The 53,204-nt window shown below is 35.6% G+C and carries 44 protein-coding genes, 1 tRNA gene and 3 pseudogenes (1 of these 48 only partly in view); 30 read left to right on the top strand and 18 right to left on the bottom strand.

The annotated features are described in order from the left end of the window. Positions 1 to 2 precede the first annotated feature (2 nt). Positions 3 to 79, top strand: a tRNA-Asn gene (locus tag BM088_RS07710). A gap of 141 nt (positions 80 to 220) precedes the next feature. Then, a complete protein-coding gene (locus BM088_RS07705) occupies positions 221 to 2,152 on the top strand; it encodes an EAL domain-containing protein (protein ID WP_091982453.1) in 1,932 nt (643 codons plus the stop codon). A 150-nt stretch (positions 2,153 to 2,302) separates the two neighbouring features. Here BM088_RS07705 and recJ read toward each other — a convergent pair whose 3' ends face one another. The 3 genes from recJ to xerD all read right to left on the bottom strand — a co-directional run bounded on the left by recJ (position 2,303) and on the right by xerD (position 5,959). Beyond that, on the bottom strand, positions 2,303 to 4,042 hold the full coding sequence (gene recJ / locus BM088_RS07700; RefSeq protein ID WP_091982451.1) for a single-stranded-DNA-specific exonuclease RecJ: 1,740 nt from the start codon (positions 4,040 to 4,042) through the stop codon (positions 2,303 to 2,305). A 76-nt stretch (positions 4,043 to 4,118) separates the two neighbouring features. Further along, positions 4,119 to 4,859 carry a bifunctional protein-disulfide isomerase/oxidoreductase DsbC gene (dsbC, locus tag BM088_RS07695; protein ID WP_091982449.1) on the bottom strand — a complete coding sequence of 247 codons (741 nt, stop codon included), beginning with the start codon at positions 4,857 to 4,859 and terminating at the stop codon, positions 4,119 to 4,121. Positions 4,860 to 5,053: 194 nt separating this feature from the next. Next, the gene (gene xerD, locus BM088_RS07690; RefSeq protein WP_245763779.1) at positions 5,054 to 5,959 is read right to left on the bottom strand and encodes a site-specific tyrosine recombinase XerD; all 906 of its coding nucleotides are present in this window, start codon (positions 5,957 to 5,959) and stop codon (positions 5,054 to 5,056) included. 84 nt (positions 5,960 to 6,043) lie between these two features. Here xerD and fldB point away from each other — a divergent pair, with 84 nt between their 5' ends. Beyond that, positions 6,044 to 6,565: a flavodoxin FldB gene (fldB, locus tag BM088_RS07685; RefSeq protein ID WP_091982445.1), complete on the top strand. Its 522-nt coding sequence runs from the start codon at positions 6,044 to 6,046 to the stop codon at positions 6,563 to 6,565. On the opposite strand, the gene BM088_RS07680 is transcribed toward fldB, so the two are convergent. Together BM088_RS07680 and BM088_RS07675 are read right to left on the bottom strand one after the other, a co-directional pair. After that, positions 6,557 to 7,288, bottom strand: coding sequence for a substrate-binding periplasmic protein (locus tag BM088_RS07680; protein ID WP_143085048.1), 732 nt, complete (start codon positions 7,286 to 7,288; stop codon positions 6,557 to 6,559). The two genes, fldB and BM088_RS07680, sit on opposite strands and share 9 nt — an antisense overlap. A 71-nt stretch (positions 7,289 to 7,359) precedes the next feature. Further along, positions 7,360 to 8,070, bottom strand: coding sequence for a tRNA1(Val) (adenine(37)-N6)-methyltransferase (locus BM088_RS07675; RefSeq protein WP_091982443.1), 711 nt, complete (start codon positions 8,068 to 8,070; stop codon positions 7,360 to 7,362). A 64-nt stretch (positions 8,071 to 8,134) separates the two neighbouring features. On the opposite strand from BM088_RS07675, the gene srmB reads away from it, so the two are divergent. After that, on the top strand, positions 8,135 to 9,376 hold the full coding sequence (srmB, locus tag BM088_RS07670; protein WP_425439284.1) for an ATP-dependent RNA helicase SrmB: 1,242 nt from the start codon (positions 8,135 to 8,137) through the stop codon (positions 9,374 to 9,376). 60 nt (positions 9,377 to 9,436) lie between these two features. On the opposite strand, the gene BM088_RS07665 is transcribed toward srmB, so the two are convergent. Together BM088_RS07665 and yaaA are read right to left on the bottom strand one after the other, a co-directional pair. Beyond that, entirely contained in the window at positions 9,437 to 10,006 is a 570-nt protein-coding gene (locus BM088_RS07665; RefSeq protein WP_091982441.1) for a hypothetical protein, read from the bottom strand. A gap of 10 nt (positions 10,007 to 10,016) precedes the next feature. Then, positions 10,017 to 10,793 carry a peroxide stress protein YaaA gene (yaaA, locus tag BM088_RS07660; protein ID WP_091982440.1) on the bottom strand — a complete coding sequence of 259 codons (777 nt, stop codon included), beginning with the start codon at positions 10,791 to 10,793 and terminating at the stop codon, positions 10,017 to 10,019. 236 nt (positions 10,794 to 11,029) lie between these two features. On the opposite strand from yaaA, the gene tal reads away from it, so the two are divergent. The 3 genes from tal to BM088_RS07645 all read left to right on the top strand — a co-directional run bounded on the left by tal (position 11,030) and on the right by BM088_RS07645 (position 14,041). Then, positions 11,030 to 11,986 (top strand): transaldolase, encoded by a 957-nt coding sequence (tal, locus tag BM088_RS07655; protein ID WP_091982438.1) that lies wholly within the window; start codon positions 11,030 to 11,032, stop codon positions 11,984 to 11,986. A 34-nt stretch (positions 11,987 to 12,020) separates the two neighbouring features. Further along, positions 12,021 to 13,655 carry a glucose-6-phosphate isomerase gene (gene pgi / locus BM088_RS07650; protein ID WP_091982436.1) on the top strand — a complete coding sequence of 545 codons (1,635 nt, stop codon included), beginning with the start codon at positions 12,021 to 12,023 and terminating at the stop codon, positions 13,653 to 13,655. A 203-nt stretch (positions 13,656 to 13,858) separates the two neighbouring features. After that, positions 13,859 to 14,041 (top strand): DUF3545 family protein, encoded by a 183-nt coding sequence (locus tag BM088_RS07645; RefSeq protein ID WP_091982434.1) that lies wholly within the window; start codon positions 13,859 to 13,861, stop codon positions 14,039 to 14,041. Between the two features lie 65 nt (positions 14,042 to 14,106). On the opposite strand, the gene ung is transcribed toward BM088_RS07645, so the two are convergent. From ung to BM088_RS07620, 5 genes are all read right to left on the bottom strand, one after another. Further along, entirely contained in the window at positions 14,107 to 14,766 is a 660-nt protein-coding gene (ung, locus tag BM088_RS07640) for a uracil-DNA glycosylase (RefSeq protein ID WP_091982432.1), read from the bottom strand. A gap of 152 nt (positions 14,767 to 14,918) precedes the next feature. Beyond that, positions 14,919 to 16,217: a threonine synthase gene (gene thrC, locus BM088_RS07635; protein ID WP_091982431.1), complete on the bottom strand. Its 1,299-nt coding sequence runs from the start codon at positions 16,215 to 16,217 to the stop codon at positions 14,919 to 14,921. Positions 16,218 to 16,220: 3 nt separating this feature from the next. Then, positions 16,221 to 17,183 carry a homoserine kinase gene (gene thrB, locus BM088_RS07630; protein ID WP_091982529.1) on the bottom strand — a complete coding sequence of 321 codons (963 nt, stop codon included), beginning with the start codon at positions 17,181 to 17,183 and terminating at the stop codon, positions 16,221 to 16,223. 21 nt (positions 17,184 to 17,204) lie between these two features. Beyond that, entirely contained in the window at positions 17,205 to 19,622 is a 2,418-nt protein-coding gene (gene thrA, locus BM088_RS07625; RefSeq protein ID WP_091982429.1) for a bifunctional aspartate kinase/homoserine dehydrogenase I, read from the bottom strand. Between the two features lie 253 nt (positions 19,623 to 19,875). Then, on the bottom strand, positions 19,876 to 20,241 hold the full coding sequence (locus tag BM088_RS07620) for a response regulator (protein WP_091982428.1): 366 nt from the start codon (positions 20,239 to 20,241) through the stop codon (positions 19,876 to 19,878). 263 nt (positions 20,242 to 20,504) lie between these two features. Here BM088_RS07620 and BM088_RS07615 point away from each other — a divergent pair, with 263 nt between their 5' ends. Together BM088_RS07615 and rdgC are read left to right on the top strand one after the other, a co-directional pair. Further along, positions 20,505 to 22,268 (top strand): sensor histidine kinase, encoded by a 1,764-nt coding sequence (locus tag BM088_RS07615; RefSeq protein ID WP_091982426.1) that lies wholly within the window; start codon positions 20,505 to 20,507, stop codon positions 22,266 to 22,268. Between the two features lie 142 nt (positions 22,269 to 22,410). Next, on the top strand, positions 22,411 to 23,319 hold the full coding sequence (gene rdgC / locus BM088_RS07610) for a recombination-associated protein RdgC (protein WP_091982424.1): 909 nt from the start codon (positions 22,411 to 22,413) through the stop codon (positions 23,317 to 23,319). Positions 23,320 to 23,436: 117 nt separating this feature from the next. On the opposite strand, the gene BM088_RS07605 is transcribed toward rdgC, so the two are convergent. Next, positions 23,437 to 24,276 (bottom strand): HDOD domain-containing protein, encoded by an 840-nt coding sequence (locus BM088_RS07605; protein WP_091982423.1) that lies wholly within the window; start codon positions 24,274 to 24,276, stop codon positions 23,437 to 23,439. Between the two features lie 310 nt (positions 24,277 to 24,586). On the opposite strand from BM088_RS07605, the pseudogene BM088_RS07600 reads away from it, so the two are divergent. The 14 genes and pseudogenes from BM088_RS07600 to BM088_RS28090 form a co-directional block, all read left to right on the top strand. Further along, positions 24,587 to 25,624 (top strand): annotated as a pseudogene (locus BM088_RS07600) (dipeptidyl-peptidase 3 family protein); the annotation flags it as partial. Between the two features lie 123 nt (positions 25,625 to 25,747). Next, on the top strand, positions 25,748 to 27,826 hold the full coding sequence (locus tag BM088_RS07595) for a hypothetical protein (RefSeq protein ID WP_091982419.1): 2,079 nt from the start codon (positions 25,748 to 25,750) through the stop codon (positions 27,824 to 27,826). Next, the gene (locus tag BM088_RS07590; protein ID WP_091982418.1) at positions 27,826 to 29,877 is read left to right on the top strand and encodes a site-specific integrase; all 2,052 of its coding nucleotides are present in this window, start codon (positions 27,826 to 27,828) and stop codon (positions 29,875 to 29,877) included. Before BM088_RS07595 ends, BM088_RS07590 begins: the two co-directional genes overlap by 1 nt. Next, positions 29,870 to 30,850, top strand: coding sequence for an ATP-binding protein (locus BM088_RS07585; RefSeq protein WP_177207979.1), 981 nt, complete (start codon positions 29,870 to 29,872; stop codon positions 30,848 to 30,850). Before BM088_RS07590 ends, BM088_RS07585 begins: the two co-directional genes overlap by 8 nt. Next, entirely contained in the window at positions 30,843 to 31,631 is a 789-nt protein-coding gene (locus BM088_RS07580) for a hypothetical protein (RefSeq protein WP_091982415.1), read from the top strand. Before BM088_RS07585 ends, BM088_RS07580 begins: the two co-directional genes overlap by 8 nt. Then, on the top strand, positions 31,631 to 33,823 hold the full coding sequence (locus BM088_RS07575) for an ATP-dependent DNA helicase (RefSeq protein WP_091982413.1): 2,193 nt from the start codon (positions 31,631 to 31,633) through the stop codon (positions 33,821 to 33,823). Before BM088_RS07580 ends, BM088_RS07575 begins: the two co-directional genes overlap by 1 nt. Further along, a complete protein-coding gene (locus BM088_RS07570) occupies positions 33,820 to 35,178 on the top strand; it encodes a site-specific integrase (RefSeq protein WP_091982411.1) in 1,359 nt (452 codons plus the stop codon). The genes BM088_RS07575 and BM088_RS07570 overlap by 4 nt, the downstream gene beginning before the upstream one ends. Positions 35,179 to 35,208: 30 nt before the next feature. After that, entirely contained in the window at positions 35,209 to 36,219 is a 1,011-nt protein-coding gene (locus BM088_RS07565) for a competence protein CoiA family protein (RefSeq protein ID WP_091982408.1), read from the top strand. Further along, positions 36,209 to 36,706, top strand: coding sequence for a hypothetical protein (locus BM088_RS07560; protein WP_091982407.1), 498 nt, complete (start codon positions 36,209 to 36,211; stop codon positions 36,704 to 36,706). Before BM088_RS07565 ends, BM088_RS07560 begins: the two co-directional genes overlap by 11 nt. A gap of 81 nt (positions 36,707 to 36,787) precedes the next feature. Continuing rightward, a complete protein-coding gene (locus BM088_RS07555; RefSeq protein WP_245763778.1) occupies positions 36,788 to 37,072 on the top strand; it encodes a hypothetical protein in 285 nt (94 codons plus the stop codon). Between the two features lie 69 nt (positions 37,073 to 37,141). Beyond that, positions 37,142 to 37,948 carry a GIY-YIG nuclease family protein gene (locus BM088_RS07550; RefSeq protein WP_091982405.1) on the top strand — a complete coding sequence of 269 codons (807 nt, stop codon included), beginning with the start codon at positions 37,142 to 37,144 and terminating at the stop codon, positions 37,946 to 37,948. A gap of 57 nt (positions 37,949 to 38,005) precedes the next feature. After that, positions 38,006 to 39,673, top strand: a complete 1,668-nt coding sequence (locus BM088_RS07545; protein ID WP_425439282.1) for a dipeptidyl-peptidase 3 family protein — start codon at positions 38,006 to 38,008, stop codon at positions 39,671 to 39,673. Between the two features lie 121 nt (positions 39,674 to 39,794). Then, positions 39,795 to 42,518: a TrlF family AAA-like ATPase gene (locus BM088_RS07540; protein WP_091982404.1), complete on the top strand. Its 2,724-nt coding sequence runs from the start codon at positions 39,795 to 39,797 to the stop codon at positions 42,516 to 42,518. Next, positions 42,515 to 43,147, top strand: a pseudogene (locus BM088_RS28090) (DUF6988 family protein). The gene BM088_RS07540 and the pseudogene BM088_RS28090 overlap by 4 nt, the downstream one beginning before the upstream one ends. A 42-nt stretch (positions 43,148 to 43,189) precedes the next feature. On the opposite strand, the gene BM088_RS07530 reads toward BM088_RS28090, so the two are convergent. Beyond that, positions 43,190 to 43,924: a hypothetical protein gene (locus BM088_RS07530; RefSeq protein WP_091982402.1), complete on the bottom strand. Its 735-nt coding sequence runs from the start codon at positions 43,922 to 43,924 to the stop codon at positions 43,190 to 43,192. A gap of 468 nt (positions 43,925 to 44,392) precedes the next feature. On the opposite strand from BM088_RS07530, the gene BM088_RS07525 reads away from it, so the two are divergent. The 5 genes and pseudogenes from BM088_RS07525 to BM088_RS07505 all read left to right on the top strand — a co-directional run. Beyond that, entirely contained in the window at positions 44,393 to 44,752 is a 360-nt protein-coding gene (locus tag BM088_RS07525; RefSeq protein WP_091982401.1) for a hypothetical protein, read from the top strand. 4 nt (positions 44,753 to 44,756) lie between these two features. Continuing rightward, positions 44,757 to 45,095, top strand: a complete 339-nt coding sequence (locus BM088_RS07520; protein ID WP_091982399.1) for a hypothetical protein — start codon at positions 44,757 to 44,759, stop codon at positions 45,093 to 45,095. After that, positions 45,092 to 45,484 carry a hypothetical protein gene (locus tag BM088_RS07515; protein ID WP_091982397.1) on the top strand — a complete coding sequence of 131 codons (393 nt, stop codon included), beginning with the start codon at positions 45,092 to 45,094 and terminating at the stop codon, positions 45,482 to 45,484. Before BM088_RS07520 ends, BM088_RS07515 begins: the two co-directional genes overlap by 4 nt. Continuing rightward, positions 45,471 to 45,710: a hypothetical protein gene (locus tag BM088_RS07510; protein WP_091982396.1), complete on the top strand. Its 240-nt coding sequence runs from the start codon at positions 45,471 to 45,473 to the stop codon at positions 45,708 to 45,710. Before BM088_RS07515 ends, BM088_RS07510 begins: the two co-directional genes overlap by 14 nt. 361 nt (positions 45,711 to 46,071) lie before the next feature. Further along, positions 46,072 to 46,590 (top strand): annotated as a pseudogene (locus tag BM088_RS07505) (dipeptidyl-peptidase 3 family protein); the annotation flags it as partial. A 64-nt stretch (positions 46,591 to 46,654) separates the two neighbouring features. Here the strand turns inward: BM088_RS07505 and BM088_RS07500 are convergent. Then, positions 46,655 to 47,050, bottom strand: coding sequence for an HIT domain-containing protein (locus BM088_RS07500; RefSeq protein ID WP_091982394.1), 396 nt, complete (start codon positions 47,048 to 47,050; stop codon positions 46,655 to 46,657). A gap of 169 nt (positions 47,051 to 47,219) precedes the next feature. On the opposite strand from BM088_RS07500, the gene BM088_RS07495 reads away from it, so the two are divergent. After that, the gene (locus BM088_RS07495; RefSeq protein ID WP_091982393.1) at positions 47,220 to 49,436 is read left to right on the top strand and encodes a S9 family peptidase; all 2,217 of its coding nucleotides are present in this window, start codon (positions 47,220 to 47,222) and stop codon (positions 49,434 to 49,436) included. A 96-nt stretch (positions 49,437 to 49,532) separates the two neighbouring features. Here BM088_RS07495 and BM088_RS07490 read toward each other — a convergent pair whose 3' ends face one another. Beyond that, entirely contained in the window at positions 49,533 to 51,077 is a 1,545-nt protein-coding gene (locus tag BM088_RS07490; RefSeq protein ID WP_091982391.1) for a M17 family metallopeptidase, read from the bottom strand. Between the two features lie 195 nt (positions 51,078 to 51,272). Between BM088_RS07490 and BM088_RS07485 the strand changes: the two genes are divergently transcribed. After that, the gene (locus BM088_RS07485; protein ID WP_091982390.1) at positions 51,273 to 51,788 is read left to right on the top strand and encodes a hypothetical protein; all 516 of its coding nucleotides are present in this window, start codon (positions 51,273 to 51,275) and stop codon (positions 51,786 to 51,788) included. Between the two features lie 77 nt (positions 51,789 to 51,865). Here BM088_RS07485 and BM088_RS27155 read toward each other — a convergent pair whose 3' ends face one another. Together BM088_RS27155 and BM088_RS07480 are read right to left on the bottom strand one after the other, a co-directional pair. Then, positions 51,866 to 52,033: a hypothetical protein gene (locus tag BM088_RS27155; RefSeq protein WP_177207978.1), complete on the bottom strand. Its 168-nt coding sequence runs from the start codon at positions 52,031 to 52,033 to the stop codon at positions 51,866 to 51,868. A 101-nt stretch (positions 52,034 to 52,134) separates the two neighbouring features. Further along, on the bottom strand, positions 52,135 to 53,204 hold the 3' portion of the coding sequence (locus tag BM088_RS07480; protein WP_177207977.1) for a hybrid sensor histidine kinase/response regulator transcription factor. Its footprint extends 3,031 nt past the window's final position; the window shows 1,070 of its 4,101 coding nt (coding positions 3,032–4,101); the start codon falls outside the window, past its right edge; it ends in the stop codon at positions 52,135 to 52,137.

The following is a 53,204-nucleotide window of genomic DNA, read 5'->3' as shown; positions in this document are numbered from 1 at the left end:
GTTCCCCCTTAGCTCAGTTGGTTAGAGCGACGGACTGTTAATCCGCAGGTCCCCCGTTCGAGTCGGGGAGGGGGAGCCAACAAATTTATAATCTCCTTTATTCATTTCCTTATTATTTGATTATTCAATATATTTACATTACCTATCTTTTTACTCTACTATATATGAATAAAAGCAATTTCTGATTTTCAGTTAATAATAAATGGATAAATGAAAAACCATGTCAGGATTAAAAAAATTCATATATATTCAAGTATCTCTTTGGCTAGTACTCTCTTTTATTAGTACTTATACCGTTATCTCCGCATTTAAAAGCTATAGCTCAGAAGTACAATTGTCTACTCAGCGCGCGATTAGTCTCTACATTAAAGAGAACCCTCTAAACGAAGAACCCAAAACATATGCAAACAACATAAAAAAACTATTTAATTTAGAATCCCTGAAAATTCAATTAAATAAAAACGAAGTCCTTTTTAATCAAACAAGTAATTTAAGTTACCTGCCCTTTGTTATAAACAAAGTACAAGATTTATCACCCTTTATCAGAACACAGTTTGCCATTGATCCTGACCAAAATCTCAATCTTGAATTTACCGTAAAAATGAATTTAGCTGCTGACATTACACAAAGTACGTTATTTTTAATGCTTTTTTTGATATTGGTTTTAGTCATAACACCATTTATCACGCTCAAGTCTTTAATGAAGCAAGCCGCTGATAGTGTTTCAGAAGCCATGTCAAACATGATAGATAACTTTGTAAAGTCAGACGAACAAAACAAGCAACTTGATAGCAGTGTGGCAGAAGGAGCTGTATCCTCTATTTTTCCAAGCATTGCCCGTTTAAATTTATTTTTAAGAAAAAAACAAAAAGAAGTTGAAGACTCAGCCCTAAAAATTAAATCTGAGGCATATAAAGATTCTGTTACTGAGCTTGGCAATAGAAATATGTTTGTTGAATACTATAGTACTAATATAGAAGATACTGACAAACCTAGTTTTGGTATTTTAGCTTTAATACGCTGTAGCGAACTACAACTTATCAATCAAACTCTGGGGTATCAAAAAGGTGATGCCTATATTAAAGATGTATCCGAATTAGTTCAAAAAGTTATAGGTACCTATTCAGGAAGCCTGTGTTATCGAATAAACAGTTCTGATTTTGCGGTGATATTACCCAATATTCCACTTAAAGAAGCTGAGCGTATTGGTGATGCACTTCAAGCAAAATTTACCGAATACCAACAGCAAGCAGAATTAAGTTCTATAGCAAATACAGGCATGGTTGCCTATGAAGCAAAAAAACCTTTAGGTGAATTATTGGCTTTAGTTGATACGGCTTTAAGCTTATCTCAGAGTAAACAAGCTAATGCCTGGCATATACAAAAGGCATCTGATGTACTCGATAATGTAAGTGCGAATTTTGGCAACCAAAACTGGCGCCAAGTCATTGATGAAGTGCTTGATAAATCCCGTATTAAGTTAATGATCCAAACGATTAGTCCTACTAACCGTAGTACCAAAGCTTATTCAGAAATATTAGCGCGATTTAAAACAGAAGACGAACAAATTTTACCTACAGCTTCCTTCCTTGCTATGTCAGAAAAACTTGGGCAAATATCACATGTAGATCGTTTAATCATTGAATCAGCAATTGATTCAATTAAAAATAAAAACCTCAATGAGCAATTTTTTGGCATCAATATTACGGCACATAGCGTTCATGATGAACAATTTGTGATTTGGCTTGAACGATTATTACTTAAAAATAATAATGTATCCGCCAAGCTTATTTTTGAGGTGAGTGAATTTGGTTTACAGCAAAATGTTAAGGCAAGTAAGCGCTTCATAGATATGACACATAGAGTTGGCGCTAGAGTCACAGTGGAACGATTTGGGGTGGGTTTAACTTCATTCAAGTTTTTTAGAGATCTTAAACCTGACTTTATCAAAATGGATGCCAGTTATACCCGAGGATTAGAAGAGGATAAAAACAATCAATACTTTATGCGCTTAATTGTTGATTTAGCTCACAGAATTGGCGTGACTGTTTTAGCTGAAGGAGTTGAAACACAAGAAGAAAAACATATTATTGAACAACTTTGTTTAGATGGTGTTCAAGGCTACTATATAGATAAACCCAGAGATATTTAATTACCTTATACTAGCCAAATAAATTAACTGGCTAGTTTCAATATTATGCAAGCAAAGATGTGTGTAATTTTAGCCAACCTATCCTACTCGAAACCCAATTTACAAATTTTGATATTAAAAGACTTAAAGTAAAAATCTTTTAATAATAAACTATTTTGCAAGTAGTTCTCTTATTAAGAGTTGTAGGCTAAATTTACCTCTGAATTCATTTATATCGAGTGTAAAAGCACACTGCAAGTTTTGCACATTTGAATTAGGCCATTGCTTAACATCAATATTAAATGCAATACCATCAATTAAAAAACCACTTTGATGTTTTAAAACAAGTTTTAGGTGTTTTTCACCAACGATACGCTGTTGAACAATTTCAAAAATATGTTCAAAAACAGGCTCCGGGAACTCTTGTCCCCAAGGGCCCGCCTGCTTAAGGTATTGTGCAAACTCAAGAGTAAAATAGCCACTTGGTAGTTCTCCATCCGTTAAAACGATACTTTGTCGTAAATCATCGGTTAATTTTTCACTGATAGCCTGCGTAAAGGCCCGCTCAAACACTATAAAGTCAGACTGTTTTATCGAAAGTCCCGCCGCCATAGCATGACCCCCAAATTTTAAAATAAGACCTGGATTTGCCGTACTAATCGACTCTAATAAATCTCTGATGTGTAACCCTGGTATTGAGCGACATGAACCTTTGATCTCTTGTTCTTGCTCATTAGAGTCATCACCACAAGCAAATATAACGGTAGGTCGATGATATTTTTCTTTTAACCGCCCCGCTAAAATACCAATCACACCTTGGTGCCAATCATCTTGAAATAGACATACTGCATCAGGTATTTTTTCTTCAGTTTTGTTTAGCTTATCCAGCACAACTTGTGCTTCAACCTGCATACTCTGTTCAATTTCACGACGCTCAATATTTAATGCATCTAGTTCGCCTGCAAGTCGTCTTGCGTTGTTAAGATCAGGACTTAATAAACAAGCTATGCCTAAACTCATATCATCTAAACGCCCAGCAGCATTAAGTCTTGGAGCCAATGAAAAGCCAAAATCAGAAGCCGATAACCTCCCCTGATTGCGATTTGAGACTTCTATTAATGCTTCAATTCCAGGTCGTGTTACACCATTTTTTATTCTTGCTAAACCTTGGTGTACTAAAGTACGGTTATTAGCATCTAGTGGTACGACATCAGCAACAGTACCAAGTGCCACTAAATCCAATAAACTTGCAATATTTGGCGGGATTTGATTATTATTTTCAAACCAGTTTTTATCTCTTAATAAGCTTCTAAAAGCTAATAATAAATAAAATGCGACCCCTACTCCTGCTAATGCCGTTGATGGAAACTCACAATCAATTTGATTAGGGTTAACTATTGCATCCGCCTTAGGTAATTTATTTCCTGGCAAATGATGATCTGTTACGATGACTTTAATGCCAGCCGCTTTTACAATATCAACTCCTGCAATACATGAAATGCCATTATCAACTGTGATCAACAAATCAGGTGCTATTTTTACAACTTCTTGTGCAAGAGCTGGACTTAATCCGTAGCCAAAATCAAACCGATTTGGCACTAAATAGTCAACCTGGCTAAAACCAAACATTGGCAGACCACACATGAGAGTAGCAGTACTTGTTGCTCCATCAGCATCAAAATCACCCACTATTAAAATTTTACTCTGCTGCTGCAATGCTTGAAATAAAACTTCTGAGGCTTGAGAAACTCCTTTTAACAATTTAAAACTATGTAAAGTTGCTGCGCGGTTATCTAATTCATCACTAGATTTTACTCCTCTGGCAGCATAAATTTGCTTAATAATAGGGTCTAATTCTTGAGGAAGATGGGCATCTTTTACACGGTTACGGCTAATGATTTCTTTTTGCATCGTATTCTTATAATAATTTTTCTCAAATAAAAAAAGGCCTATCGGCCTTTTTTTTCATTTAACAAATAAGTTTAAACTAATTCATTTGCTCTAAACGTTGCTTTAAAGTAGCGGCAGGCTGATAGCCTGGAATTAAAGTGCCATCATCAAAAATGATTGCAGGAGTGCCACTGATACCAAAACTTTGCCCTAGCTCATAATGTTCAGCAACTGGCGCTGTACAGTTTTCAGCTTTAGCAACATCACTACCAGATTTTGCATCTGTTAATGCTTTTAATTTGTCATCAGCACACCATACATTCATTAAATCTGAATAACCTGCACTTCTTACACCACCTCGAGGAAAAGCCATATAACGCACTGTAATACCAGCAGCCAAGAAGTCCTCAATTTCGCGGTGAAGTTTACGACAATAACCACAGGTAATATCAGTGAAAACAGTGATCTGATGCTTTTCTTCAGGTGCTTTATACACTATCATAGAATCTGTGTATTGCGCGATCCCTTCTTTACGAACACCATTAAGAGCTTGTTCAGTCAAATTTTGACGATTTTCAATATCAATTAAAGTACCTTGTAAAAGATATTGACCATTTTCACTTGAATACATCACACCTTTATCTGTGATCAATTCTTTTAAACCTAAAATTGGACTAGGTTTAATGTCTTTTACAACCAAGCCTAATTTCGAAAATTTTTCAACAATTGGGTTTGTTTTAGATACTTCATCAGAACTGATTGAATTTGGTGCAGCAGCAAAGGTACTTAATGGTGCCAAACCCAAAGACAAGGTCAATGTAATTAACAACTTTTTCATTTTAAATCTCTTTTCTATCTAAATATTACAATTATCTATAAGACCCAGTATATAGAAGAATAATTCCCACGACTAGTAACTAAATTAACGGGTACAAAATAAACTTTACATGCCCTTTTGCATAAGACTTCCAAAAACTCAATTTTAACTTTTTCTATAGCTCTAATATCGCTATGAGTTTACATTAAAAATTATCATGATCTTGGATGATGTGCTTTATGAATTGATTTTAATCTCTCTTTTGCAACATGTGTGTAGATTTGAGTTGTCGATAAATCACTGTGTCCCAACATCATTTGCACGACCCTTAAATCAGCTCCATGATTAATTAAATGCGTTGCGAATGCATGTCTTAAAGTATGTGGTGATAATTCAGAATTTATTTCAGCGAGTATCGCATAATGCTTAATCCTATGCCAAAAGGTTTGCCGAGTCATGCCCGTTCCACGTTTTGATGGAAATACAAAATCAGTCGCATGTTTAATCAGTTCTAAACGTCCTTTACGAATAAACTGCTCTAACCAGTACATGGCTTCTTCGCCAAGTGGTACTAACCTTTCTTTATTGCCTTTACCTTTTACAAATACAACGGCTTGTCTTAAATTAACTTGCTCCATTCTTAAACCCACGAGTTCACTTACCCTAAGCCCAGATGCATACAAAACTTCAAGCATGGCTTTATCTCTTAAACCCATGGCTTCATCTATATTTGGACTATCTAATAAACGTTCCACTTCTTGCTCTGACAATGTTTTAGGCAAGCTTTGCATTGCTTTTGGCTGACCTATATGAGCCATAGGAGTTAACTCAATTTTTTTTTCGCGTACAAAATATTGAAAAAAACGTTTTAATGCACTTATTGTTCGTGCTGTACTACGTGATTTATAGCCATTATCAAGCCGATAAGCTAAATAGGCTTGAACATCACCTTGCTCCGTTATCAATAAGTTTTTTGGTGCAATAAAATCAGCAAATTTATCAATATCAGTTCTATAAGCCGATAAAGTATTTTCACTAACACCTTGTTCCAGCCAAATAGCATCTAAGAAGTTTTCTAAAAATTCCCGGTTTACCTGAGGTTGTTTAGCTTGTTCGCTCAAATGAGTTCCTTTTGTTGTTATTTTTATTTTAGGGTAAAATGCTCTCCCTCTATCATAGCAACCAACTAAGAAGTAATAAACATCATGAAAATTGGTTTATTTTACGGTTCAACAACTTGTTACACCGAAATTGCAGCTGAAAAAATGCGCGATATATTAGGAGCTGATTTATTAGCGCTTCACAATATAAAAGATGAGCCACTAAAAAATGCTGAGCAATATGATTTTATTATTTTTGGTATTTCAACTTGGGATTATGGTGAGTTACAAGAAGATTGGGAGTCTCATTGGGATGAAATTGACTCACTAAACCTTAATGATAAAACTGTCGCTATTTTTGGTATGGGCGATCAAGTTGGCTATACCGAATGGTTCCAAGATGCAGTGGGCATGCTACATCATAAAATTGCAGACAAAAAAATAAACCGTATTGGTTATTGGCCAAATACGAGTGATTATGAATTTGAAGCTTCGAAAGCATTAACTGAAGATCAAAGCCACTTTGTAGGTTTAGCACTTGATGAAGACAGTCAATATGATTTAAGTGAAAAAAGACTCACTACTTGGGTTGAACAGATATTAGTTGAATACCAAAATTTACTTTGATTCTAAAATAATATCTTTCTCTTTTTGTTCAAATTTGAGTAAAAGAGAATTAACATCCTGAAGTATTTCAGGATGTTCTAATGCAGTATTTAAACGATTATAAATCTCAACAGAAGACCCTTTAGTTAAAGCCAAATATAAATCCATTGTGCCATTGTTATACTGATCGAATAGCTCCCTTCTTTCCACCTCACCCATACCATATCCCAGCTGCGCTAGCTTTCCATGAACAGCAAACGTAGTACCCACATATCTTTGTACATAATTTTTAACTAAAGCTGCGAGTGCTTGTTCTGAATCTAAAAATTCAACTACATTTTTTTCTTGAAAATAACTTTTTAAACCAGTGGCTTTATGTGAGTTTCGCTCCATCGCGACTAATATCCTTTTAGGATCCTGTTTATTTGCTTTTTTCCAGACGTATTGCCTGCCCGAATATACCTTTATTAACCAAATAAAGTTTTCACTGCGTAGTTCCGTTTTTGTAATTGATAAAATAAGTCGATTTGGATGATTAATTTCTTTTTGAATAATTCTAGCCCATGGCATACCTTCAAATGATGCATCTAATTTTGCATATTTTAATAATTTTTTTGAAAAATCATAAACGGCACCATGACCTATACCATCAGAGTCTATCATCTGAAATGGTGGGTTATGCTCAAATACCACTGTCAGTGAGGCTGCTTCAAGTGGTAAAAAATACAATCCAAAAATAAGCATTAAAACTTTAATAATTAGCTCTGTTACACAAGAGTCATAAAATAAATATAGCCTCTGAAAAAGGTTTAACCTCACATTTTTAAATAAAAGTCTTTTGTTAAATTAATAAAGCTTTGAGAATACCCTCCCTTATGATGAATAATTAATTCTGAACACTCTTGTTTTATATGCATTTTACTTAACTCCATTAAAATGCGTTTTGCAGCCTTACCTTCTTTAGTATAAACATATACTAATTTACTCACTGTGAGTGAAAATTTTTGCGCTAAAGTTTTAATTTCATTTAAAGCATCAAGTGGTAAAACTAACGCTAATCGACCTTCTTCATTTGTAATATTACAAAATTGGTTAATCAAAGATTCAAAGCTTAAGCTACAAGTATGACGGGCTTTATTTCTTGCTTGATCAGGGCTTTTTAAACTATTTACAAAATAAGGGGGATTCGACACTACCAAGTCATATTGTTTAGCTTGCTCAAAAGTATTAAAGTCACCATGATTAATTGAAATATCAGACCAAGGACTATTATTAAAATTCTTTTTTGCCTGTAAAAATGCTGCTTTATCGATTTCTAAAGCCGATATTTTTGTATTAATCTGGCTTAATTTTTCAGCTCGCTGCCTTAGCATTAAAGCGATTAACCCAGTGCCTGCCCCCACATCTAAAATATTTTTACAATTGCTAATATCAGCCCAAGCGCCTAATAAAACACCATCGGTTCCAACCTTCATTGCACAGTTATTTTGTACTAAATAAAATCGTTTAAACTGAAAACCTGACATTTTTATTTTAGATCTCACATTTACTAAGTATAATAACGCTATTGTCCTTTATTTATGACGCCTTATGCAATTGCAATTCGCAGATCTTGAACTTGACCAAAAATTATTAAATGCCGTTAATAACGTTGGTTACACCGAACCGACAAAAATTCAAAAGCTAGTGATCCCTCGCGCCCTTGAAGGCCGTGACATTTTAGCTTCAGCGCCAACTGGCACAGGCAAAACAGCTGCATTTTTATTATCCGCTATTCAATTTTTAATTGATTTTCCACGTCGAGATCCAGGATTCGCTCGTGTTCTAATAATGACCCCTACTCGTGAACTTGCCTATCAAATTCACGAACAGTGTTTATTATTCACAGCAAATACTCATCTTCAGGTAGGTGTTGTAACTGGCGGTATTAATTATGGTACACATAAAGATATCTTTGAAAAAAATAACGATATCTTAATTGCGACACCTGGTAGATTAATGGATTATATGGATGGTAATAACTTCCATGCTGAAAATGTAGAATTACTTATTCTTGATGAAGCCGATCGTATGCTAGATATGGGTTTCAAAAAAGAGATGCTAAAAATATGTGACGAAGCCGAAAATCGCAGACAATGTTTTTTATTTTCAGCTACGCTCGAAGGCGATAACGTAGAGTTATTCGCAGACAAAGTCTTAAAAGACCCTGCATTACTTGAAGCAAAAGTATCAACACAAGATCAAGGCCAAATTCATCAGTGGGTTCACTTAGCTGATAGCCGTTCACATAAACTAAAGTTATTAACTCGTATTTTAAAGAATGAATCTCTCACCAAAGCCATTGTTTTTGTTAAAACCAGAGAAAAGTTAGAACAATTAGTGGGTGAGTTATTCAGTCAGGGCATTAAAACTATTTGGTTACGAGGAGAAATGCCGCAAGATAAACGCATGCGTTCTCTTGAAAATTTTCATTTAGGTAAAGCGAATATATTAGTTGCAACCGATGTGGCCGCTCGAGGCTTAGATGTCGCCGATATAAGCCATGTCGTAAACTATGATATGCCTTATAGCCCTGACATTTATGTACACCGCATAGGTCGTACAGGCAGAGCAGGTAACGATGGTATTGCAATTTCACTCGTAGAAGCACATGACATCGCTATGGTCGGCAAGGTTGAACGTTATACAGAACAAAACCTGAAACGTAGAAATATTAAAGGACTTGAGCCTAGACATAAAGAGGCGAAACCACCAGCCAAAAAGAAAAAAGATCCTGTTAAAATGAAAGCCAAGAAAAAGGCTAAAAAGAAAGCAGCTAAAAATAAAAAATAAAAAATAAAAGCCTAACAATGTTTGTTAGGCTTTTATTTTTTTGCATTGATTTAACTAAACTTAAAATAACTTTTTATAATTATTGAAAGCTATTTCATCATAACCATTTGAAGCTCGATTCATAAAACCATGTTGATACTCAGTATGACTAATCTTTACTAATTCATAATCTTCAAGTACTTTCATGACGTTTATTACATCAAAATGAGCTTCACTTTTGGGAAAAATCAAATGTGTTTCAATATTAAGGTTAATATCTAAATTATTTCTTATTTGACTTGGATAAAAACCAATAAATTGACATCCTGTTCCAGTATTGTAGTTATCCAAAGCTCGCCAAATAGCCGAAGCGCCAGCACTAAAACCAATAAAATTTATACTTTCATTTAAATTTTTTGCCATAACATTTTTTATCAAAGTTAAATAATGTTCATGGCCTCCATGAGCTAAAAACTTTTCATATGCACGTGTATCTGTGGCAAATTCAAAATGTAAGCCTTCATAAGGGTCTACAATAATCACTTCAATATCTTTATTATACTTTTGTGTTAAAGCTTGCTGCTGGACTTTAGCGTAATGTTTTAACTCGGGTGTATTACCAAAAATATCAGGGGCTATTATTAACTTCATTAAAAAACCTTTACTGCTCAGCCCTAATAAAAACAGGTTCATTTTCTTTTGTTGTCATTTCAGCACTAAAATAATAACCCGAACAATCAAATTCTTTGAGTTCGGCCAAAGTTTTAATTTTATTTTCAATAATGAAGCGTGTCATCAAACCTCTTGCTTTTTTAGCGTAAAAGCTTATCACCTTATATTGACCATTTTTACAGTCTTTAAAAATAGGAGCGATTATCTGACCTTTTAAGGTTTTTTTATCTACCGCTTTAAAATATTCATTGGATGCTAAATTAACTAAAATATCTGTTTTTTGTTGAGAAAAAAGCACGTTAAGTTTTTCTGCAATGATCTTACCCCAAAATTGATACAAGTTTTTACCACGGGTACTTTCAAGTTTCGTGCCCATTTCTAACCTATAGGCCTGCATTAAGTCTAACGGTTTTAGTAATCCATATAACCCAGATAAAATACGCAAATTATCTTGTGCATATACAAGTGATTCATCAGTTAAGTTTGATGCATCTAAACCCGTATAAACATCACCATTAAATGCAAAAATAGCCTGTTTAGCATTTTCTACTGTGAAAGGTTGTGACCACTGAGTAAACCTTGCTGCATTAAGGCCTGCAAGCTTATCGCTTATTTTCATTAAGCTGCCAATATCATGGGGAGCAAGCTTTCGACATACTTCTATCAATAATTGACTATGCTCTAATAACTCAGGCTGCGTATGCCCTACGTATGTAACTGGTGTTTCATAATCTAGATTTTTGGCGGGAGAAATGACAGTGATCATATTAAACCTTATATATACCTTAACAATTTGAGGGATATGTATTGACTTGCATTTAGAATAATGACAATTTCATCATTAAACGCGATCAAAATCACGTTTTTTATTAACTGCCTTTCACTTAAATCCAATTATTCGTTTTTAAATGCGGACATTTGACCTGTTACCCCAGTGTAATTTAAGTGCAATATTAAACATGTATATTCAAGATGTATTCTTTTTGGAATGAGGAATAAAAAATGACTGCAGTATTAGCGGCATTAAAAGCCAAATCAACAATAGTAGCCGATACCGGCGATATCGAAGCAATTAAACAGCATAAACCACAAGATGCGACAACTAATCCGTCTTTATTATTAAAAGCCAGTGAAATCCCAGCTTATCAAACATATTTAAAACAAGCTTGGCAGTTTGCAAAAGAGTCTGAATCAGATGAAAGCAAACAATTAAGCCTAGCTTGTGATTATTTTGCAGTACTAATTGGTAAAGAAATCACTGAAGTTGTTCCTGGATATATTTCTACCGAAGTTGATGCGCGACTTTCATTTGATACACAAGCAACTATCGAAAAAGCCAAGTTATTACTGTCGTTATATGAAAAAATTGGCGTTTCTAAAGATAAAATTTTAATCAAAATTGCATCAACATGGGAAGGTATCAAAGCCGCTGAAGTATTAGAAAAAGAAGGTATCAAATGTAACCTGACTTTGCTTTTTAGTGAAGCTCAAGCACGCGCTTGTGCCGATGCAAATGTATTTTTAATCTCTCCATTTGTAGGACGTATTTTAGACTGGCACGTCGCAAATGGTATGGAAAAACCAACCGACCCTCTAAAAGATCCTGGAGTACAATCAGTTCGCGAAATTTACAGTTTTTATAAAAGCCATGGTTACAAAACAGTTGTCATGGGCGCAAGCTTTAGAAATACAGGCGAAATCCTAGCACTTACGGGCTGTGATCGATTAACGATTGCACCTACTTTATTAGATGAATTGGCTACACTTAAAGATGTACCTGATTATTCATTAGTGCAACCAACTGAAATTTTAGAAAAACCTGAAGCGTTAACACAAAGTCAATTCCGTTGGTCACATAATGAAGATCCAATGGCAACTGAAAAACTAGCTGATGGTATAAGCCAATTTGCAAAAGCACAAGTTGAGCTTGAAAAGAGATTTAGCACTCTAAAACTCTAATTTCTTGAACCATTATTAAAATTAAGAGAAAAAAATGACTCAAACCAGCAAGGATCAAAGCGTATTTAATGCGCTTGAGACTGCTGCTTCTGAAGTAAAAAAGCGCCATTTAATGGCGCTTTTTTCTGAGCAGCCTAACAGAGCACACACATATAGTTTAAAAGTTAATTCTTTTTATTTAGACTATTCTAAACAAGCTATAAATGATGCTGCTTTTAAGGCATTAATTGACCTTGCTAAATTTAAAAAGCTTGAAGCAAAGCGTGATGCAATGTTTCAAGGTAAAAAAATAAACCATACCGAAAACCGTGCAGTTTTACATACCGCATTAAGAAACAGCCAACACATAAAAAAATACTCACCAGAAATAGCCTCAGAAATTGAATCCACAAAAACCAGAATGTTAGAGTTTGTTGATAATGTAACAAATAGGCTTCATTTAGGTTTTACCAATAAAGCAATTACAGATGTGATAAGCATTGGCATTGGAGGTTCTTTTTTTGGTCCTAAAATGCTACAAAGCGCGTTAATAAAAAATAATAACTCACAAATTAAAGTGCATTATTTAGCGAATATTGATGGTGAACAAATTTCTCAAGTTCTCTCAAAGCTAAACCCTGAAACATGTTTAATTGTTGTTGCTTCAAAATCATGGACAACTGCTGAAACTCAGTTAAACGCACAATCTGTTATGAATTGGTTTAAAACACAATTACCTGCAACAGATGCAATAAAAAAGCATTGGGTTGCACTGACAGCTAAACCCGAACAGGCAAAAGAATTTGGTATAACATCTTCAATGATTTTTCCGTTGTGGGATTTCATCGGTGGCCGTTACTCAGTTTGGTCTACGATAGGCTTACCTTTAGCTTTAAGCATAGGTGCCAGTGCTTTTAAGCAAGTACTTGAGGGAGCCGCGACAATGGATAAACACTTTTGTACTGCCCCTCTTGATAAAAACATGCCAGTGATCATGTCCTTAATGGGATACTGGCAACAAGAGTACTTTGGCTTAAATAACCTTATGGTTTTACCTTATAGTCATAGCTTAAAAAGTTTACCTGCTTATTTGCAGCAGCTTGATATGGAAAGTAATGGCAAAGCAGTGGATAGTCATGGCAATGATATAAATAACTCAGGCCCTATACTTTGGGGTGCCGAAGGTACAAACTGCCAACATTCATTTATGCAACTTTTTCATCAGGGTAAACAATCTGGCATGATAGATTTTATCTTACCTGCAACAGGTCATGCCAAACACCCCGATCAACACAAGTTAATGGTTGCTAATTGTTTAGCTCAAGCTCAGGCATTACTGCAAGGTAAAACTTTACAACAAGCAACAGATGAATTATTAGCCGACGGAATAAATACTGAACAGGCTCAAGAATTAGCTAAGCATAAAACGATGCCAGGAAATACAAGTTCAAATACATTAATTATTGACGATATTACGCCACATAGTATGGGCGCACTATTAGCTCTGTATGAACATAAAGTATTTTGTCAGGGTGTTTTATTTAATGTAAATAGTTTTGACCAATGGGGCGTTGAGTTAGGTAAGTCTCTAGGGAAAAACCTATTAAAAAGCATGCACAGTGGTGATTTCAGTTCACTTGATCCCTCAACCTCTAGTTTATTAAAATATATAAATAAACAACAAAGTTAATCATTAGCAAGGTATATTATTAACTTATAATACCTTGCAAACTTCTATCTTGTTTTTTAACTGTTAAAAAAACAACATTTTGTACATTATCTCTTCATAAAATCGTTTTAAATTCATGCCTCGTATGTTATATATTCAATGTGCTTCATTTTTAGCTCAAAGTTCAATGTAGTATTTCCAAGGTAAATACAAAAGGAGTGACCATGGATAGTCTAGATAATGTAACGATATTAGAAAGTGCACAGCCAAAAACAAAAACCTCTAAGCAAAATAAAAAAAGAAAATGGCGTGAAATAGAAGCATTTAAAGATAAACAGCTCTTACAAAAAGAACTACAAGATCTTGATTGGTCTTTAGAAATGGCACTAGATGATATTATTATTTAGTCATATTAATTAAAAAGGGCTCCTCAAATAAAAGGAGCCTTTTTATTTTTGAACAACTATCATCACTAAACTTGCCAATTAATTTCTTTTTTCCCTTTTTTTACTAACAGTTCGTTAGTCATAGAAAAGTGCTTACAACCAAAAAATCCACGATAAGCCGATAAAGGGGAAGGATGAGTTGCTTTTAAAACATGGTGTTTTGACTCATCTATATTTTTACCTTTTTTATGTGCATGGGCGCCCCATAATAAAAATATAAGATCTGATTTTTGTTGATTAAGTGTGCTGATAATTTTATCGGTAAATTGCTCCCACCCTAAATGTTTATGAGAATGTGCCAAGCCTTTCTCTACCGTCAGTACAGTATTTAGCAGCAATACGCCTTGATCAGCCCAAGACTGTAAATACCCATGCTTTGGAATATTAAAATTATCAATATCCGTCGCTAATTCTTTATACATATTGACTAATGAAGGTGGTATTTTAGTATCTGGTAAAACCGAAAAGCATAAACCGTGGGCTTGCCCTTCACCATGATAGGGATCTTGCCCTAAAATCACGACTTTCACATCATCAAGTAACGTCACATTTAAGGCATTAAAAATATCATTTTGTGGCGGATAAACCTCAATACCTTCAGCTCTTCTTTGATTAACATATTCTAATGTTTTTTTTAAATAGTCTTTTTGTTTTTCTGTATTAATTAAATCAGTCCAAGAATTCATATAATAAAGCAGCCTACGAGTATATTTTAAACAAGATAATATGGTGTGATATTTTATCAGAAACAAAAACAATATAGATAATTGAAAGTAAAAATATGAAAGCCACTTATATTAAGTGGCTTTCATAGAAACTTAAACTTTTAACAAATAAATTACGCTAATTTAGCTAAAACAGCTTCACGTAAAGCTTGATAATCATTCTCTAAATCTTGTGCTAAACATGGTTTAGCCAATGCATCAGCTAAAGGTTGCGGCATATCCAATTCAATATTGAGAATGTCCTCAACACTTTCTTTAAATTTAGCTGGGTGCGCCGTCGATAAAAAGATTCCGACCCCATCATCTGCCATATCACGTTTTAAACCTTCATAAGCAATCGCTGTATGAGGTTCTGCGATATACCCTTTTTTATAAACTTCTTTCATTACCACTTGAGTTTGGGCTTCATCCACAGTTTGTGAATAAAAGTTATCATATGAAAACCAGTTATTATCTAGCATAGTTTGTACTCGAGCCCAGTTATTTGGGCGACTGACATCCATCGCATTTGATAATGACTCTTTAGTATCAACCGGAGCCCACTCTTTATTCGTAATAAAACGTGGCACAGTATCATTTTGATTTGTAGTTGCTGATAATTTATTTACAGGTAAGCCAATAACCGAACCTATCATAGCGGCACAAACGTTACCAAAATTTCCGCTGGGAACTGAAATATGCGCTTTTGCACGTTTTTCTTTTGGTAGCTGAGCAATTGCCTCAAAGTAATAACATACTTGAGCAACTAAACGACTAATATTGATGGAGTTAGCTGAATTTAAACCTAAGCTTTCTTTCAGTTCGTTATCTAAAAATGCTTGCTTAACCATAGCTTGGCAATCATCAAAGCAACCATCTATCGCATAACAATGTATATTCTCGCCTAATGTCGTGAATAACTTTTGCTGCGCTAACGAAACTTTTCCTTTAGGGTAAAGAATAACAACATCAATATTTTCCTTTTTATAAAAAGCATGCGCAACAGCTGCACCTGTGTCACCACTTGTTGCAGTTAATATAGTTGTTTTACCTTCTTTATTAAATGTTGCCAAACATTCAGCCATGAAGCGACCACCAAAATCTTTAAAAGCTAAAGTTGGTCCGTGAAAAAGCTCAAGGCAATGCACATTGTCTTCAACTTCCACTAATTTAACATCGAAATTAAAGGCGTTTTTTACCATTTGTGCAACGGTATCTTTAGGTAATTCATCACCTATCAAATGAGATAAAATAATACTACTTCTACTGACAAAGTCTAAATCTAATAACGCATCAATTCCTTCAGAAAAAGAACTTTCTATTTTTTCTAATTTAATAGGAAAAAATACACCTTGTTCACGACCTAAGCCTGTTTTTACAGCTTCAACAAATGAAACCTGTTGCGTGTTATCTTTCAAATTATGTAGTTTCATTGCTTAACCTTTATTCAATTCACTATGTGTTAGTTCACGTGTACCCGTATCATCTAACTGGCATATATGACAAAACCCTTCATCATTAATATAATTTTTTTGTAACCAGTCGGCACATTTATTTGCATCATTTAAATTAGTACACACGGCAAATAGTGTCGGACCAGCACCTGAAATACTCATAGCTTGCGCACCAAGCTCAGGTAATGCTTGTTTTGATTCACTAAAACCACTAATCAAAGATGCACGATGTGGCTCTGCAACATCATCTTTCATCAATGCAAGCGCTTGTTGGTATTCTCCTGACTGTCCATTTGATTGCAATAATGCAATAAATGCAGATAAACGCTGAGCAAATTCAACACTTTTATGCATGTCTAATTGCTTAGGTAATACTGAGCGCGCTTTTGATGTATTAAGTGAAAACCCTGGGAATGCCACAATATAATACCAATCTGAAGGCACTGGTATTTTTATTGAACGACCTGGGATCAGCTCTCCAGTTAGCTGTAAGCCACCTAAATAACATGGACTAATATTATCGTAATGACGACCACCACTCGCTAAAGACTCAAAATCTGCCATCAATTCAATTAACTCATCTTCGCTGAGTAATGTGTTAGCAAATTTATCCAATGCAGTAAAAGTGGCAACAACAGAACATGCACTAGAGCCTAACCCAGAACCTATTGGTAAATTCTTTTGCAATTCAAGTTTAATAGTTGGCATGTCTGGTTTAATATGTTTTCTAAAATGTAATAAGCATAGATATGACAGGTTTTCATTTGCATTATCTGGTAATTTATCTGCATATTTTCCTGAACATATAAATTCATCTTGTTCACAAGATGAAATCTTAACAACATCACCCAATAACTCACCTGATATAGGTTTTATTGCAGCGCCTAATGCATCAAAGCCTACAACAAAGTTACCTATAGAAGCGGGAGCGTATATATGTAATATTTTTTCTAACATCTCTGTTCCTTAACGTGATAAAGTTTTTAATATATCAGCAAATACACCAGCAGCCGTCACTTCAGCTCCAGCACCATAACCACGAATTACAAAAGGTTTTGGCTGATAATATTGACTTAAAATTGCCAAAGCATTTTCACCATCGCGAATATCATTAAGTGCATGCTCTGGTGTCACAGCCTCGATTCCCACCTTACAGTGCCCACCTTTAATAGAGCCTACATAACGTAAAACTTTACCTTGTGAGGCCGCAGCTCTTATTTTGTCGTTAAATGCACTATCTAATTGTGGTAACTGAGTCATAAACTCATCAACTGAACAGTCTTCACAGAACCCTTCAGGTAAAACCGATTCAACTTCAATATCTGATAGCTCAAGCTCTAAACCTGACTCTCGAGCGATAATTAATAATTTACGGGCAACATCAGTGCCTGATAAGTCATCACGGGGATCCGGTTCTGTAAAACCATTTTCTTTTGCTTGAATTGTTGCTTCAGATAAACTCAACCCATCCTGCAGTACACCAAACATATAAGATAAAGAGCCTGAAAGAACACCACTAAAACTGATTAGTTCATCTCCTGCACCAAATAATAACTGTAGATTATCAAGCACAGGTAAACCGGCACCAACATTGGTTTCATATAAAAATTTACGGTTATTCTTCAAGCTAGAAGCCGTTAGCTGATGATAATATGCTTGTGTACTCGTATTAGCCTTTTTATTTGCTGCAACAACATGAAAACCAGCTTCAAAATATGAAAGATATTGATCTGCTAAAACAGTTGAAGAACTACAGTCAACAATAACAGGATTGATCAAATGATTTTGCTTAACAAATTTCTCTAGACTTGATAAATCAAAAGAAAGTTCAGAGTCAGTTAACTGCCCTTGCCAATTAGTAAAACTAATACCATCTTTATTTAATAATAATTTTTTAGAATTCGCTACACCGTATAAATTTAGCTTAATATTACGTTTTTCTAACCAAGCTTGTTGTTTCTCAAGTTGTTTAACAAGCTCGGTGCCAACTAAGCCACAACCCAATAAAAAGACATCGATTGATGGAATATGAGTGAAAAAGTTTTCATGGCATACTTTAACAGCATCATTACATAGCTCACCATCAATTACGGCCGATATCGCACTTTCAGTTGAATCTTGTGCAATTGCGACTATATTCACTTGCGCCTGAGATAAGGAACCAAAAAATTTAGCGGCTAAACCTTTGTGTGCTTTCATATTGTCACCGACTAAAGTCACAATAGCTAAATCTTTTCTCACTTGAATAGGTTCAATTAAAGATGCTTTTGATTCAAGTTCTAATGCTTGCTCTAATGCACCTAATGCAAGCTGTAAGTCTTCTTCGTGTACACAGAAGCTAATACTAAATTCACATGATGATTGCGTTATGAGTACAATAGAAACATCATCTTTGGCCAAAGCATCAAATACCCTTGAGGCCATTCCAACCTTTCCTTTCATACCAGGGCCTGAAACAGTTAGCATTGCCAAGTTTTCTAGACTTGATAACGCTTTAACTGTTTTTTCATCTCCAGCTTCGTCACTAATTAATGAACCAGGAGCATCTGGATTATGCGTGTTTTTTATTTCACAAGGAACAGAAGCTTTTGCGCAAGGTAATATTGTTTTTGGATGTAAAACTTTTGCACCAAAATAAGATAATTCCATCGCTTCTTTATAAGATAAATTATCTATTTTAACGGCTTTAGTGATAAACCTAGGATCAGCACTATACACACCATCAACATCAGTCCAAATTTGGCAAACTTTAGCCTGGACACTAGCAGCAGCAATTGATGCAGAATAATCAGAGCCATTACGCCCTAATGTTGTGAGTTCACCCGCATCATTACTCGCAGTAAAACCCGGCATAATATAAACTTTACTTGGTGAAGCAGACATTTGCTCTTTAAAACGAGATTTACTTAATGTAACACTTGCTGCAGCATCTAAATAACCACCCTGTGACGAAATACATTTAGAAGCATCTAAATAAGTGGGTTTGAATTCAACCAACAATGCCTGCATTAAAGCAACACTGATACGCTCACCAAAACTGATAATAAAAGCTCTAATTGCATCTGGACATAAACTCAACAGTGCAATGCCTGTTAATTTTTTTTCTAAAACATCAAAATCAGGCCAATTTAAAATTTCAAAACCCGCATTTTCGACTTCAGACTTTAATGACAAACTACGTTCAACTAGAGCAATCCACTGCGCTTCAAAAGATTGGCTTTTCTGAGCAAGATCCGCTAATTCAACTAAACTATCTGTCATGCCACCGGGAGCAGACAAAACTAATAACATTTCAGAGCTAAGTTGGCTTTTAACCAAATTTGCAACTTTGCTTAAACATTCATAATTGGCTAAAGATGACCCACCAAATTTTAAAACTCTCATTATTCCTCATTCCCCATTGCATTACTTTTAAAAATAAAAGACTAAAAACAAAAAAGGCCTGAGCTCTTGGGAGAGCACAGGCCTTTTTTATTTGTGTACCGACCTATGCCACTATCCAGTTAGGATGATGGTTGTAATAATAATCGAGGTCAATACATAATTTATAGCGTTCATACGTCTAGACTGCCTGAACTATAGTCACTCTGTCAATGGGAGAATGAGAATATTTTATCTATTTAAGATATAAGGATACTTATCTAATGCCAAATTTATGCAAGGTTGAATTTAAGGTTTCTACTTTAACGGGTTTTTCCAAAAAATTGAGTGCTCCTAAGTCATTTACTTTTTGCTTCATTTTATCTTGAATGTCAGCAGATATCACAACGGTAAAACACTCTATTTTTTCGGCTTTAATTGCTTCTAATACACCAATTCCATCAATAACAGGCATAGTTAAATCAAGACATAATAAGCCAATCTCTTGCTTTCTTAATATATCTAATGCTTCTTGACCATTACTAGCCTGATAAAATTCAAAATCAGAATACTGTTTTAATACACGAAGAACTTGCTTTCGCGCAACCATAGAGTCATCACATATCAAAACAGGAAATGTCATAAAAACCTTAAAATTATGTAAAAAATATAAATAAAGTTACTTTAGGTGAATTAATTCGTTTCATCTTTAGCGAAGTAAATCAATTTATACAAATGATATAATACTCTCATACAAGCAGACTTGTTTGAACTAGATAAATAAAACTTTCATATAAATAAATATAAATATTCGAATAAACAGTTATTTTTATTTATTTTTGCTATGTTATTGGCTAAGTTTATAAAGCTAATTAAAAACCTCAATAAAGGAATTTTAGTTAATTCATGTTACAAAAGAGCCTATCAAAGAAACTATTAACAAATGTATTGTCGGTATATTTTTTACTGACCTTTATTGTCACTCTAGGGCAAGTTTTTGCTGAATATTATAATGCAAAAGATTTTATACGAAACGAATTAACAACATTACAAAAAACCTTCTCTGGTAGTTTAACGCGTGCCATTTGGGAGTTAAACACTCAACAAACAGTCACAATTGCTGAAGGCCTATTAGCTATCCCGTCGATTGAAGGTATTATAGTAAGAGATGATAGCGGAGAAGTTATTTCTCAACTTGGTCGTTCATTAGATATTGTTAATATTTATAGTGAACAACTTGTCCAAGATTCTTCAATGATTGAAGATGGTCCTTCAGGTTTATTTGGTTATACTTTTCCACTTATTTTTGAGTTTTCAGGCAGAGCAACTCAAGTAGGTGATGTAACCTTATTCTCCAGTAGAGAAGTTGTTTTAAGCCGCATTATGATTTCTATCTATTTTTTAATTGGTAATGCTTTTATTAAAACAACTTTTTTAATTATTCTATTTCTATTGGCTTTTAGACGCTTACTAACGGAACCTTTAACAGATTTAACACAGCAAATTGAAGATCTTGAATTAGAGGATTTAGAAGGTAGAAAACTAGAAATCCATACGACAGACCATAATGAATTAAAAATTATGGAGATTTCATTTAATAACATGATCGATAAAATCACAGACTACAAAGTACAATTAGAAACAACACAAAAAAAACTATTAGTCAGTAATGAAAAGCTTGATCAACAAAACTTAATTCTAGAGCAAGAAGTTGCGAGAAAAACATCAACCTTAAGTCAAGCTATGATGGATCTGCAACAACAAAAATACGAACTAGAAAAACAAAAACTCACATTAACAGAAGAGATTGAATTAAGAAAAGATACTGAACAAGAGCTCATAACAAAACATACAGAATTACAGCGTTATACCGACGAACTTAATCAAGCACAAGAACGTTTAGTGAGTTCAGAGAAAATGGCTGCTTTAGGCGGCTTAGTTGCAGGTATTACACATGATATCAATACACCGGTTGGTATTGGTGTAACTGCAACATCATTTTTACATGAACGCTTAATACAAATCGAAAGCTCTTACAAAGAAAAAACGCTTTCTCCAAAAGCACTTGAAGATTTCATAAATGATGCCATGCAAAGTACAGGGTTATTAACCACTAACTTACAAAGAGCTTCAGAGCTTGTTGCAAGCTTTAAACAAATAGCAGTTGACCAAGCAAGTGAAGCAGTAAGAACCATAAATTTAAAAGATTACTTAAAAGAGATCATACGCTCTTTACACCCCAAAATAAAAAAGACAAAACATGCAATAAACTTATTTTGCCCAGAAGATTTAATTTTAAATTTACCTGCTGGAGCAATAAGCCAAATATTCACAAATCTGATTATGAACTCCCTCATTCATGGGCTAGAGGGCGTAGCACTCGGTGAAATTAATATTAAAATCACCGAACAAGATGGACTTGTTGATATCATTTTTGAAGATAATGGTAAAGGGGTTAAAACAGAACAATTGACTAAGTTATTTGACCCATTTTTTACCACAAAGCGAGATCAAGGAGGAAGTGGGTTAGGAACTCATATTGTATTTAACTTAGTAAAACAAACTCTCTCAGGTGATATAGATGTCAGTTCAGAAGAAGGTGAAGGCCTAACTTACCATATTTCTTTTCCTAAAAATATGCCTACCCCTATGGGAATATTTACAGAATAAAAAGTTTAAACTTATTATTTCCAAAAAAACGTTCGTTTTCCAAGCTAAATTTTACAGCGATTATTTAATCCCTTTATTTGTCATTAGCAAACTTGTTATGATGCCCTATACCCGATTGGTATTTAATATTAGGAAAGTATTTATGTGGTTTAGTAACCTTATTTGTTACAAATTTAAGCAAGAAATTTCATACCAACAAGACGAATTTGAAAAAGCATTAGAACAAGATATTTTTCGCCCCTGCGGCAGCCAAGACCTAAGTACATTTGGTTGGACAAAAGCACTTGGAAAACATGGTCAAATGCTTTCTCACTTTTCACAAAAATCAATATTAGTCTGTGCTAAACGAGAAGAAAAAGTATTACCTGCTGCTGTTGTAAATGAACTTGTCGCTGAAAAAGTAGAACAAATTGAAATAGATGAAAACCGCCCAGTTAAAAAGAAAGAAAAAGATGAAATAAAAGAAAATTTATTACATAGCTTATTGCCTCAAGCATTTAAGAAATCAAATTTACAATTTGCGTTTATAGATTTAGAAAAAGGCTGGTTAGTTGTAAATTCTGGTAGTTTTAATAAAGCAGAAGAATTACTTGCTTTGTTACGTAAGTCTTTAGGTAGCCTGCCAGTTGTTCCTGCTTTTGTTAATTTTGATTTAGGCTTATTTTTAACTGACTGGTTAACCAATATGTCACCCCCTGAAGGCTTTGCAATTGGTCAAGATGCCGACTTACAAGAAGCAGATGAAAATGGTGCACAAGTAAAATTAAAGCAACACGACCTTTCATCTGATGAAGTACAAAAACATCTAGAGAATGGGAAGCAAGTTACTAAACTTGCTTTAGACTGGAATGAACGCATAAAATTTATGCTAGCTGAAGATGGCAGCATTAAACGCATAAACTATTCTGAAGTATTAAAAGATGAAAATGCAGATATACCAAAAGAAGATATGGTTGTAAAACTGGATGCCGATTTCATTTTAGCCAGTGAAGAGCTAAAACTAATGCTTGAAGATTTATTAACAAGTTTAGGTGATGCTGAAGCGGAATAATTAGCATAACACTATTCGACTTTAAGCCGTTTATAGCCAATATTTAATACTGTACTGAATATTGGCTTATATCAAACTAACCAAACAACTTTAAAATAAATTTGCATAATAAAGTCATCATGCAAAAACAGACTTCACATCATGTCTTACGGTTAAATAGTCATCACTAGTTAACATATCAAGTGATGTTAACATGCCTTTTTCTACATAATTTTCTAATAAGCTATCTTTATCAGCAACTTTAAGTACACCCTCTTCAATTGCACCTATTCGAATAAAGTCTACATAACAAGGATTTGTCGGATGATAATTAGGATTTGACCAACTCTCCGCAACCTCAACAAAGTTCTCGGTGAAACCCCAAGCTCGCATTATTGAACCACCTATTTTCCCACCCAATTTTTTTATAGCCAAAGCGAGAAAAGCCGGGTTTGCAAAAACTTCAGGATGGCGCTCTGCTTCAGTCAATATAGGCAATACACCAATATTATAAACAAGCGCAGCCAAAGTAATTGTATCTATATTAAGAGAGGTATGTTTATTACTTTTAATGTAAATTTGCAGTAAGGCAATTGCACTTGATGCAACTTCTAACGTTTTTTGCCATGATTTATCTAAGTAACTTTTTACCAAATCATTTTGTGAAACAAATAATTGCTCCATTGCCATCGCAGTTGCTATGTTTTTAATTTGCCTTAAACCAATACGCGTTACAGCCTGGTTTAAAGTAGAAACTTTAATCGTTCTGCCTAAAAAAGCACTATTAGAAATTTTGATCATTCTGGCAGCTAAAGCAGGATCTTGCCCTATCACCTCAGCCATTTCCATTAAGTTAACATCCGGATCGTCAGCAGCTTCCCTCACTTTAACTGCAATTGCAGGTAATGTTGGTAAAACGAGGGTATCGTTATTTATTTTTTCTATTAAAATCGTAAGTAATGCATTTTCTGTAGACATAAATCCATTTCCTTTTGATATCCCATACACTAGGGAAGGCAATTTTTATTATCAATCTAAAGTATTGACTAAGTTGTCGATAAAGTTAAGAAAAATTATATCTTTTTTTATTTTAGTAACTTTACAGCTTCTCACTTCGCTATTACTCTAGATGCCTTATAAAAATCAATAAGCGAACCTCTTCATGAAATTGAATAAAATTAGTCTAGCACTTATATTTTGTAGTACAACAATGCTCACAGCATGTAATCAACCAAAAAATGAACAAACGACAAAAACGATAGAAACAGTTAAAACAACAACAGCTGAATTAATTTCAATGCCTAAAAGCAGGTTAGATATTTATACTTCTGTAGCGTTAAAAGCTGATTTATCATCTCTTTCTAAAAATCAAACTAAAATGCTAGTTAAGCTCATAGAAGCAGCTAAAATAATGGATGACCTTTTTTGGCTTCAAGCATTTGGTGAAGGTAAAGCTGAATTTTTATCTAAAATATCCGACGAAAAAGTAAAACAATTTGCAGATGTAAATTATGGACCTTGGGATCGATTAAATGGAGATAAAGTTTTTTTAACTGGCTATGAAGAAAAATCTTTGGGTGCACATTTTTACCCTTCTGACATCACAAAAGATGAACTTAACAAGTCTCAGTTAGATGATAAACAAGGATTATACTCTATTGTACGTCGTAATGATAAAGGTGCTTTATATTCATCTCCTTATTCAAAAGTTTATGCAAAACAATTATCAGAGGCAGCTGATTTATTAAAACAAGCATCAACTTTGGCCGACGACAAAGAGTTTGCTAACTACCTCAACCTAAGAGCCCAAGCCTTATTAACAGATGATTACCAAGCTTCGGATTTTGCTTGGATGGATATGAAGAATAATCCAATTGACGTTGTTATTGGGCCGATTGAAAATTATGAAGATCAATTATTTGGCTATCGTGCTGCTTTTGAAGCTTATGTGCTTGTAAAGGATTTAGCCTGGAGTGAAAAACTGGCTAAATACGCAGCTTATTTACCAGAACTACAAAAGGGCTTACCAGTAGAGCAAAAATATAAACAAGAAGTCCCAGGTTCTGATGCCGATTTAAATGCCTATGACGTAATTTATTATGCAGGTCATTCAAATGCGGGCGGTAAAACAATTGCAATCAATCTGCCAAATGATGAAGAAGTTCAACTAAAAAAAGGGACTCGGCGCTTACAGCTTAAAAATGCCATGCAGGCAAAGTTTGATAAAATTTTAGTTCCGATTGCACATCAACTGATAGTCCCTGAGCAACGCAAAAACATTACGTTTAATGCATTTTTTACAAATACTATGTTCCACGAGGTTGCTCAAAATACGTAAATTTACAAAACGACTCACTTTTTTTCAAAAAAAATTTGCCACCCTCTCACCATAGCACTACACTTCAAAGAGCGACAATTCAGTAACGACTCACATAAAAAGGATTTGTGTATGGCAAAGTCTAAGAAAACTAAAATAAAATTATCTATACCTGATAGCAAAGTTGCTACATTACCAGTGGTTGATGTAAATGGCTTGCCTAAATATAAGCATTATACAGATTCACTATATCACTCAGTACGTCTTTTCTTTGAAGAACCCAAAAGTACTGATGAAGTAACCGATTCACGATATCCAAGAAAGTCATACTTTCGTGCAGCTAAATATAGCACTGGGAAAAAGGATGCTTTCTTAATGGTTAGAGATGGAAAGGAATTGGTTGGATATGAAATAGCAACAACGTTTGCTCAGCTTACAATAAAAAAGATGTCACTAGCGGATATATCTAAATCAACTTTAGGAAAAATCCACAGTACAATAAATAGCCTGTTCGGTTTCCTTTCTACACTTGAGTCACCACCAACCTCTGCTGATAAGTTGTCAATGGAGCATGTAAGCCGCTGGTTGAGCACGTTGACTACAAACACAGCAAAAACATACAAATCTCATTTTAAAACGCTCGTAGATTTACATCCAACATTGTCGAAACGCAACTTAACAGCTATAAAACTGAAGGAAAAAACAACTTCAGTGAGAGATTTATCTAAAGTTGATTTAGATAAATTAAAAGAAGAATATGACTATAGTGACAAAGAATTAATACAAATACTTGCGTATGCCTTTTATGAAATAGAGCAAGCGCAACGACATTTCAATGCTCTTGAAAAGTCTTCAGAGATAGGGCTTGGAGATGACTTTATCCCACTTAACAATGTAAAAATGTCAAATAAAAAAATATTTGAATTACTTGAATCTGGTAATGAAGGTCACGAAAAACTATTAAAAAATATATACATTTACATTAGGAACGAAAGGAATGGAATAAGACATACACCGTATTCAAGTGACCTTAATTATTTTATGGCAAGACTGAGAACCGCGTGTAGTAGGAAAAACAAATACAACCATCTAGATAGTTTTATGGATTTTCTTTACTCTCTTGGCTGGGCTATTACTGGAGGTAAAACAGAGAGTAAGGTTAAGTACGCGAGTATATTGTCACTGCAATCAGACCATCACGAGCTAGCTATCTTGTTATATACATTAATTACAACAGGCTTGAATTTAGAAACAGTTTTAGATTGGAGAGTTCGGGTAAATGATAAGCTTTGGTATGATATATTTGATGTTGAACTTGGTGTCACCAGCAAGACTCCATCACGAGATAAATCCATTGTTTTAGTTGGGAAGAAAGCAAAAGGATACGGCTCTAGCAAATTCATAAGCACACCTGTAAAAATTAATAGCCCGCTTTATAACTACCTGAAGTTTTTAGATAGCAATCGTAATGCAGACAGAACATTTTTCTTCAATATTTCTGATTTACATAGAAAACTGACAGCATTCGCTCTTAACTACAACATTGTAGATGATAGTGGAGCTTCCCTTAAATCAATTGAAACTAGACGTATACGAAAAGTATTCGCTGGTCATAAGCTACTCAGGCTATTAAAGGATGTTAAAAATGCAGATGAGTTAATAGCAAAACTTAAAGATGCCCTAAATCACAGTCAGTTTGATACTACTTTGTTTAGTTATATTTTAAAAAGTGGCGTAGGAAATCTAGTAATCAACAGTGCTATTGTAGCACTTACAAGCGATTTACTTGAAAAAGCATTGACCTTTCAGGGAAAGATTAAAGAAGATGGTGAACGCTCCTCAGATACTCATAAAGTCTATTTGTGTGATTGTTCAGACCCAAGCAATCCATCTCATGAACTACCAATAGCAGTTAGTTGTAGAAAATACGATATGTGCCTTGGCTGTGAGCGAAGCGAGGTTTATTCTGAGCATCTACCTGCAATTTGCTATCGTATTATGCAATATGAAAACAAACAAAGCAGTGACCCCGAAATCTTTAAAGTTACACTTGAGGATAGACTGTATATCGCTCGCGACACAATAGATAAATTTAGAATACGCCATCAAAACGGTGTCGAACTGGTAGAGCTAGCGTATGAACAAGCTAATAACGCTATGCAAAACGAAACGCCACTCCTACCACCAATATTGCAAACTGGAGGTATCTAATGAATCAAATTATAAATATTACAGACAACAAAGATTCAACTAGGAACTTAGGGAAAAAACAATGGGATTGCATTGATGCGCTGGCTGAACATTATAAAGACTCAAACATGAGCAGCATATCTGCAACTTCAAATTTTTCAGATGGCGTGTGGGATGTTTTTGGGACAGATGAGTACAATTTCAAATGGAATGACTGGCTAAAAGACGAGTCTGCATATCCATTACTTATTGCTTGCAAAGTAGCTGCTTATAACAAACTTCAAATATCAAACCTTGCAGTTTCAACTATTCAAAAAGAAATATCGGGATTCATCAACGCTTTTTTTGATACCTTACAGCCTAAATCCATTTTAATTGCTGAGCGGAATCAGCCATTCAACGGGCTTTCTCAGTTATCTAGTTACGATATCCAATTGGTTGCTCAGTCAACCATAGCTAAAAATAGTGGGCTTTCCGTTTCCACATATAGTTGTTTAAATCGGTTTTCAACAATTCCAATTGATTTTTTCCCTAATTCAAGTTTTTTGGTATCTGGCATTTCAACACCTTGGCAAGAGCAAAGTTTGTCCTGCCAAGCATGGGTTAAACAGATAAAAAAGATTCATGGTTTAGATGTTACGACAAAATCATACGCCCCTCTGAAATTTGAAGTCGTCAGTTCAATCGTTAAAAACGCACTTCCATTTATTGATGAATATTTTGATACTATTGTTGATGTATTTGATGAAATAGAAGAGTTTCACAAAGAGAACCCACCTAAAAAGGGAAGAAAAGTTAATTTGAATGTAGGCTCTATTATTCAGAAAAAATATAAAAGAAAACTTGAGTCGATACTACCGCTAAGATTAGTCGAAAGTAAAACAAACCATACAGGCATGATAACTCAGGGATGGTATTCGGAATTCGAGCAATTATCTCAAGGTGCTGCGGCTTGGATAATCCTCTTAACTACAGGGCTTCGGAATGTTGACATGCGAAACCTTGAAAAAGGTTGCTGCCAGCCATCAAAGAGGCACAACTTACTAAATTATCTTATTACCGACATAAAAAAAACACACCTACAAAATTACGTAGTTCCAGTGCCACCACAAACAAAAAAAGCAGTTCAACTTGCTGAACTTAGTAAAATCGACCGTTCAGGTAGTGTATTATTTCAAAAAAACAATACAAAATCTTCAGACAAATCAAGTGAAAAGCGAAAAATGAATACAGGAGAGCCATTTAACCGACTTATACAAAATTTTGCTAGCCGCTACAATATTTCACTTAAAACTATTTCGCAAAATGAAGACGAAGCTACTGCACACTGCATTCGGGCAACTTTAGCAGGATATATTGGTGCAAATAGTGCAGCCGCAATTTTGATTTTAAAAAAGCTATTTGGACATAGCAATGCTTTAATGCCTGATGCCTACCTTTCACATAATCCTGTTGTTATCGCTGAACGAAACAAAAACATAACCAATTCTCAGGAGTCCTTAGCGGAAGACATGGCTCAAGGAATGGTTTCTGGAAAACTTTCAGGAACTAAAGGGAAACAAATGCTTATCGGTGCCGAACATATAGAAAAAGACTTAAGGGTTGAATTTGAAAATAAATCAGTAACAGAAATGGATATGCAAATTGAACTCAAAGGCCGCATCAAAGAAATGCTACTATCCCGAATTAAAGAAAATCAAATTTACGCTCTTAAAACACCGATGTCCGTGGCTTGTATAAGAAGTTGCAGCGATAGCTCAGACACCCCATGCGCCAAGCTCCCAAATCGTGAAAAACGCAAAGAGAGCGGAATCAACAAAGAAATAACCGATGCTCTAGCAACCTTACCCAATCCAGCGCATTGTATCGGAAAGGAATGCTCAGACGCACTATTTGGTGAAGCTTGGAGTCGTGATTTACTTGGTACTTTTGATTATTATATCAAATACCTTAAAGGCATTGGTCATCAATCCGTTGATATAAAAAACGAAGCTGAGCTATTTGTTAAAAACTACGGTTCAATCCTGAAAGATATTTATGCTGATGAACGTGGGGATGGTTATTTTGACTAAAATAGACACCAAAAAGAAACGAGATACCCGAACTCACGATGAGAAAATTACAGCACTTCGAGATGCATTTGAACGATTGAAAGCTAGAGCATCAGCTTTGGGCAACCTTAACGAATGCTCAATCAGAAAGGTTTGCGAAAAAGCTAACGTTAGCAATTCATACTTGCACACAGCGAGATTGAAAGATGAAGCGATAAACAAAAGGTATCATTCTGTTAAAGACGACATTGTTAAATTCAGAAAAACGTTTAAAGATAGTACCACCCAATCTGAGCTTGGGTTAGCCATCGTTGCCAAAGAGACAATGGAAACCGAAAGAGATGAGGCACATGTACAATTTAGAGCTAGCAGGAAAGAAATATCAGGCTTGAAAAATCGACTAAAAATAGCAAACGACAAGCTACAAGCACAGAATTATCTTGCTGTTGATATTGCACACTCAAACTTACAGTCTCAAAACAACCAAAAAAATCAGTTTTCCATAACCTCCGAGCCAAGAGTAGTATCTCCTGATGCTCATTTATATAAAGATGGAAATTATTCATATACTAATCCAAATATCCGAGATGCAGCTTGGCGAACAGCTCGGCATGAATTTGAGGAATTTTTAAAGCGCAAGCTACCAACAAGAGTTTACGTATTGGTTGGTGCTCCATGTTCTGGTAAGTCGTATTGGTCTAAGCAATCAAATTATTATAACGATATGCATACCCTTGTTGTTGATGCAACAAACCTAACCAAATCTGACCGAACCAGATGGTTTAGTTTGATATACAAACACAAACATCAAATTGATATTAAGGTTTGCGCTGTCTTTTTTGACACCCCCTATGTCGTGCTAATGGAGCGAAATAACAAGCGCCCACCTGACAAACGACTATCAGATGAAGACTTGCAGGATAAATTCAATAACCTCGAACCTGTTGATGTATTTGAAGACTTTGACGAAATTATGGTCGTGAGACATGGATAGACAAGCAATGCAATCAGAATATGACGCTGGAACTATCGGAAAACAGGCACTTGGTAAGTTAAGACGCTTAAAGCTGCAAGATATTCTTAATAGCATCCTTGAGCTTTCTGGTTCCGATGCTGCTGGCTGGCTAGACAAGAAAAAATCAAGAATAGACCGCTCAAAACTGGCTATTGCTGTAGGTTTAAGGGTCAAACCTGACAACTTAAGACAGTCTTTTAAATCTGACATCGAAGCTGCTGAATTTAAATTGCGCCAATTGAACGTAATTATAAATGACCCAAAAACAAACAAGCAGATTGGTGACGAAAATGTATCTCGATTCTTATGCTTTATTAATGAACGATTAGCGAATGATGGCTACGAATGGCCTGTTAACAACAAAAAACGGTTGTACCACAAAAAAATCTGGTCGTTTTTCCTAGACCAACCAATAGAAGATATAAAGTCAGCTCCAACATTTTTCTCTCGCAACGCCACCGTCAAAGAAAAATTGATAGACATTGATTTGATGATTGTAAAAAACGAAGTAAAAACTATTTGTTATGCATCCGAAACAGCTCTTGATGAAATGCAAGAGACAATGACATCTGCCGCTATTTCTAAGCTTCGCCAGCAAGTTAAGGAGGTTCGGGAGCAATTGGTTGGTGAACGTGAAGAACGGAAACGGCTCGAATCTGAAAATCATGCCCTCCAGATTGAATTAGAACAATACAAGGCAAGAGACAAGGCCATGCAGAGTTCTAGCATTGCAGGGTTAAAAGTAGCAGGTGCTCACTGATGCGACAAGCAACGGGAACAGTTACCAAACTTGTTTTTAATTCTGAAAAACGTCAGATTTTTAGGCTCAAAACAGTGGGTACATCTTTTCGAGTGTTACTCGATGATGCAGACCAAAGGGTGGAAATTGGTGAGCATGTAACCATTGATGGCGCTCTTGTTGTACATCACGAATTTGGTGAGCAATTTCACGCAGAACAAATCACACACACACATGTAACCTATGATTTGATTGCGGATTTTTTGATGCAAGGGTCTGGTATTGGCAAATCAATCGCTGATCGCGTTCTTAGAGCGTTCCCAAATGATCTGGTGGAAAAGCTCGAACATAGAGATATTGATGCCCTGTGCGCTATTGATCGGATTTCTCGCGCATCTGCAACGGTAATTGTAAACCAGTGGCACCAACAAAGCGGTAAAGCAGAACTTATTTCATTTATTGAAGGAGTATTAAGTAATGCCAAAGTTATCGACAGAAAACATATTAAACAGGCAGCACTAAAGGCTTACGGGTTCTATAAAGATGAAACTGTTGCAAAGTTAAATGACGACCCTTTTCGGTTGTGGGCATTCTCAACATTCAAACATGCAGAAACATTTGCGAGCGCCATGAATATCCCCGATGACGATGAAAGAAGGTTAATTTGTGCCGTAGAAGAATCAATTTACCGAAAGCTAAAAGATGGTAGCACACAAGTTTACCCTCTCGAATTCCAAGAAGAGCTTAAAAAGCTGGTAGGTTCAAAATTATCAATCAAGGGCATTATCGCAGCAAATAACGCAGCAAGCATTTCGCCACCGAGAATTATAATAAAACATTCAGAATTGAACCCTGTTGGCTCTTGGGCAAGAGAGATGCAAGAGGAATCACCCCATAAGCATTTATACAACCAAACCTACGCTCTAGCTGGTGTTGCCATTATGGAGCAATACGTTCAGGAGCAGCTACGACTCAGGATTGAGCAGCATATTGAAAATATTAACGTATCAGATGATGAAATTTCTGCTTATCAACTACCATCTGGTCATCACCTCAATAAAGACCAGCAATTAGCTCTAAGAACTGTTTTGACAAGTACGGTATCCGTAATTAGCGGTGGAGCTGGCACAGGTAAAACATCAGTGCTTTACGCTGTTAATCATATAATTAAAGCTGCTGGACAGCATGTTTTACAGGTTGCGCTGGCTGGTAAAGCTGCACAAAGGTTAATACAACAAACTGATGACGATGCTTTCACCATTGCAACATTGCTAAATAAAATGGCTAGGGATAAGGCATTTCTTGATGATTACGATATTCCAGTTTTCCATATTGATGAAGCCAGTATGGTTGATTTACAAACCATGTACCGTGTACTAAAAGCCTTTGAAAGAAAACCTATTAGGTTGGTATTTATAGGGGATTGGGCGCAACTAGCACCAATCGGCATTGGCTTGGTTTTTCATACGCTTCGGAATTCAAATAAAATATCATTAGTTGAGCTAAAACATAACTACCGAAGCAAAGGCGGTATTGTGGATGTATCAGAAAAAATCAAGAAAGGCGAACTATTCACCTGCAACCACGAAGTTGAAATCATTGAATATCATGACAATCAAAATGTATTGGATATTGTGCGTGATACGTACATTAACAACATGACGAAAAATGGGAACGTTTACGTTATTGCTGCAAGAAAAAAGACTGTTGCAGAAAGCAATATTATGCTCCATAAGCTATTACGTAAGCGGGATACAGTTATTAAAGCAGCTCCAGAATTCAGGGTAAACGATGAAGTTATATACAAAAGAAATGATGAACAATTAGGTTTGGTTAATGGCTCCACTGGTCGAATTGTCAGTGGCGAGACAATTTTACAACAAAGTTATACGCCAGAATTTGCTGACCTTGTTATTGATTTTGAGCTGGAAGGGCTTAAAGCCTTGGAAACAGTTGATATAAAAGATGTCAACAAAGGTGAGTATTACCTACAACATGCTTATGCAATAACATGTCACTCAGCACAAGGTAGTGAATTTGAGACTGCCATTATTGTTGTTGAAAACTCAAAACTGGTTGAGCGAAGCTGGCTATACACTGCAATTACAAGAGCTAAAACCAAAGCTATTTTGATAGTAAAGGCTGGACAAACCCAAGAAATATTAGACCGTGGTTTTGCATTCGAAAAAATTAACTCAGGGCTAAGCGTATGAGAAAAATAATATTCAATCATACAAAAGACGGTGATGTACCAATTCCCTACTATAAAGGCGGTGAGGTTCAAACTCACTTGTTGGATTTCTTAATTTGTCGATACCATTATCGAACTCTATTACGTGCTGAACTAAGAAGTGCAACCCCGATAACAATTAAAAACATCGCCCATCATGTCGCCTACTTAATTAACATTTTTGAAGAAAATGAAGATGAACATGGCAATAACTCCCCGATTGATTACAGGGAAGCAACCTTTGAATTAGTATCACAAATAATTACATCTTTACACGATGACTATGAATGGGCTGGTGAAAGCTTAAAGATTTATGCGGGAAGCTGGAGGTTGTTTTATGAATTTCTCACTATTGAAGGAGTCAACCACAATATGGTGTTCCCTGAAAAGACACTTATTCAACAACGTACTGATAAGGATGATGATTTTCTTTCTCACACTAGAAAAAATGTACGGAACACAGAAATAGAGACCGCTGTTCCTGATAGGTATTGTGTTAAGCGAGATGATTATAGAAACTCAATTATCAGCATGGAGCAATGGTTTCAGTTGTATGCATATTTATACAAAGTTGACCCCGTTTACGCAGTTATGGCGGCTACAATGATGCAAACATTCTTGCGTATCGGTGGTGTAATGCAATTTCCCAACGGAATAACTAAAAGTAACAAGCATTGGAAACGATATGCTCAATTAAAACAGAGTAAAGCGCTGTACCAGCGCTTTAACTACATTAAAAAGGGACAATCACCTTCAAACTGCATGGTGCATGTTTCAACAATGAAAATGATATTTAATGAATATTTAGAACCACTGTATCAAAAACGACAAGAATTATATCTGGAAAAATACATAACGAAGAAAAACGCAAAGAAACAAAATCGGGATTCCAGCTCCAAATTCACTTGGTTAAATAAAAATGGAACTCCAGTGTCTATGCGTGAATTACAAGACGCATTCAAAAAAGCAAGTGATGCTCTTGATTTCGAAGTAACACCCCATACACTAAGGCATACGGGAGCAACTCAACTGTTATATCGCTGGGGTAAAGAAAAAGGAATTGAGATAACAGATGCAAATTCTCCTGACATCCATAGTTGGTTACAATATCAACTCGGTCATCAAAATTTGGCAACGACAAAACTTTATGTAACTACAGTCCATCGGCTTCAGTCGGAGAATGTCATATTTGAATTATTAGCTACTACCCTACCAACATCTCTTGAGGGAGTAAACGTTACTCCTGAAGCTATCAATGCCTTTGAACGTGCAAAAGAAGCTCAAGATGAATTCATGACTGGGCGTATTAAAGATGAAAACTATCCAGGTGCAGCGTAAAGCATATTCACAAGGAATCAGGAGAAATAAATGCCGATCAGAGCACGTAATGGAAAACTTGATATTTTAGCTTTTGAATATGACCATGCATCATGGGAAGTACTAAAACTAAACCATAAAAGCCTTGAGTTATTAATGCCATGTTGCAACTCAAAGGCCACCCCAAAAACCAGCAAGCTAGGCAACTATTTTTTCTCCCATGCGGTGAAAGATGGATGCCTGTCAGAGGCCGAAAGCCAAGAACACATTTACATTAAAGGGGTAGTTGCTAAAGCTGCAAAGCAATCAGGGTGGGACGTTAAAACAGAATGGCAAGGGGTAAGTTCGACAGGGGAAGAATGGATTGCTGATGTATTCTGCTCTAAGGGTAATGCCAATATCGCGTTTGAAATTCAACTATCTCGACAAACAAAAGCAGAAACACTAAGAAGGCAAAAACGATACAAGGAGTCAAAAGTTAGATGCGCTTGGTTTGCATCAAGGAACGTTTTCGATTCCAATTATATCCATCAAAACCAAGAAACCCCTTTTTTCTTAATTGACAAGCCTGTCGTTGGTAAAGACCCATACATCAAACAGTTTAGCATTCAACTAAGCTCTTTTGTCAAAAGGATGTTGTTTGGTAGCCTTAAGTGGAATGAAGAACCTTGGATGTATCGCATTGAGTATATTGAAGATAAATGCTGGAGTTGCCACAAACCTAATAAGCAAGTGTATGGGTATGGCATCGACTGGTTCGATGAAACGGCCAAAACCGTACCTAATGCATCAACGGTTCTTGAGAAAATTACAGATATCATAGACAACAGCGAGTTGAATGATTTAGGGGTTAATGCCATTGCAAAGTTCGACAACCTAAAAGGAAACGCACCCAAATTCCCATACTGTAATGCTTGCCTACACTGCAACGCACCTCAGAATAACTATTATCTAATGCAAAAAAGACAAGCAAGCTATAAAGACAAAAACATTAAAACTGGCACCGTTGAATATTCTGCCAGCGGAGAATCTTCAGGTGAGTGGTTATTAAATGAAAATTAATGAACTCGATAAATTTAACAACTCAGAGTTAATCACCTTGTATGGTGAGTTAGTATCTGAGTTAAAAAACAGAAAAATAATTCGAACAAAAAATGTTGTTGGTGATTTAGGTGAAAGGTTTGCTATTGACCACTTTTCAAAAACTAACGGACTAGAAAACCTAATTGATGCCCCCACCAGCACGAAAAGTATAGATGCAGTTAGCAACAGTGGAAAAAAATACGCCATAAAATCAGTTACAGGCAACTTAACAGGTGTATTTTATGGTTTACCTCACAAAGATTCAGATGAAGAACCAGAGCAATTATTTGACTACCTTTTAATTGTTATTTTCAATGATTCCTATAAGGTCAATGCAATTCTTGAATTAACATGGCAACAGTTTTTGAAACATAAAAAATGGCACAGCAGAATGGAAGCTTGGAACATTTCAATTAATAAACAAGTAAAGTCAGAATCCAATATAATTTATGGCATAATTAGTTAACCAACTGAAACATTTGATTTTGTGTCATCACAACAAACCGTAAATGGATGGTAATTCATCTAAACATAAGGATATAAATTCGTGAAATTCAAATTGTTAGCATGTGTCATTGTTTTATCAGGCTGCGCTCAAAACTCAGGCATCATACCAATGGGTAATGATACATACATGGTATCAAGACAAGCAGCCACAGGTTTCTCTGGCATGGGTACACTAAAGGCGGAAGCGATGAAAGAAGCTTATCAGCAGTGCCAATTGACAGGTAAACACGTTGAGGTTGTTGAAACGATAGACGCTAAACCGCCTTATATTTTTGGTAACTTTCCAAAGACAGAAATACAATTCAAATGTGTGGCTAAATCTTAATCAAATTAATTAAGTTGCCATAGATAAGCAAATTTGAATAAAAAGATAACCGCCAACGTTTGAGGTTTTATGAATAATAATTATTACGTTTACGTCTATATTGACCCCAGAAACTTTGAAGAGTTTTATTACGGGAAAGGTAAAGGTTCTCGAAAAGAAGCGCATCTATATGAAGACTCAGACAGTGACAAGTCAAAAAGAATCAAATCAATTATTAAGGAAGGGTTAGAGCCAATTATTCGTGTTGTAGCGAGAGATTTATCGGAGCATGATGCCTTGCTTGTAGAAAAAACTCTTCTTTGGAAGTTAGGAAAACAACTAACAAATATTTCTTCGGGTCATTATGCTGACAAATTTCGCCAACACGATACGTTCCACAAAAAGTTATCTGGGTTTGATTACAAGAACAGCTTGTATTACTACAACGTTGGAGAGGGGGCGCATCGGAACTGGGATGACTATGTAAATCTAGGTTTCATTTCCGCAGGGCAAGCGCCAAGATTTCGTGATGCAATGCTTGGATTTGAAGAGGGTGACTTTATTGCGGCATATTTAAAAGGCCACGGTTATGTTGGTATTGGAAAAATCACGCATAAGGCTAAACCAGTTCGGGAAGTGTTGATTAACAACATCCCACTATTGCAACAAAGATTGGTCTGCCCAAACATAAAAGAAAACTCAAATGATGGTGACAAATCAGAGTACGTGGCATTAGTTGACTGGCTTATCACTGAGAACAGGAACACCGCGAGATGGAAACCCAAGAGTGGGATATTTACTTCTCAATTAATTCGAGCATCTTTAGACGCTCAACCTGAAACGGTAAATTACTTAGAGCAAGAATTTTCACTAAATTTTGCTGAACTGATGACATAACCGTTAAATTTACTGGTTGTGCAATAAAAATGTTAAATATAAACACAAGAGAAAATAATGTCGAAATATAAACTAAAACAAAAAATGACAGTCCTTGCCATTATTACTGCAAGCTTATTATCAGGGTGTTCTGACAACACAGAAGTAGACACGATCAAGAGCAGCATACAATTCATAGGTGATAGAGAAAGGCTAAATATTTATCATCCTGTTGACTTAAAGACTGATTTGACTTCACTGACAGACAACCAGCGACAGATGCTAGCGGTTCTGATCGATGCATCAAAAATAATGGATGACCTTTTTTGGAAGCAAGCTTTCGGAAATAACAAAGATGAATTTCTCAGTAAAATAGATGATTCAGATGTCCGTAAATTTGCTGAAATCAACTACGGTTCTTGGGATCGACTCGCTGGTGATGCACCATTTTTAACGAATATAGAAAACAAACGTCATGGAGCTGAGTTTTACCCTGCTGATATGACTAAAAATGACTATGAATCGGCAAATTTGAAAGGTAACAGTTTGTATACCATCGTTAGCCGCAGCAAAGAAGGTAAACTAATAACAATCCCCTACTCTGAAGCTTATAATGATGAATTAAAAAGAGCATCAGCTCTGCTAAGAAAAGCGTCAAAACTAGCAGAGAATAAAGAGTTTTCTGAGTATTTGAACTTACGAGCAGATGCTTTGCTTTCAGACAACTACCAACCATCAGATTTTGCATGGATGGATATGAAAACAAACCAAATTGATGTTGTTATCGGTCCGATTGAAACATATGAAGACCAACTTTTTGGGTATCGTGCTGCATTTGAATCATACGTGTTAGTTAAGGATTTAGAATGGAGCGAAAAACTTGCAAAATTTGCAGCTTACCTACCTGAATTACAGAAAGGCTTACCTGTTGCGGAACAATACAAGCCAAAAATGTCAGGCTCAAGTGCGGATATTAATGCCTATGATGTTATTTACTATGCGGGTCATTCAAATGCAGGTGGAAAAACTATTGCCATTAATCTACCAAATGATGAAGAGGTGCAATTAAAGAAAGGCACAAGACGCTTACAATTAAAAAATGCAATGAAAGCAAAATTCGACCATATTCTAGCCCCGATTTCTGAGCAATTGATATCTCCTGAATCTCGAAATAATGTAACTTTTGATGCGTTCTTCACGAACACTATGTTTCATGAAGTCGCCCATGGTTTGGGCATAAAGTCAGTTATTAATAGTGATACAACTGTCAGTAAGGCATTGAAAGAATATGCTTCTGCCCTAGAAGAAGGTAAGGCAGATATTCTTGGATTATATATGGTGACACAGTTACTTGATAAAGGTGTATTAACTGAGGGTAAGCTGAAAGACTACTACACCACATTTCTAGCTGGTATTTTCCGCTCAGTTCGCTTTGGTGCATCAAGTGCTCACGGTAAAGCCAACATGATTAGGTTTAATTACTTTGAGGCAAAAGGTGCTTTCAATCGTGACAATAATGGCCTGTATAGTGTCAACATGGAAAAAATGCGTGATGCGATGTCTTCTTTATCAACACTGATATTAACACTACAAGGTAATGGCGATTATAAAGGTGTTGGAAAACTATTTTCAGAAAGTGGTGTTATTAAAAAACAGTTAGCTGATGACTTAAATAGACTAACAAAAGCTAAAATCCCAGTGGATATTACCTTTAATCAGGGAAAATCAGTACTAGGGATTCAATAACTTAGAACTCTTACCAAAAACAGAATATTGGCTCAATTAAATACTGAGCCAATCAACGATATAGATAGCTAAGTATAGACCCTATATGAATCATATGGGTATGTTACACAAGGAGCAGTAAATGATTGGTTCAGTCTGGAACAAGTGGGATTTGCATATTCATTCACCTTTTACTCACCAAAACGGTCAGTTTAATGGCGCTACTATTGATGAATATGTGGACAAAATAATCGAAGAAAAATTATCTTTGATTGGGGTGACTAACTATTTCTACTTTGCTGATGGAGAGCTTGAGGCAATTAGACAATCAATTGCTAATAAAAATGCTGCAACGACAGCTTTAGGAAATGTTGAATTTCGTATCAATCAACAAAATAAAGATGGCGAGTGGATTAATATTCATTGCTTATTCTCTGATAAGCTATCAACTCAAAAAATAAACACTGTTCTATCCACCTTTCCAATTTTCAATACCACAGATAACGACAAAACCATTTATTGCTCCAAGAGTTCAATAGAGAACTCTGGCATACAGATTTCTGATGCTGTGGTTGATTTCAAGTTATTACTTAAACACTTAAATGAAAACTTAAGATTCGGGATTGATTATTTAATTGCAGTTTGCCCTAACGGGTACGGTGGTTTTAGACCAAATATGAAAGAAGGTCGCTCCACAGCCTTGGCAAAAGAAATTGAGAAGCAAGGACAAATAATTTTAGCGAGGGCTGAGGACAGGAATTTCTTCCTTAAGAATTTGGCTAGATTTGATGGAGCAACAGAAAAGCCCGTTTTTGCTTGTTCAGATGCCCACAGTTTAAATGGCTTGGGTAACGCAAAAAACGGAAGTTTTGGTATAGGTGAGAACTACACTTGGGTAAAAGCCAAGCCAACATTTGAAGGTTTAAGGCAAACACTTATAGAGCCTGATTCACGAGTTCAACAAACCGATAACTTCGTTGAGAATATATTTATGAAGCCTCGGTTTAAGTCTATAGAACTTGGTGGTGAAATATTTCCAGCCCAAGCTATCAAATTTGAGCAGCAAACAATACCTTTAAATCCAAATATGGTTGCTATTATTGGTGGTAGAGGTACGGGAAAAAGCTTATTTCTTGACGCAATGCACTCATTGTTCAATCACAATTCCAAATCACATAACGCAAGAGATGTGAATGTTAAAAGCTTAAGTATTACTTTAGACCAAGGAGATGGTACAGAGTTAACATTCAACGCCAAAGACGACACTTACTCATATTTACATGTATCTCAAGGCGACATTCAAAAGTTTAGCAAAGAGCCAAGTGAATTAAGTGATGAAATCAAACGGATGCTAGGGATTCGCTATGTTGCATTTGACCCTGTTACTTCAAGTGAAATCACTGAGAATATTGGGAAATATAGAAGTTTTGTGCAGTACTGGGAGTCTTCAGACCCTCAAGGCAATAGAATAAATACGCCAACACACCAGCAGGGTATTATTGATATGCATACCAAGCTAATGGCTACCCTCACAAACCCTCAAAATAAACAACTAATTGCTCAATATCAGCAAAACCTGAAAGCAGCAAATGAAAAACGAACAATAATAACAGAGTTCAGGGAAGTAGAAGCTGTAATTCAAAGGGCAACTTCAGATATTAACCAAAGCCTAAATACAATCAACATGAAACAAGAAGCTTTGAATAAAGTTCCACTACTTCAAGTTGCTGTTACCTTAGAAAAAATAACCGAAAACATTAAGGCTTTAGAAGCAGAAATAAGTCAGCTAGATTTAAATAACGTAGCTATCGTTACGAGTTTTAAAGAACAGGGAATCCATCAAGATATATCATCCTTGCTTAGCAAAGTATCTGAGTCGCAATTAGCCATCGACAACGCAAACGCCAAACTTACTGAAGTTGACCAAAGAACTTCTCAATATCATGATTACGTGAAAAGACGGTCAGAGTTAGTGTTGAATTACCGTACCTATCTAAATCAGCAAAAAGACAGCATCGACAATGCATTTACGAGTCTAAAAGAACAAAAAGAACACTGGGATGTGGAACAAAACCAGTTGGTTAACAACATGTTGTCTGATATTAAAATAAACGGAAGTATCACATTTAATGTGAATAGATTTTATCAGGGGTTAGAGGACTGCATTAACCGTGGTAAATTCAGAAGCACTCAAAACAAAACGTCAATGCAAAGATTACAAGAAACATTTGGTGTAATCACAATAAATGACTTTTTTGAGTTAATCGCAGGAATCCAAAAAATCACCTGTGAAGGCGAGGTAAGTGAAAACGGTGAGCCTAAATTAATCGCTATTGAAGATTTATTTTGGAAATCTGAGTACTTTAACCAAGGTGGTAGGTTTGAGCTTTTAAATTATCTATTTTCACCTGAAAGCGTTAAGAATTATCTATATGTAAATGCCGACTTTGAGTACAAAGGAAAAACTGTTGATAAACTAAGTGTCGGACAACGAGGTACATTCTATGTTTGCTTAAAGCTAGCGACCGACCCTTTCGGTAGCCCTTTTGTGTTTGACCAACCAGAGGATGACTTAGATAATAATTTTATTATGGAGCAGTTGGTTCCCTTGTTTAGTCAAATAAAGAAATATCGCCAAGTAATTATTGTTACTCATAACGCCAACCTTGTTGTTAACACTGACGCAGAGCAAATCATTGTCGCCAATAACGAGGGAGAGGTAATAAGCTATGAAACTGGCGCACTTGAAGATGGTAGCGTAGTTGATAATTTCGGTACTAGAGCCAGCATTTGCAATATTTTAGAAGGTGGCAGTTACGCTTTCGAAAAGCGTGAACGCAAATATGGCATCCAAGCATTAGTATGATTAATGAAGAAATAAACCAACTTTTATCTAAATCATTAAGTCTTGAAAATAAATTACTAAATTTATTTTCTTTAAGACTATTTGATAACTCTGAACGTATAAGAGCTGCCAATATCGTATGCAGTATTGCGTTTGAACATGCAGAAAGTGCAAAAATCTTGATCAGTACAGGAAACCTAACCTCCGCAACGGGATTAGTGAGGCTGCAATATGAAGCTTTAGTTAGGGCAATGTGGTTATTGTATTCAGCTTCAGATGTCGCGGTTTCCAAGCTTATGGCTGAACTGACGGATGATAACGCTCACAGAGCAAATAAATTACCAATGTTAACTGAAATGTTGGTTAAGCTTGATGGTAAAGCACCTGAAGAAGCAATGGATGCCCTCAAAGAGTTTAAGTAGTATTCATGGAAAGCATTAAGCTCTTATGTGCATGGAGGCATTCATGCTATTAGCCGTCACAGCAAAGGCTACCCTCAACCGTTACTTGTACAATTATTAAAAACATCTAACGGGTTATCGGTAATGCTAGGAATGTTAATTATCATCCTGTCAGGGGATACCAACCAGAAAGGTAGAATACCAGCTATGCAAAGGGAGTTTAAGAGCTGTTTACCAGATTTTAAATAGTGCAATCCTTTGTTAGGTTGCACTATTTTCAACATCAATATACTAGCACTCTCTAAGCTCTAGCATACGATGCCAAAACGTAAATCCAGTCCAATGCAACGCAGTGTCTGCTGAGCGTGTTCCATGACCTACATTGGTAATATCGTACCCCCTAGCGTGTAGTTCTGCCTCATACCCCGCCCAAGGAAGGCAGCGACAGAAATAATGAATTACACCATCGGCTCGAACATGAAACTCATAAGCCAAATGGCTAGTACTATTAGGTTTTTCGTAAATCAGTTGTACGTTCCCATCATCAAACCCCTTAAGATTTTCAAGCCCACCTAGCTGCTCAATATCAGCTTCCACCAACCTAGCAACTTCTTCTGTAATTAATAAGCCGCTTTTATCTTGCTTGTGAGGGGAAACATCAACAAATCCGCCCTCACCATCTGGCAATGTTAACTTACCGTTTTGCTTGAATTGTTGATGTACAGCTTTCTTATGATGGCTATGCTTGTTTTTCAATTGCCCCATCAGCCAATTGAAAGTGGATGGGTCTTCAAGTTCAGAGTATTCCTTTTGAGATGAGACGATATGATTGATAGCTTTATCCCAAAGCATATCCAATCCATTTTTATTGGAAATAAGATTTAACGCATTGTTATAACTGATGTAATTATCAGTGTCTTTAGATGCTTTTCGTAGCTCTTTAGCGTCTTCTTTACAGCGCTTTATTGTACGACCAGACGGGAATGTGAGGTGGTCATTGGTTGAACGTTTGTTTTTTACTTTCATTATGAAGCTCTCGTATATTTAGCACACGCAGCCGCCTAACGTACACACGAAGTTCACGTTTAAAAGTATCATGTTTTCATAATGATGCTGACCTGAAGGGGTCTTTGCCAATGGGCGGCTAACAGGGTGCATTTTTCCCTGTCAAAGATATTAATACTAAGAGCTAGGGAATGCAACATTTGTCAGATATCTATTGATTGAGCAACGTTAATCCTGAACCTATCAGAGTAAAAAAATCAGTACGAGTTAGTTATGACTTGCCATATTAAGCATGAGAATGATGAAGGTGCAGCATAATCTTAAAAATTAAACTCATCGGCCAGAATCTAAGTATTTGATTCTGATTATTTTGTTTACCTGTTGATTTAGTGGGTAAAATCCACTAAATCAAAAAGTGGTTGTGTTCAATATTTAAGCTGCTATAAATATATCCAATATTATATTTCTTCTGTGTAAATGGGGCATAAAATGACCAACGATAAAGACAAACAACAGCTTATCTCAATAGAAAACCACTTAGTTCTAACTCTCGTTAATTTCGAATTAAAAAAACTTGCTGATGCAACGACAGGTTGCCACAACCATTTAATCTCTAAAACTATTATCCGATTGGACAAGAATGAACTTCTAACGAATGAGCGAGTGGCTGAAATCCTTAGAGGTTATGATGATTTCTTATTTAAACTACTAGATGATTGCTTTAAGAAAAAACATATGGTGTTACTTGAAGAAGTGATGGATAACATTTTTAAAGTTGTTGGCGAGTTCAACCAGAAACAAATTACCGCAACATTCGCTGCCGCAAAAGCAGAAAGAACTACGGTGTAATACGATGAACCTGAAGCCCAAAGAAAAAAGTAAAATAATCAACAAGCTAAACTTCAATATAGAGAAAATCCTAGAGCTAGAAGATATTAGTTTACAACCTTGCGTTAGAGGCAAGTTAATTACGCCTGATTGGAACTTTAATGAAGAATCTGTCAAACGAGTTATCAAACATTACGAGTCAATGTTAAATCAACTCATAAACATACAACTCAAAGATGTTGATTTTGAAGAAACATATATTGTTAAACGCAACATGACAATAGACTGTATCGCTGACATTATCGTTATCCTAAGTTTCATCATTGAGTTCTCTGAGGATGACGATACTGAGTACAACGGATGAACGATGAACCAGCAGAACTACCTGACGAAATTCTTTATCGTAGAATACTTGCGTCAAAAGAGAATCATCAAAACATTAGTGTAATTAACGCAGAATTAGAAAAGCTGAGATTAGCAGGTAACGCTAGACTAAAAGATGAGATAGAGCACCTGCTTCTCTATCCACAGCCTGCCTTATCACTGCCCTATCCCAATTACTTTAAAATTGTTCATAAATACTTAAATTATCTTATTGAAATATCTCGTTGCCACGCAAAATCAGAAACAGAAGCATATTTACATCGAGCAGTTAATCACGTAATTCACAGAATTGAAGAAATGATGGCTGGAGAACGTGAATCTATCAAACCACTAAAGCCAACTTGGAGAAATGAATATGATGCCAGATAATGAGTTAAATCAAATAATTTCACTAGCTACAGATGAGCAACTTGCTTCCCTATACAAGCATTACGATAATAAGTTAACAGAATTTCTAAACAATCCAGATTCAACTGAAGAGCAGATAAATTTAATCGCTGACAAATTACTAACACTATCTACTATTGTTGATACAACGGTAAGCCAGCCAATGGAGCTTAATCCTGAGTTCACCAATAAACAATCCCATTATTAGAATAGATTGATACAAGGGTGCAGCATGAGTATCCAAGATATTGAGCAGTTTTTTAAAGAGTCACTAGAGATAATATTTCTATTTTTACTATTGTATGATGCCGTTAACAATACCAACTGACATCACTCAGCATTCATCACAATGATTAAGACTCTCTCATAATTAGTGAGTCAGTCAAATCCCTAAGCTGCCCCTCAAATGATAAGTTACAACTTTTTAATGTCTCCCAAGAAAAAACATAGTGAGTCATTAGGGGGGGATTTTCTCCAAAACCAAGTGACTCACTTTTTTTAAGAACAAACCCTCATTCTATCTACGCTACAACAAAGTGAGTCAAAAAAGTTTTTCATATTACAATGATGGATTAGGTATTAAAAATACACTTACAGGTCAAGGTACAGTTCGTCAATCACTACAAGAGCATGCTTCGGCACTTGAAGAAGGCAAAGCAGATATTCTAGGTTTATATATGGTAACGCAATTACTTGAAAAAGGAGCTATAACAGAAGGTAAGCTAGAAGATTATTACACAACCTTCTTAGCAGGTATCTTTCGCTCAGTACGATTCGGCGCAAGTTCAGCCCATGGTAAAGCTAACATGATCCGCTTTAACTTCTTTAAACAAGAAGGTGCATTTAGTCAAAATAAACAAGGCTTATATCAAGTTAATATGAGTCAAATGAGTGCTGCAATGGCTAAACTGTCACGTCTTATTTTAACTTTACAAGGCAATGGTGACTATCAAGGTGTTGATACTTTAGTTAAAGAACAAGGCACAATTAAAGCTGAATTAGCAACAAGTCTAGAAAAATTAACTGCGGCGAATATCCCCGTTGATATTATTTTTGAACAAGGTACTGACGTATTAGGTATTAAATAATCAGAGATCAAAGTAAACAGTAACAACTCCCTCTCTAAGTTACTTTTACTGAGAGGGAAATTTATTAGATATCGGCAAACTGATTAATAATCTCACCAATTTGTTCATTTGAATAAGGTTTTACTGGTAGCTTTCCCCAAACTGGCGCAGGCCAAACTGCGTCTGTTTTAAAACGTGCTATATGATGAATATGTAATTGCGCTACCATATTACCAAGAGCCGCAACATTTAATTTATCAGGGTTAAAGACCTCTTGGATGAGTTTACTTAATATTGCGGACTCTTTAATAAAAACAATTTGGTCTTGCTCAGACAGATCAATTATCTCTTTTAAACCATTTTTCCTTGGTACTAAAATAAACCACGGATACTGGCTATCATTTAACAACAATACTTTACATAACGGCCAATCAGCCAGTTCAATACAATCTCTTTTTAATTCTGCGGCTAACTCAAACATTTGGTATCTCCATTATTATTTCGCCTCTTTATCTTACAGTTTATGGCAATTAGTTGCAGTGACTTTTTTATAGGGATATTATCGAATTCCAAATCACCACTCGATGTCTATTTTTGTTGAATTTAGAGGTGACTAGGATATCGAAATCAATTATTTATATGAGATAAAGATGAGTCATAAAACCACATTATTGAGTTTAGTCCTGGCAATAACAAGCGGAACAATAACGGCACAGCCGTTAACAATAGAGCGATTATTTTCAGATCCAGGTTTATCTGGAAAATCTCCCATTAAATTAAAATTTTCACCGACAGGTGAACGTGTCACTTATCTTCAAGGCAAAGAAGACGATTACAATCGTTATGATTTATGGGAATACAACTTAAAAGATAAAACAAATCGCTTGCTTGTTGATTCTAAAAGTTTATTTTCTGGCCCTGAAAATTTATCTGATGAAGAAAAAGCCCGTCGAGAAAGACAACGTATATTTGGTAAAGGCATTTTAGAATATAAATTTTCTAAGGATGGTTCTGCACTTTTATTTCCGCTAAATGGTGACTTGTATTATTACAACTTAGCTAAAAAAGAAAGTAAAAAACTAACGAATACACCAGAGTTTGAAACTGATGCTCGCTTTTCTCCTAAAGGGAAATATGTCTCATTTATCAGAGCTCAAAATGTTTATGCCCTAAATATTGCAACAGGTAATGAAATAAAGCTGACTACCGACGGCGGTGGCGTAATTAAAAACGGTATGGCTGAATTTGTATCACAAGAAGAAATGGGTCGTATGACTGGATACTGGTGGTCAAACGATGAATCTAAGATTGCTTTTACACGCATTGATGAAACACCTGTATCTGAGGCTATTAGAAATGAAATATATGCCGAAGAAGTTAAATTATTTAATCAAAGATATCCGTTTACTGGAACAAATAACGTAGACATCCAACTCGGTATTGTTAAGTTAAACAATCAGAAAATTAGCTGGGTAGACTTAGGTAACCATAAAGACATTTATATCCCAAGAGTTAAGTGGCTTCAAGATAGTACGACACTGTCTTATCAATGGCAAAACCGCTCACAACAAAAGTTAGAATTGAGATCCTTTGATACTACTAACGCAAAACAAAAAGTACTGTTAACTGAAACAAGTAAGACTTGGTTAAATTTACATAAAGAATTACGTTTTTTAAAAGATAATAAACATTTTGTTTGGGCATCTGAACGTGACGGTTTCAAGCATCTTTATTTATATAAAAATGATGGCACATTAGTACGTCAAATTACTCAAGGTGATTGGGTCGTAGATAGTTTGCAAGGTGTTAATGAAGAAAAAGGTTTAGTTTATTTTTCAGGACGTGCGGACTCTGTACTTGAAAGTCACCTGTATTCTGTACCATTAAATCACTCAGGTGAAATCAAACGCTTAACTGAAAAGGGTCAGTACCATAAAGTTGTAATGGCCAAAGACTATAATTCTTTTATAGATAGCAGTTCTTCTGTTAATCAGCCAGCTTCTGTAAGTTTGCGTAATAACCAAGGAAAATTTATTACTTGGTTAGAACAAAATAAACTAGATTCTGAACACCCGCTATCCCCTTTTGTTGCTGATTTATCAGCTCCTGAGTATGGTACTTTGAAGGCCGAAGACGGACAAACATTACATTATCGTTTATTCAAACCTAAACATTTAAAAGCGGGTAAAAAGTACCCTGTGATCGTAAATGTATACGGTGGTCCTCATGCACAACGCGTCACCAATAGTTGGCGTTCTAAGAACCTCTATTTTCAATACATGGTACAACAAGGATATATCGTATTTCAGTTAGATAATCGAGGCTCATACAATCGCGGTAAAGCTTTTGAAGATCCTATCTATAAACACTTAGGAGTGTCTGAAGTGGCAGATCAAATCAAAGGCGTTGAGTTCTTACGTACTTTAAACTTTGTTGATGCAGATCGAATTGGTATATACGGCCATAGCTATGGTGGTTATATGGCGCTTATGACAATGTTTAAAGCTGGTGACTACTTTAAAGCTGGTGTTTCTGGCGCTCCAGTAACTGATTGGACTTTATATGATACACATTATACTGAGCGTTACTTATCTCACCCAAAAACAAATGCAGCTGGATATAAAGCAAGCAATGTCTTTGACTATAGTGAAGGTTTAAAAGGACCGTTAATGATTTATCATGGCATGGCTGATGATAATGTATTGTTTACCCATGCAACTAAGGTATTTAAGCAATTACAAGATCAAGCTCAACCTTTTGAGATGATGACATACCCAGGTTCAAAACATAGCCTTAGAGGTAAGCAAGTACAAACACACTTACATAAAACAATAACCAATTTTTTTGATAGGCATTTCAAAAAGTAAATGTTATTTATTTTTTAATGAGGCACTCAGTGCCTCATTAATTTTATTTCCATTATAACAAGGTTGATTCGATACTTGAGCAACTAAATAAAATAGTTATTTAATATAAGTTGCAAATAAGCTCGCAACAGATGCAGCGGTGGGCTTACCATGCTGCCAATCGCCCCCTTCAACACCATTACCTGCAATATCTATGTGTACATACGGAATTGGCATCGATGAGTCATTGCCATGTTTATCTAGACCGGATGCAATTGCTAAGAAGGCCATAGGGAACTGATGCCCTCTAGCAGTTACTGCTGAAGGTGCATTATTACTTGAAAGCACATCATCAGCTAATGTGTGTGGTTGTATGAAGTCATAATCTTCACGTCGTGAACGAGACACTTCAGCACCATCAGCCCATAGATCACCATTATCTGCAATATTACGAGATATTTTTGCATTACGCGCAGGACCATTCTCAACCAGAGCAGCATAAGGACCCATAGCACGTGCAGCATGGCCTGTTAAAGTAGCGACTGTAAATATTTCAGGTTTAACCTCAGTTTTAGCTAAATCTTTAATTTCACTGAGTAAGTCACCCATAGCCAGGCGCCCTTCTGCATCAGTATTACCAATACGTACTCTAACACCTTCGCGTGTAGTAATTATTTCATCCGGTACAAAACAATCAGAGCCAATAGAGTTTCTTACAACAGTTAAATAAGCAACCACCTTAACGCCTTTTGCCTGGTAATCAGATACCGATTTAACAAAACCAGCCACTGAAGCAGCGCCGCCTTTATCTCTGCTCATACCTGACATATGACCGCCAACTTTTAGATCCGCACCACCCGTATCATAAACCAACCCTTTACCGACAAATAACAAGGTCTTATTAATTTCCCCTTCAGGAGAATAAGTGAGTTTAACAACTCTTGGATGATGGCGTTTTACCGCCATTGAGGCACGTGCAACAGTTGCCATCATTGGATAGTTTTTATTTATTTCATCAAAATCTGAAATGACTTCAACAGATACATTTGAATTAGCAAACAAAGTTTCACAATATTGTGCAAACTTAGGTGGTGCCATGCGTTCAGGTTCAGTACCACATAAATCGCGTGCTGCATATTGTCCTGCAGCGATTGCTTTAACATAATCACATGATGCTTGCGTTGCGCCAACCAAACCTATATTTTGAATTGGCTCAATTGATTCACCTAAATGTTCTCTAGCCTCAAGTGGTTGCCATAAAGCCTGACACGCACCTAAATATGCCACTGTCACTGCATTTTGGTATACAGAATTCGAAGGTGCATCCACTAAGTAGATTGCAGGATTAATACTGCCTGTTGCTTTCGCCTCTACGACCGCTTTTTTTGCAGCATCAAAATAACGTCTTACATCGTCGTAATCTCGATTTAATTTTCCTGTAGGCATCAATATTAACCGCTTGCCTGGTACTTGGTCACAAATCGTAACAACAACTTGTTTACCTATTCTTGAGTCTAATAAACTGAGAGCATGAACTGTCGTATTTAACTCATCATTCGCTATTTTTGTAAAATCATTCGCGATAATAATTAATGAGTCAAATTTTGAACTGTTTAAAACATGGTTGAAATCAGAAACAGGACTTGGAATTGGAAATGCCATAAAAGATACCTAAGAGTATGAACGAGGAGATAATTATATCAGGAACAGAACAAACAAAAAGTATCGTTATAAATAAAAGCATTAACACAATAAAAAATTAAATCCGACTCCCCGCCTTCAAGAACCTAAAACTGGTACATCAAAAGTATTACTGATAGCATCTTAAAATAAACCTTAATACAAAAGAGAAAAACAATGAAAAAACTTTATTTAATCCCATTATTTAGCAGCATTATTTTAAGTGGTAGCGCAAGTGCTCAAACTCCAATTCAATGGCATGGCTACTTTAAAGGGGATTGTGAACTCATTTCACCTAAACGCGGGGCTTTTAATAAATTTCTGATGTCTTTAGAAATAAAACCATTAGAAGATGATAAATCTACTTGGACAATTACTTATGGTGAAGGTCCAAATCAAAATACTCGTCCCTATGAGTTACTTACTATAGATGCTGAATTAGGGCACTATGCGGTAGATGAAAATAATGGCCTAGTGATTGATCAGTACCTTGTCGGTAATCAATTTATCAGTATGTTTGAAATTGGCTCAAGTAAAATACAAGGTATCTACGCGTTAAACTCAAATGGTACTATTGACGTATCGCTTAATAACTTTTCTTTTGACCCTGTACGAGAGGCTGAACTTGGTCCCTATAAACTTGGTGTTTATGGTATGAAAGTTCAGCAAAAATGTCGCTTGTTTAAGTGGTAGAAAGGAAACTTTAATTAGCTTATAAGCGCCCTATTTATACGGGCGCGCATATTAAAAGTCAAACGTTGCAATGTATTTTAAGCTTCCCACCAACCATTCCTGCCACAATGTCGATTTTTACTACTAGCATCGCCACAACCTGCATCTGCACCAGCTCCATTAACCTTTGGAGTAATGGTCACTGGCAGTGCCTTTTTATCTTTAGAAAGATTCTTTAATTTTTTTTTGTTTAATTTTAATTCCATGGAGTTATCCTTTAAATACAATAAATTTGAAAATTAAATCTAATGCATTTAACTCATATTTACAATAAAAAGGAACAAGGCAAGGGGGGGTTGACATTTAATTAAGTGTCATTTATCAACTGTTTTTCTTGAACTAAATCACTCCTTAACTTAGCACTAGATTGAAACTGTTTAGGTGTTAGATTAAATTCAGCTTTGAAACAGGCTCCAAAATAAGCTGGCGAAGAAAAACCGATAGAATAAGCAACCGAACTCGCTTGATGCCCCTTGATAAGCAAACTCTTTGCCTGTTTTAATCTATATTTTTTTAGATACTCAGAGGGAGAAATATTTACAATCATTTGCATTTTTCGCTGCAACTGACGAGAGCTAATAAAAAGTGCACTAGCCATTTCATCGGTAGAAAATGTCGAATCACTATAGTTAATTTCCACCAGTTTTTGCAAAGATATAAGTAAAGGATCTATTTGCGTATCTGATAATTTTTCACTGTATGTCGTATCACCTTTATTCTGTATTGAATTAACTTCATTTAGACTTTTAGGCGTTCGATTAAACAGCCGAACTTGATAAAAATGTTGTAATTTTTTCCGACCTTCAATTAAATTATCAATTCGGTGCCGTAAATTTTCCACCTCAAAAGGTTTGTTCATATAATCATCTGCAGCAACTTGCCAACCATCAATACGACTTTGCTTACTTCCTTTGGCTGTAAGTAAAATTACAGGTATATGAGAGGTTAATTGTGAATTTTTTAGTTGATAACATAAAGTAAAACCATTTTTTTCAGGCATCATGATATCGCTTATAATCAAGTCTGGTAGCTCTTTTTCAGCCACTAACAAACCTTGCTGCCCGTTCGAAGCTGTAATGCAATCGAAAAAGTGATTCAATTGATTTTGTAACATTAATCTAAGTTGTTTATTATCTTCAACAATTAATACTTTTGATTTTTTTTCTGTATTCTTCAAATTTTTATTTTCATTCTCCTGATTTGATTTTTCAATATTTTCTAATACACCAATGTCTGTTAATCCATCTTCAAAATGTCGCTGCGCAATAATATTCGATTTTTGTTCACCTCCTTCTGTTATTGGGAGTTTTACTTCAAAGCAACTCCCTTTACCTAATTCACTCGTAAGTTGTATTTCTCCACTATTGTGATCGACCA

Origin of the sequence: Pseudoalteromonas denitrificans DSM 6059 (assembly GCF_900112265.1) — a bacterium.
GTDB lineage: Bacteria > Pseudomonadota > Gammaproteobacteria > Enterobacterales > Alteromonadaceae > Pseudoalteromonas > Pseudoalteromonas denitrificans.
This window is presented reverse-complemented; position numbering and strand designations above follow the sequence as displayed.

Excerpts from the sequence above, each read along its gene's own strand:
- BM088_RS07490 (WP_091982391.1), bottom strand. The coding sequence starts at position 51,077 with ATGGCATTTCCAATTCCAAGTCCTGTTTCTGATTTCAACCATGTTTTA.
- BM088_RS07575 (WP_091982413.1), top strand. The coding sequence starts at position 31,631 with ATGCGACAAGCAACGGGAACAGTTACCAAACTTGTTTTTAATTCTGAA.
- fldB (WP_091982445.1), top strand. The coding sequence starts at position 6,044 with ATGAAAATTGGTTTATTTTACGGTTCAACAACTTGTTACACCGAAATT.
- BM088_RS07485 (WP_091982390.1), top strand. The coding sequence starts at position 51,273 with ATGAAAAAACTTTATTTAATCCCATTATTTAGCAGCATTATTTTAAGT.
- BM088_RS07665 (WP_091982441.1), bottom strand. The coding sequence starts at position 10,006 with ATGAAGTTAATAATAGCCCCTGATATTTTTGGTAATACACCCGAGTTA.
- BM088_RS07680 (WP_143085048.1), bottom strand. The coding sequence starts at position 7,288 with ATGCTTATTTTTGGATTGTATTTTTTACCACTTGAAGCAGCCTCACTG.
- tal (WP_091982438.1), top strand. The coding sequence starts at position 11,030 with ATGACTGCAGTATTAGCGGCATTAAAAGCCAAATCAACAATAGTAGCC.
- rdgC (WP_091982424.1), top strand. The coding sequence starts at position 22,411 with ATGTGGTTTAGTAACCTTATTTGTTACAAATTTAAGCAAGAAATTTCA.
- BM088_RS07550 (WP_091982405.1), top strand. The coding sequence starts at position 37,142 with ATGAATAATAATTATTACGTTTACGTCTATATTGACCCCAGAAACTTT.
- pgi (WP_091982436.1), top strand. The coding sequence starts at position 12,021 with ATGACTCAAACCAGCAAGGATCAAAGCGTATTTAATGCGCTTGAGACT.
- BM088_RS07590 (WP_091982418.1), top strand. The coding sequence starts at position 27,826 with ATGAATCAAATTATAAATATTACAGACAACAAAGATTCAACTAGGAAC.
- ung (WP_091982432.1), bottom strand. The coding sequence starts at position 14,766 with ATGAATTCTTGGACTGATTTAATTAATACAGAAAAACAAAAAGACTAT.
- BM088_RS07565 (WP_091982408.1), top strand. The coding sequence starts at position 35,209 with ATGCCGATCAGAGCACGTAATGGAAAACTTGATATTTTAGCTTTTGAA.
- BM088_RS07705 (WP_091982453.1), top strand. The coding sequence starts at position 221 with ATGTCAGGATTAAAAAAATTCATATATATTCAAGTATCTCTTTGGCTA.
- BM088_RS07645 (WP_091982434.1), top strand. The coding sequence starts at position 13,859 with ATGGATAGTCTAGATAATGTAACGATATTAGAAAGTGCACAGCCAAAA.
- BM088_RS07615 (WP_091982426.1), top strand. The coding sequence starts at position 20,505 with ATGTTACAAAAGAGCCTATCAAAGAAACTATTAACAAATGTATTGTCG.
- BM088_RS07675 (WP_091982443.1), bottom strand. The coding sequence starts at position 8,070 with ATGTCAGGTTTTCAGTTTAAACGATTTTATTTAGTACAAAATAACTGT.
- BM088_RS07570 (WP_091982411.1), top strand. The coding sequence starts at position 33,820 with ATGAGAAAAATAATATTCAATCATACAAAAGACGGTGATGTACCAATT.
- BM088_RS07545 (WP_425439282.1), top strand. The coding sequence starts at position 38,006 with ATGTCGAAATATAAACTAAAACAAAAAATGACAGTCCTTGCCATTATT.
- thrA (WP_091982429.1), bottom strand. The coding sequence starts at position 19,622 with ATGAGAGTTTTAAAATTTGGTGGGTCATCTTTAGCCAATTATGAATGT.
- BM088_RS07620 (WP_091982428.1), bottom strand. The coding sequence starts at position 20,241 with ATGACATTTCCTGTTTTGATATGTGATGACTCTATGGTTGCGCGAAAG.
- recJ (WP_091982451.1), bottom strand. The coding sequence starts at position 4,042 with ATGCAAAAAGAAATCATTAGCCGTAACCGTGTAAAAGATGCCCATCTT.
- BM088_RS07525 (WP_091982401.1), top strand. The coding sequence starts at position 44,393 with ATGACCAACGATAAAGACAAACAACAGCTTATCTCAATAGAAAACCAC.
- BM088_RS07500 (WP_091982394.1), bottom strand. The coding sequence starts at position 47,050 with ATGTTTGAGTTAGCCGCAGAATTAAAAAGAGATTGTATTGAACTGGCT.
- BM088_RS07495 (WP_091982393.1), top strand. The coding sequence starts at position 47,220 with ATGAGTCATAAAACCACATTATTGAGTTTAGTCCTGGCAATAACAAGC.
- BM088_RS07540 (WP_091982404.1), top strand. The coding sequence starts at position 39,795 with ATGATTGGTTCAGTCTGGAACAAGTGGGATTTGCATATTCATTCACCT.
- BM088_RS07530 (WP_091982402.1), bottom strand. The coding sequence starts at position 43,924 with ATGAAAGTAAAAAACAAACGTTCAACCAATGACCACCTCACATTCCCG.
- BM088_RS07605 (WP_091982423.1), bottom strand. The coding sequence starts at position 24,276 with ATGTCTACAGAAAATGCATTACTTACGATTTTAATAGAAAAAATAAAT.
- dsbC (WP_091982449.1), bottom strand. The coding sequence starts at position 4,859 with ATGAAAAAGTTGTTAATTACATTGACCTTGTCTTTGGGTTTGGCACCA.
- BM088_RS07510 (WP_091982396.1), top strand. The coding sequence starts at position 45,471 with ATGATGCCAGATAATGAGTTAAATCAAATAATTTCACTAGCTACAGAT.
- BM088_RS27155 (WP_177207978.1), bottom strand. The coding sequence starts at position 52,033 with ATGGAATTAAAATTAAACAAAAAAAAATTAAAGAATCTTTCTAAAGAT.
- BM088_RS07595 (WP_091982419.1), top strand. The coding sequence starts at position 25,748 with ATGGCAAAGTCTAAGAAAACTAAAATAAAATTATCTATACCTGATAGC.
- BM088_RS07560 (WP_091982407.1), top strand. The coding sequence starts at position 36,209 with ATGAAAATTAATGAACTCGATAAATTTAACAACTCAGAGTTAATCACC.
- thrC (WP_091982431.1), bottom strand. The coding sequence starts at position 16,217 with ATGAAACTACATAATTTGAAAGATAACACGCAACAGGTTTCATTTGTT.
- srmB (WP_425439284.1), top strand. The coding sequence starts at position 8,135 with ATGCAATTGCAATTCGCAGATCTTGAACTTGACCAAAAATTATTAAAT.
- yaaA (WP_091982440.1), bottom strand. The coding sequence starts at position 10,793 with ATGATCACTGTCATTTCTCCCGCCAAAAATCTAGATTATGAAACACCA.
- BM088_RS07515 (WP_091982397.1), top strand. The coding sequence starts at position 45,092 with ATGAACGATGAACCAGCAGAACTACCTGACGAAATTCTTTATCGTAGA.
- BM088_RS07580 (WP_091982415.1), top strand. The coding sequence starts at position 30,843 with ATGGATAGACAAGCAATGCAATCAGAATATGACGCTGGAACTATCGGA.
- BM088_RS07520 (WP_091982399.1), top strand. The coding sequence starts at position 44,757 with ATGAACCTGAAGCCCAAAGAAAAAAGTAAAATAATCAACAAGCTAAAC.